This is a genomic window from Lactobacillus gallinarum DSM 10532 = JCM 2011 (assembly GCF_001434975.1).
Lineage (GTDB): Bacteria > Bacillota > Bacilli > Lactobacillales > Lactobacillaceae > Lactobacillus > Lactobacillus gallinarum.
In genome coordinates this window covers 1-57671 of sequence record NZ_AZEL01000007.1, presented here as the reverse complement: position 1 = coordinate 57671, position 57671 = coordinate 1, and the positions used below count along the sequence as shown (strand labels likewise).

The window sequence follows — 57671 nt, the reverse complement described above, 5'->3', positions numbered from 1 at the left end:
ATCTGATCTTGATTTAATTGACTTAAGAAGTAAGTTTGATCCTTATTCCCATCCTTCGGACGCATCATATGAGTAAGACCATTTGCATCTTTAACAGTTTTAGCATAATGTCCCATTGCAATATAATCAGCATCTAGATCCATCGCAAAATCTAAAAATGACTTGAACTTAATTTGACTATTGCACATTACGTCAGGATTAGGCGTTCTTCCCTTTTTGTACTCATTTAAAAAGTATTCGAAAACACGATGCCAGTATTCTTTTTCAAAATTAATTGAATAGTATGGAATACCAATTTTATCGGCAACTTTCTTTACATCTTCGTAATCTTCAGTAGCGGTACAAACACCAGAATCATCAGTATCATCCCAATTTTTCATGAAAACACCGACAACATCATAGCCTTGTTGTTTGAGTAATAATGCTGATACTGATGAATCTACACCACCACTCATACCTACAACTACTCTAGTCTTGCTATTGTCAACCATTATTCAATCAATCCTTTACCTCAAGCAATATCTTACGCTCTTCAAGATCCTTCAAAATGTAATCTAAAAGATCTACAGTTGGCGCTAATTGCTTGTTTTTAAAAATATTAACCTTTTGCAAACCATTGCGATCAGTAACAACCATCGTTAAATGAGATAAATCCTTATTAACAGTCATCTTTAACTTAGTTGGTGCATTATAAGGTGAATCATTATACAAAGGATGTTCATAATTAAAATTACCCTTAGCAGTCTTCACAAAACCAGCATCAATTAAAGCATAAAGTTTTAACTCTGGATTTAAAGTAAACTTACGTTTATCACCATTAATCACAACTATATTTGCCATATTTTTCCTCACTTATTTATAATAAGTTACTTTCTTTTTAAAAGCAACTATTTTCTTTTAGATTGAATTCTTTGAACAATTTTTACCAGATTTTCAGCAAATGATTCTACTTCTTCATCTGTATTATACCGCCCAAACGAAATACGAATTGATTCATTAATTCGAGGAGAATCTGCACCAAAACATGCAATTAATACATGTGAAGGTTCAAGTGACCCTGCGGTACATGCGGAACCACCTGAGACAGCATAACCGTTTAAATCTAAATTAGTTTGTAATGAAGTAGTAGAAATACCCTTAAACCATAGATTTAAGACATGGTGAGAATATCCAGGACCATGACCTCCATTGATTTTATAATCAATCTTATTTTGATCAAGTTGGTTCAAAATAAGATCTTGGAAATGCGCATATTTTGCCTGAAGATCATCATGACCAATATTGGTCAGTTCTTTAACTGCTTCGCCAAAGCCAGCAATACCGGGTACATTTTCAGTTCCAGCACGACGTTTAGTCTCCTGTTCACCGCCTAAAACCAAATTTGGCAAATCAATATCAGAATTCTCATACAAAAATCCTAAGAATTTTGGTCCATTAATTTTATGAGCAGATACTGATAATAAATCAATATTCATTGCTTTGACATCAATATCAATCGTTCCCATGCCTTGAACATTATCGACATGGAAATATGCATTGCTCTCTTTGACCAATTCGCCAATTTCTTTAAGTGGCATAATGGAACCTACTTCATTATTTACGGCCATAATCGATACTAAAATTGTATCTGGCGTTAATTCTTTTTTCAGTTCATCTAAAGAAATATGTCCCGTCTCATCAACATTTAAATAGACAACGTTGTAGCCTTCATCTTCTAATCGCTTCATAGGATTTAAAACTGAAGGATGTTCAATTTGCGTGGTAATAATCTTCTTACCAATATTTTTTCGACTGTATGCTGTACCAAAAATGGCAGTATTATTACTTTCTGAGCCACCGGATGTAAAGATAATTTCATTATCTTTAGCATTAATACTTGCAGCAATTTGATGACGAGCTCGATCAATCACATTTCTTGCTTGACGTCCCAACTCATAAGTACTTGATGCATTACCAAAATCATTTTTCATTTCATCAGTAATTACATCAATTACCTTAGGAGACATAGGAGTAGTCGCAGCGTTATCCAAATAAATTTCACGCACGTTAATTCATCTTTTCTACGTAATCACTAATTAATTTAGCAGCCTTAGCTCCAACCTTTTTAACAAATACATCAAAGTCTTCACTTGCACTGCCATCACCATTGTCAGAGATTGCCCGCATTGCAACTAATGGCTTATTAAAAGCATGAGCAACTTGAGCAAAAGCAGCACCTTCCATTTCACAAGCTAATGCATCAGGGAAGTTCTCTTTTATTTCATCCTTTTGCTTAGTTGAAGCTACAAATGAATCTCCAGTAACCACTAATCCTTCACTAAAAGCAACATTTTGCTTTTCAAGATATTCAGCGAATGCAGCTCTTTCTGGTGAATCAAGTACAAATTGAGCTGGTTGTTGTGGGATTTGGCCTTCTACATAATCACCTGCAGCAGTATTATGAGCATCATAATACATGAAGGCATTAGGCAAAACTAAATCTTCTTGATGAATATCCTTATGTAAAGTACCGGCAGAACCAGTCATAAAGATAACATCAATATCTACATTGCTTAACAAACTAGCTAGGTTCATCGCAGCTTGAACTTTACCAATACCACTCAAACCTAAATAAACATCATTTCCGTTAACAGAAAAATGTTCGAATTCAGTTGATCCGAACATTTCTTTTTTTTCTGCGTGGAAATGATTACGATAAAATTCGGCTTCTTCAGCCATTGGAACAATAATCGCAATCTTCATAAATTTCCTCGTTTCAAATTATAAATGAAATAATGCTAAAAGCACTAAAATAATTAAAACAAACACTATCAGAATAGCACTGTTCAGTCTTTTTTTCAGTTTTAAAGACTTTTCTTCGCGCATCTTTTCTTTATCGATAGGCTGCTGTGCTTGATAAAACTCCTCTCCATCGCCTTCCAAAGGACGTCTTCTTTCAGAATCATCCCTTTGAAAATCAGGATTAACATTAACTTCTTCTGTTGCATCATTATCAGTAAAAACAGATTTAACTTTGTCTACTAAACTTTTTTTCTGTCTTTTACGATAATCAGAACGCTTTTCTGTCATGATTACTTATTACTTTCAGCTTGAGCATTGCGCAATAGCATATTTTCCCAAACAGAAATGGCATAAATTGTCTTAGCATCGACAATTTTTCCTTCTGCTAATAAATTCTTTAATTCATCTAAACTATACCAATCAGAAGTTAAAAATTCATCTGCATCTAATGATCTCTTTTCAGTCAACTTAGTTAACGTATCACAATAGAAAAGATGCATTTTTTCATCACAAAAGCCTGGTGTAGAATAAAATTCACTAACTTTTTCCCAATATTCTGCCTTGTAGCCGCCTTCTTCATTCAATTCACGCTTCATAGCATCAAGAGGACTAGTGTCAGTTGGGTCAACAATTCCAGCTGGAATTTCTAAAGTGACTTGCTTGATAGCTTCACGCCATTGTTTTACCAAAAGCATTTCTTGTTGATCATTAATTGCAATAACACAAGATGCAGGGCGATGCTTAACTATTTCTCTAGTCGCAGTATCGCCATTAGGTAATTTGATTTTTCGAACAGATAAATCCAAGATTCTACCTTGAAAAATCTGTTGCGATGAGATTTCTGTTTCTTCTAAATCCACTAAGTCTCATCCTCCTTTTTTAAGCTAAATATACATTAACACATTGTAGGCCATTTTTTCCTTGAGCTAATTGATATTGTACTCGATCGCCTACTCGTAATGATTTATAGCCTTCTTCCTTAATAGCTTTATAGAAAACGAAGTACGATTTGTGGTTGCGATCGTCTTCAATAAAGCCATAACTGCTTCCTTCATCAAATTGTTTAACAGTACCTAAACGCATTATTTTTCTAATCCTTCTTGTACTGCTTCAGGGTAGTTTGCTTCAACAATTTCTGCACAACGACCACAAAGCATTGGTAACTTAGGATCTGCACCAATATCAGTTCTAATCATTCTACAACGTGGGCAAGCTTCACCTTCAGCATGCTTAACTACAACAGCAGCATTAGCAAGTTGTTCAGCGTCAGCTGGAGCTGGATCATCTGAAATAGTTAACTTAGAAACAATTAAAATTTCTCTGAAGTCAGCATCTAATTCATCAAGCATGGCCTTAGTTTCTTTATCTGGGTAAATTGTTACGGCTGCTTCAAATGACTTACCAATCAACTTCTTGTTTCTTGCATCTTCAAGTGCCTTCAAAACATCATCACGCAACTTCATGAATTTAGCCCAGTTTTCAAGCAATTCATCGCGATTTGCATAGTTTTCTACTTTTGGCATATTTGCAAGTTGAACGTAATCTTCGTCTTCCTTCAAGAAGCCCCAAATTTCTTCCATAGTGTGTGGCAAAATTGGAGTTAAAATCTTAGCCAACTTAACTGCAGCATCATAGATAACTGTTTGCATTGAACGACGTGCACGACTGTTTTCAGCTTCAATGTAAAGAACGTCCTTGGCAAAATCAAGATAGAATGCTGAAAGATCATTAGAAATGAAGTTAAAGACCTTCTTGAAGACAGTAGTAAAGTCAAACTTATCGTAAGCTGCTAAGCATTCTTTGATTAAGTCATTTAACTTAACTTCCATGTATTGGTCTACTGAACGAAGATCATCGTAAGCAACACGATTTTTCTTAGGATCAAAGTCGCTAGTATTAGCAAGCATGTAACGGAAAGTATTTCTGATCTTTCTGTAGCTTTCTGCAGATTGTTGCAAGATTCCCATTGAAACAGCAACGTCTGACGTAGTATCAGCTTGAGCTACCCAAAGACGAATAATTTCTGCACCCATTTGCTTGATTACGTCATTAGGTGAAATAACGTTACCAAGTGACTTAGACATCTTGTGGCCCTTATCATCCAAAACGAATCCTTGAGAAAGAACTTGCTTGTATGGAGCTTGACCAGTGACAGCAACTGAAGTAATCAAACTTGAGTTAAACCAACCACGGTATTGGTCACTACCTTCAAGGTAAAGATCAGCTGGGTAATGTAAGCCATCACGTTTTTCCATGACACCTGACCATGATGACCCAGAGTCAAACCAAACATCAAGAATATCCTTTTCCTTAGTGAATTCACCATTTGGTGAGTGTTCTGAAGTAAAGCCTTCTGGCAATAATTCCTTAGCAGTATGAGTGTACCAAGCGTTTGAACCTTCTTTTTCGAAGATCTTAGCAACATGTTCAATTGTTTCTGGAGTAACGATTGGTGTGTCATCTTCAGCGTAGAAAATTGGAAGTGGAACACCCCATGCACGTTGACGTGAGATTACCCAGTCACCACGATCTTTAATCATGTTGTAAAGACGAGTCTTACCCCATGAAGGGATGAAGCTCGCTTTTTCAATTTGATCAAGAATTTGATCTCTAAACTTAGCGATTGAAGCAAACCATTGAGTAGTTGCTCTAAAGATAACTGGCTTCTTAGTACGCCAATCGTGTGGGTATGAGTGAGTAAAGACCTTAAGCTTAAGAAGTGCACTAGCATCCTTTAACTTTTCGATCATTAACTTATCTACGTCTTGGTAAAACATGCCCTTAAGTTCAGGTACTTCATCAGTGTAGCAACCGTGAGCATCTACTGGACTGAAGATTGGCAAGTTATATTTTTGACCAACGTTAAAGTCGTCTTCACCAAAGCCAGGTGCAGTATGAACTAAACCAGTACCATCATCCAAAGTTACGTGGAAGCCTTCAATTACAAGACTTTCCTTGTCGTAAATTGGGTGCTTAGCCTTCATGTATTCCATGTCGGCACCCTTAACTGTTTGAACAACCTTATAGTCATCCCAACCGATTTCTTCAGCTACTTTATCAAGCAAGCCAGTAGCAACAACGTAACGTTTATCTCCAACTTGAACTACTGAGTAATCAAACTTAGGATTTACACAGATTGCTTCGTTTGCTGGAATAGTCCAAGGAGTAGTAGTCCAGATTACGAAATAAGTATCCTTAGGATCGATGATGCCTTTACCGTCAGTTACTGGGAAAGCAACGAAAATTGAATTTGCTTCAACATCTTTATATTCAACTTCAGCTTCAGCTAAAGTAGATTCACTTGACCATGACCAGTAAACAGGCTTCTTACCCTTGTAAATGTAACCCTTCTTGTACATTTCACCAAAGACACGAATTTCTTGTGCTTCGAAGTCATGTTGCAAGGTAACATAAGGATGATCCCAATCTGCCATCACACCAAGACGCTTAAAGTCATTCATTTGCTTTTGAATTTGTTCTTCAGCATATTGACGACAAAGTTCACGGTACTTAGCACGATCCATACTCTTACGGTCTACGCCTTTTTTAGCAAGTTGTTGTTCTACTGGAAGACCGTGAGTATCCCAACCTGGTACGTATGGTGCATAGTAACCATTCATGTTCTTGTAGCGAACAATGATATCCTTTGAGATCTTGTTCAAAGCATGTCCCATGTGGATATTACCATTGGCAAATGGAGGGCCATCGTGTAAGTCAAAACGAGGCTTACCTTCATTAAGCTTTAATCTTTGTTCATATAATTTATTTTCACGCCATTGCTTTTGCCATTCTGCTTCACGAACTGGCAAATTACCGCGCATTTTAAATTTAGTTTTACCTAAATTAAGAGTGTCTTTAATTCTCATTAACAAATTCCTTTCTAAAAAAGAAAACCTCGCCCTAATTAGGACGAGGTTAACCGTGGTACCACCTAAATTGAACTTAAAAAAGTTCCACTTAATTTGCGTAACGTGCAAAAAACGTTTAGATCATTCAGACAGCTGATCAACCTTTAGGCTCTTATGCTAATCTTCCACCAACATTAGCTCGCTGAATTGCCCTCAAGTTTTACTGCCAATCTAATTTTTATTTTTTGTAATCATCCGGGAAAACAATTGTTGGACCTGATGAACTCTTAGGTACTTCAGGTTTTAAATTAATTGTCTCATGATGCGGACTATCACCTGTCATTGGCTTAGGAGTAGTTTCTTCATCATCATCAGAATCATCTGACAACTCCTCATCCAAATCATCAGGTTCTTGAGAAGAGTTTACGTCATTTACATCATCGTTGTCAATATCTTCATCATCGATTGCAGTTTCATTTGCGATTTCTTCTTCACCGATTGGTTCTGCACCATTACCCGGATAAAATCGTTCCGTATGGAAATATTCATCTAAAGCATGCTGCCAAGTTTCATCATTTAAATTATTTATCTCATTTTGGAGCATTGCTTGCATATGACTACGAAATTCGCCTATTTGTTTCTTTAAACGCTTGTAATCATTAGAGATAACTTCTTGCTGTTGTTTTTGATAGCCAACTTCTGTTTGAGCTTCCTTTTTAGCATCATCCAGAATACGTTTGGCTTCTGCTTCCGCATTTTCTTTTAATTGATCTACAGTTTTTTGAGCAGAAATAAGCGACTTCTTCATATTACTATACTCATCTACTTGAGCCTGCATATCTTCTACTTTTTTATTTAAAGATACTACTTCGTTCTTTAAATCTACTACTTGATCAAGTGCATCCCCATAATTATCAACAACATCATCTAAAAAACTATCCACTTCATAGCGATCATATCCATTACGACCTCGATGCTTAAATTCCTTATTATGAATATCCATCGGCGTCAATTTCGTTTCTTTGTCTGCCAAAGTTTGAGCACCACCTTATATTTTCCTTTTCTTGTAGCCGAAACATTTTCAATCAAAACACGCCCAAAATGCCTCAAACTCAAAATATCATTCTCTTTAACCATTATATTAGAATCTGCTATGTCATGCCAATTTAATTTGATTAAATGGTTTTCAATCATTTTTTGAATCTGACCACGACTTTGTTTGCTAATTCCAGATAGTACTGCATCAATTCTCATTGAAGCAACAATTTCTATCTTTTCCGTTGAATCAGCCTTCGGCACTAGAACATCTTTAAAAGAAATCTCTCTTAATTTTACTTGTGCTCTTCCAATCCGAGTAACCTGCTCTTCAAAAAAATCCACTAATTCTTTTTTAGCAAAAAATTGCCATTTACCATTTTCATCAGTAATTATATCGCCAAAAGTATCAGTCTCAATTCCAGAATTAGCCAGGGTACCTAAAATCGCACCATGATTAATTTTGATAAATTTTTGTGGATATTCAATTTCATATGGCTGAATTAAATAATCGCTGGGTTGCAAATTAACCCATTCCTCGCTTAAATAAACACGTTTTTTCTCCGCATTCGAATATCCGCCATACTCTTGTATAAAAACATCATTACCCACGATGGTTTTTAGAATTGCTCTTTTACCCGGATCTAAAAAATCGGTTAAAATTGGTTCATGTTTAAAAATTATTTGATTAAAAAGACCAGTAAAATAATCAATTACTGGTCTTTCTTCTTGATTAAAATGTGGGTAAAACTTACTTGCTTGTCGCTTTTGCATTAACCTAACACCCTCAATAAAATATTAAAAATCCAAAATAGAACATAATTCTGTACAAAGTACAAAATGAATAATCCAATAATTGGAGAAATATCAATTCCAGTAGAATAGGCCAACTTAGCAAACGGACCTTTTCTGAACAAGTTCAAGTATGGATTTACAATCTTATCTAAAAAGCGACCAATTACAGAATTACTTAACATTGGTATCCAACTTAAAATTGCATCAATAACAATAAATAGACTGTAAAGCCATAAGATCCAAGTAAGAGCTACGTAAATAAAATGTATTACGTTTAACATTAACTTAAATTATCCTTCTTATCAATTAAGTCACTAATTTTGCCATCTGTCACAAATTTAGGTGGAGTGGCTAAAAAGATCTTGTCACCGATGCGTTGAATTTCACCGTTTAATGCATAAACTGTTCCTGTGATAAAATCAACGATTCGTCGAGCGGAACTATCTTCCATTCTGCTAAAGTTAATTACTACTGCCTTATTATTCAACAAGTTTTGTGCAACATCTTTAGCATCAGAATAAACACGCGGCTCATACAACACAATTTTACTTTTGGCTGAATTTAATCCTGATTTAATCGAAACAACATTGTCTCGACTAACAGAATTCAGAGGTAAGTTTTCATTATCATCTTTGTTTGAAGTAGCATATTCTTCTTTTTCCAATTCATCTTCATCATCATTGGAAATGCCGAAAAATCTACCCAATTTATCAAAAGCCATCTGTATCTACCTCCAAACTAGTTTTCACCACGATGTTTGAAGAATGGAATATCATCACTATCATCACTATCGTCTTGAGCACTAGTTTCAATTTGAGAAATACTATCTTGATCATCATTGCTAAAAGTATCGAAGCTTTCATGATCACCCTTTGGCTCAGCAGGCTTAGTATTTCTTCTTTGATTATCTTGATTATCGTTCAATCCCCAAACACTGGTTGGATCAACCATTGTTTGCTTTGGCTTTTTCGCTTCATGATCCGCATCTGCATTATTAGATGGTTGAACAGTTTGTGGACGGTCAACAGTTTGCTTTTCTGGTTGAACAGTATTATTAGCAACAGGTTCTGCTTCCTTCTTAGGTTGAGCCTTAATTTGGTGGCTACGTCCTGGTAATTGCTTTGATGCGGCTTCTTCGGCTTTAGAATCAATACCAGTAGCAATTACAGTAACTACCACTTCATCACCTAAGTTGGGGTTAATTGATGTACCGAAGATAATGTTGACATCATCACCAGCAGCCTTAGAAACAATTTCTGAAGCATCTTGAGCTTCAAACAAAGTAAGGTCAGGACCACCAGTAATGTTAAGCAATACTTGCTTAGCACCATCAATTGATACTTCAAGAAGTGGTGAAGAAATAGCAAGCTTAGTAGCTTCTACAGTTCTATTTTCACCACTAGCACGACCAATACCCATCAAGGCTGCACCTTGGTTTTCCATAACAGTCTTAACATCAGCAAAGTCTAAGTTTACGTAGTCAGTTGAAGTAATCAAGTCTGAAATACCTTGTACACCTTGCTTCAAGACATTATCAGCTTCTTTGAAGGCATCCATCATTGGGGTCTTCTTATCAACCATTTCAAGCAAACGATTATTAGCAATAATAACTAAAGTATCAACGTATTGCTTTAATTGGGTAATTCCTTCTGCTGCGTTCTTAGAGCGCTTAGGGCCTTCAAAACTGAATGGGCGTGTAACTACACCAACAGTTAAAGCACCGGTCTCACGAGCAATTTTAGCTACTACAGGAGCTGCACCAGTACCGGTACCACCACCCATACCAGCAGTGATAAAGATCATATCAGCACCCTTAAGTGCATCTTCAATTGTTTGTTCACTTTCTTCAGCAGCCTTTTGGCCTACTTCAGGATGTGAACCAGCACCTAAACCTCTTGTTAACTTAGGCCCTAATTGAATCTTGTTTTCAGCTTTATTACTGTTTAAAGCTTGAACATCAGTGTTTGCTGCAATAAATGAAACACCTTGTACACCGTCATCAATCATTCGGTTAACAGCATTGCCTCCGGCACCGCCAACACCAATAACTTTGATGACAGCATTCTTATTGTCGTCTGAATCGAATGTAAAATCCATTAAATTAACCACCTTTAATCAAAGAATTTCTTAAAGAAACTCTTCAAGCCATTAGATTTTTCTTGATTATTATTTTCTTCGTCCACTGAAGAATCATCTCTTGCGGACATTTTGTTTCTATTATAAGCTTCTTTGGCTTCACTTTCACTAGTAGAAACAGTTCTTTTAGAATTCTTGGAAGTTTTTGGTTGTGAAACTGGTTCTTCAACTACATTTTCACCAAAACCGTAAATTACACTGTTAACAAGATAGTCTACTTCTGACATCTTGTAAGAATAATTTACTATTCCATATGCAGCTGTATAAATTGGGTTGCGCATACCAATTTGATCTGGCTGATAAATACGTGCTTTAACGTTTAAACCATTGGCTGTCAAACTATCAATTCCTTGAAGTAAACTAGTTCCACCAGTGATAACAATACCACCCGGTTGCTTCAAAGCATTATGCTTGGCTAAACCCTTGCCAAGACGAGTTAGAATTTGCTCAAGACGTGCATTAATGATTTCACTCAGGTAAACTTCATCAATCATTTGCTGTCCATTTGAGCCTACACTATTAATTGCAAATTTATCATTCTTAGAAGCAAATTGCGGATCAGCAAAGCCATAATCTAATTTAATTTGTTCAGCATCACGTTTAGAAATACTTAAAACAGCAGAAATATCATTAGTGATATCGCTACCACCTTCCAAATCAATATTAGCGTATTTGATTTGGCCTTCCTTAATTACTGTTGCTGTACTTACTCCACCACCGAGGTCAATAATTACAGAACCGAAAGTCTTTTCACTTTCATTTAATGCAACACTAGAAATTGCCAATGGCGTTGGAACAAAGAAATTGTTGTGATAGCCTGCACGTTCAATTGCTTTTTTAATGTTATGCAAAGAACCTGTTGGAGCTGTTAACAAAATACCAGTTACTCCAAGTGAACGAGCAATCATCTTACGAGGATCATCAACCTCAGTTTTTCCATCAATTAAGAATCGACTAGGCAAAAAAGCAATTGCTTCACGATCATCTTTTGCAGCAGCATGAATCGCAGAGCGAATCGTTCTTTTGACATCTTCATTATTTACTTCTTGTCCTTCTTCACCGACATTAGCAAATCCAGTTGCTGTCTCTAATTGCAACATTCCTACTGGAATTCCGGCTACGACACTATAAATTTTTGCATTAGTCTTTTCTGCCACGCCTTTTAAAGCACGGCTGATAGCTGCTGCAGTCTGATCAATATCAACAATTTGACCATGTCTCATGCCTGAATTGGGCGTAGTAACTGCACCAATGACTTTCCCCGAATCTGCCACAACTGCTTTCACGCTTGTGGTTCCTATATCAAGACCCACTAAAAGATTTGAATTCTCCAAAATTAAGCCCCCATTAATATTTGCCTTGAAAAAATTCTAACATAAATAAACAAGTAAAACAGCTACGATACCCCGTAGGCTTTCTTTTCACTTGAAGTTAATGGCCTGCTAAACGCACCTATTTCTAAATCAATTAAGCTATTTTTTCCAGCTTTAACTTTAATTTCGTCATAATATTTTAGTTTGCTCTTTAACGTTACGGTACTGCCAATAATTACATTGCCATCTTTCATAACTAAAATTACTTGTGACTTTCGTCTAGTGTTCCCACTTAATAATTTTACCTGGTTTTGGAATGATTTGGGCAAACTATTAAATAAGTTTAAATCTTCTTTTAAAGAAGTTGCTTTATTATAGCCAACAAAAATAGGTTTATCTTGATCGACTTTTGCCCAAGTAATTGCAGTACTGCCTAACTTGCCATTACTTAAAATCTTACGATAATCATCGCCATCTTTTAAATAGCCTACGGTTTTACGTTCATTAATTTGCAATATGAGCTGGTTAACATGACCTAAATGTGCTTGGGCACTTTCTATTTCAGGATACTTCTTAGATAATTTTTGGCTCAAATCTTTTTGTTGAAACAAATAATCAAAAACCTTATCACTGGCTTTGATCTTAGATGCCTTCACGATTCCTTTAATTGGTAAATCCGAAGCACCAATCACCTTAACCGTACTTATATTGGCCAAGGGAGAAATATAATAGCCTAGCCCAGCAATCGCCAAAACTGAAACTGACATTATTAAACCAAGCCGCCGTCTTAGTGACCGTCGTCTTTCCGCCTGTAAACTAGAAAGTGAGGCAGAAATCTTGGCTTGCGATTTACGACTATTTTTTTGTTGATTGAATTCATGATTCAAATAAGGAGATAATTCCTTTCTTGGATCAATCCTCGTTACTGGTTTCTTTGCCATCTGCCTCACCGGCCTCCTAGCGTGAAATCTCTTCCATCACTTTAATCACTTGATCAGATGCATCAGGTACACCTAATGCCTTTGAAGCCTGACTCATTTCTTTAGCGTATTTTTCATCAAGCAAAATATGATCAATTGAAGAAACAAAATTATTAGGGTTAAGATCATCTTCTGGGATGACCAAGGCTGCGCCAGCCTTCTCTAAATCTAATGCATTCTTCATTTGGTGATTGTGCGTTACATTAGGACTTGGAATCAAAATTACAGGTACACCTAATGCAGTGAACTCCGCAATACTTGTTGCTCCAGATCTTGAAACAACACAAGTCATTTCTGGTAATAAACCGGGCATGTTCTTGATGTATGGCAAAACCTTAATATTATTACCAATATCTACGTTCTCTAACTTCTTTTGAACTGAATCAAAATAGTAAGTACCTGTAGCCCAAATAATTTGGTATGGCTTAGTCTTTAAATTCATTAATGACTTAAGCATAATTCGATTGATAGCTAAAGCACCACGGGAACCACCAAAAACTAAAACAGTTGGCATTTCTGAACTAAGTCCCCACTTCTTCTTTATATCAATCTTTTCTTCATGTAAGCTCAAAACCTGTTGTGATCTTGGATTACCTGTTTTAACTAGCTTCTTTTTTTCAGGGAATTCTTTTGCAGCATCGTCAAAAGTGTAACAAATGCGATCAACATAGTGGCCTAAAAACTTGTTAGCTAAACCAACAACTGAATTGGATTCATGGATCATAGTTGGAATATGCATTTTAGCTGCTTCATAAACCATAGCTCCACTAACATAACCACCTGTACCCAAAACGACATCAGGCTTAAATTCTTTTAAAATCTTCCGTGCACTCTTGGTAGCTTGTAAAAACAATTTAATGGTTTCAAAGTTTTTCAACGGATGCTTCCGATTAAATCCTTGAATGTTAATTGTTTTGAAATTAACACCAGCTGCAGGAACAATTTTAGATTCCAATCCTTTTTTAGTTCCGACAAATAGAATTTCATCATTTTTGCTAATTCCACGTTCTTTCAAACGTTCAATAATTGCCATAATTGGGTAAATGTGACCACCTGTGCCACCGCCGGTAAATATAACTCTCATTTTATTTAGTCTTCAATTCCTTAATAAATTTTACAAAGTAATCGCCACGATCTTCAAAGGTTCTGAATTGATCCCATGAAGCACAAACTGGTGAGAACAAGATTACATCTCCAGGTTCACTTAACTCATATGCTCTTGGAACAGCTTCTTGAAGAGTATTAACAATTACAATATCTTTAATGCCAGCTTTTCTAGCAGCATCAGCTAATAGATATTTTGTTTCTCCATAAAGAACAATAGATTTAACATGCTTCTTGAACAATGGTACTAAATCATCAAACAAGAATCCTCTATCAAGACCACCTGCAATTAAAACTTCTGGTTCTTTGAATGCAGGAATAGCAACTGTAGCTGCTTCAATATTAGTTGACTTAGAATCATTATAAACCTTGCGTCCATCAAGAGTTGTTACATATTGCAAACGGTGCTTAGCACCAGTGAAAGTACTCAAAACCGCTGCAATATCATCATTATCTGCACCCATAATCTTTGAAATTGCAATTGCAACCAAGCTATTTTGTAAATTATGAATACCTGGTAATTTGATATCTGCAATCTTCATGATCTTTTCATTGTGACTCTCAAGATATTCATCACCAATAAAGTAATCTGCATTAGAATCTGTTTCTGAGAAAGTTTGCATCTTAGCAGGTGTTACTTCTTTTTCTTTAGCTAAAATATCTTTTTGATCAAAGTTAGCAATAAAGTAGTCATCACTATTTTGAGTTCTAGTAACGTTCAACTTAGCATTTACATAATTTTCAAAGGTCTTGTGATAGTCCAAGTGAACATTATTATAAATGTCGACAATAGCAGCCACCTTAGGATCAATATCTGTTACGCCAAGTAATTGGAAACTAGAAATTTCTACTACCAAGATATCATCCTTAGTTGCCTTAGGTACTACTTCAGAAATTGGCACACCAATATTACCTACTGCATAGGCATGATGACCTGATTTTTGTAAATGATGATCCAAAATTCTTTGAGTGAGCATCACAGTGGTAGTTTTACCATTTGAACCTGTGACACAAACATAAGGAGCATCACTACAACTTAAAGCAATTTCAGGCTCTGTAATAATTGGAATATTTAGTTCTTCAGCTTTTTTAACCATTGGATTCTCATATGGAATACCTGGATTTTTAACTAAATAATCAAAATGTTCTTTTTCAAGTAAATCAACTGGGTGATGTCCGCCAATTACACGAACGCCTTTAGCCTTTAGCTCTTGTGCTTTTTCATTTTTATCAAGATCAGCCTTGTCATTCAAGGTTAATTTAGCACCTAATTTTAAAAGTAATTCGCTAACTGCAAATCCACTTTTACCTAAACCTAAAACTAAAATATTCTTATTACTATAAGTTTTAATATCCTTCATTTTTTATTTTTATCCCCAAATTGCTAAATATAAAATACTACCTACTAAACCAACAATCCAAAAAACAATGTCTACTTTCCATTCTGACCAGCCTAACATTTCAAAATGATGGTGAATAGGAGTCATCTTAAAAATTCTCTTACCAGTAGTTTGGAAAGAAATAACCTGCATAATTACACTAGCAGTTTCACATACAAATACAATACCCACTAACAAAAGTGACCATGGTCTATTAAGCATAATACTTACTGTAGCAAGACCACCACCTAATGCAAGTGAGCCTGCATCCCCCATGAAGATTTTGGCAGGCTTATGGTTGAAAATAAAGAAAGCAATCAAACCGCCAATTACACTCATGCAAAAGGCTAAAATAGCCAAATTCTTTTGTTTAAATGCGATATAAGCATATGTACCATAGGCTACTACAGATAACCCGGTAGCTAAGCCATCCAAACCGTCTGAAAGGTTAACAGCATTAGAAAAGCCAACCAACCAGAAAATAATGAAGATTACAAATAATGCTACGCTATGAACAACTCCAGCAAATGGAATGTATAAACCAAAATTAAAGTGATCGCTTGAAGCAATTAATACAATCACAATGGCAATAATAATTTGTAAAGCAAGTTTTTGCCATGCTCTTAAACCCAAATTTCTTTTGTAATACAGCTTGATTCCATCATCAAGGAAACCAATGATACCGTAACCTAAAAGACTGATTACTAAAATCCAAACAACTTTGTTCAAGCTATGTTGCCATGCAGCAACCCAGATAACAGAAATTACTGCTGCAATAACAAAAATTGTTCCTCCCATTGTAGGAGTTCCTGATTTCTTTTGGTGCCATTTTGGCCCTTCATCACGAATTTCCTGTCCTTCATGATGCGAATGCATAAACTTAATTAACAACGGTAAAAAAATTACCGTCAAAATTAATGAACTAATTAAAGCAACAAAACTTGCTTGCATAATACTCATCCTATGCTACTCCTTTAAATTAACTTTTATTTTTTCTCCAGATTTTAACTCTGCTCCCTTGGCCACACTTTGGCTGGTAACAGTTCCGGTTCCCTTTATGCTTAATTTAATACCTGATACATTAGAGAATTGATGTAAATCATTAAAACTCCACCCCTTCATATCAGGACAATTTATTTTACCTGAGGTATATACAAAGATCTTGTCCCCAGACTCCAATTTCTCACTGCTCTTAATTCCTTGAGCAGTAATTCTATCTTTTTCACCTATTTTAACTAAGTTAAGACCAACTTGCTTAGCTTTAGCTGAAGCTTGAGCAACTGTCATATTCTTGAAATTAGGAACACTAACAGTCGTGGTTGAATTATCACTTTTAGCCATTGTAATAATTCGACTCATCATTGGTTTAAAGATAGAAGCTAAAATCTTTTCAGCTGTTGTCCCAGCCAAATGAGGTTGCTTGATAGTTAGGTAAATACAATATCTAGGATTCTTGGTAGGGTAAACACCTACAACCGAGAAGATGTAATTACTATCGCCCTTAAGATAGCCGCCACCTTTAGGATTGGCAATCTGTGCTGTACCAGTTTTAACTCCAATATCAGCATTCCCCATCTTGTAGGCTGAACCAGTACCTGACTGTTTATTCAAAACTTTTCTCATATTAGCCAAAACAACTCGTTTAGTTTTAGCAGAATAAATTGGCGTACCGACTTTTTTAATTTGGTAACCCTTTATTGTTTTACCATTAAAATCAGTAACTTTATCAACTAATTGTGGTTTAACCATTTGACCATTGTTCCCCAAGGAACTGTAGGCCTGCATCATTTGCATTACATTTACGCTAACCCCCTGACCAAATGCAGTTACCGCTTGGTCAACTGAAGTCTTAAATGAAATGAAGCCTGGTTGTTCACCTGGAAGAGTTATACCAGTTTTTTCACCAATATGGAACCTCTTAAGGTACTTTTTCCAAGTTTTTGAGCCCATCTTTTGTTCCAACTTAACGAAACCGGTATTACTTGATCTTTCAAAAGCTTGTGAAAAAGGAATGGTACCCCAACCCGAAGTAAGCCAGTCATGAATTGTCGAGCCACCAATACTTACTGAACCTGAACGATAATATTCATTAGGATTGTAATTACCACTGTTTACTGCAGCCGCAAATGACAACACCTTAAATGCAGAACCTGGTTCGTATGTATCTTGAACTAAAATATTTCGATATGACTTAGTTAAGCCCTTCTTAGTTTGAGGATTAAAAGTTGGACGCTGTGAAGCAGCTAAAATTTTTCCTGTCTTCATATCCTCAACTACTGCGGTAATAGAAGTAGGATCATAAGCCTTCTGAACTTCAGTTAGTTTTGTCTCCAAATAACTTTGTAATTGTGAATTTAATGTCAAATACAAGTTATTACCATTTTCAACTGGTTTATAAACCTGACTTTGGTTAGGTGATTGATTTTCAGTAGCATCTACTGTTGAAATGCGATAACCATCTTTACCAGTCAAAGTATTGTTAAAGTAGGCTTCTAACCCCATAGTACCAACTAATGCTTCACTATTAGTCTTTTTGTCATACTCTGGTTGAGCTAATCCCACAATATGCGAAGCAAAATTACCATTTGGATATAAACGAGAAGGCGTCTCTACAAATTTAATACCAGGCAATTTCATGGCTTCAATCTGTTTCTTCTGCTTTAAAGTTAGGCCGCTACCGCCGCTACCAAATTGAACTTGGAAAGCTTTATGCTTGGGATTCAAATATTGGTAAATCTTATCCGCAGATAGTGGTAAAACCTTTGATAGCTTCTCTGCAGTTTCAGTTTTATTAACCACATATTCTGGTTTATTTTTGTAATTAATTGACGACTTATCCAAAATTGCATAAATAGTATACAAATGCGAATCCTCTGCGATCGCTAAGCCATTACAATCATAAATTGTTCCCCGCGACGCCTTAATAATCTCATTGCGCCTATAAAGCTGCTTAGTTCTCTGCGACAAGTTCTGTCCACTGACAGTTTTAGAAATTCCTATATATAAAAATCTAGCTGTAAATACAAGAAAAACCAAAGCCACAGCTACTTGGAGAACTCTCCCCACTGTGAAGCGGTAGCTGTGAGCTTTGGATTTTTGTAATTTTAAATTACTATTTTTTTTCATTAGCGAATTGTCCTAATGTTTTTATTAATCAGAGTTAATCCTTTTTCACGCGCAATCTTGTTTAAGCGTGAAGTAGAAGTTAACTCACCAATTTCTTGACGTAAATCGGTGATCCTATTCTGTTCCTTAGCAACTGTCTGCTGAGTTTGACTTAGCTCATGTTGAGCCGAAGTTGCAGAAATACTAGAAGAAACCAAGAAGATCATCATTCCCAAGGTGACGATACTTCCTATTGCTAGTAAAGTCTTCTCTAAAATATTGTAAGGAACTTTACGCGGATCAAGGATAATTCGTTGACGTTTCTGCGAACCATTCTGTTTTCTAGGTTCATATTCAATTTTTCTTGCTGAGCTGTCAGCCATAGCATTTTCCTCTTTATAACTTCTCTGCAACCCGTAGTTTTGCACTGTGTGAGCGGTTATTGTTTTCTAACTCGGAAGTTGAAGCAGTAATCGGTTTGCGATTTACCAAACGAAGTGTTGGTTTCATATCGTCTGGCACAAAGGGCATTCCTCTTGGAACCTCAACCTCTGAATACTTCTTAAAAATCTTTTTAACGATTTTATCTTCATGGGACTGAAAGGTAATCACGCTAATTCTGCCACCAGGTCTTAAAATCTTAATAGCTTCTTCAAGTGAAGCCTGTAAAACATCAAGTTCGTGATTAACAGCAACTCGTAAAGCTTGAAAGCTTTTCTTAGCTGGATGTCCTCCAGTCCTTCGTGTATACGCGGGAATCGCCTCTTTAATAATGTCAACCAATTCAAAGGTTGTCACAATTGGCTTATCCTTACGTCTTTCTACGATCCTATGAGCAATCTGCCGGGAGAATTTTTCATCTCCATATTGATATAAAATATCTGCTAGCTCTTTTTGACTTAAAGTATTAACTAACTGATATGCATCCGTATCTTGACTTTGATCCATTCTCATATCTAACCTTGCATTATAACGATATGAGAAGCCACGATCAGCTTGATCAAACTGAGGTGATGAAACACCTAAATCGTAATATATGCCATCTATTCCATCTGCGTAACCCAGCTTAACTAGATCCTGCTCCAGATTACTAAAGTTGTCATGTACTAATTTCAATTTAGGTTCACTATCTGGCTGCAATAAATCAGCGAAGTTCAACTCTGCCGATTTTATCGCATATTCATCTTGGTCAAAACCGATTAACGTACCAGTTTCAATTTTACTTAACAAATACTTGGCATGCCCACCGCCGCCAAAAGTTGCATCTACATAAAGACCACCGTTTTTTGGTTTTAAATTATCTATAGTTTCGTGTAAGAGTACACTGGTGTGTTTGAATTTCATAGTTTTATAGTTCAATGTCGTCCAAATTTTCAGCAATATCATCATAGTCTTCGTTAGCTTCTTCCTCAAAGCTATCCCAACGTTCCTTAGCCCAAATTTCAATTCGGTCAGAAACTCCTACAATGACACATTCTTTAGTAAGTCCAGCATGAGCTTTTAATGTCGATGTAAAATTGACACGCCCCTGCTTATCGAACTCACTTTCCATCGCACCAGAGTAGAATAAACGCATAAATTTACGCGTATTCCTCTTAGTCAACGGAAGTTTTGCTAATTTGGCTTCTATCTTTTGCCATTCTTCCATCGAATAACCAAAAATACAGCCTTCCATTCCTCGAGTAAATACCATCTTATTCCCAATTTGATCGCGAAGTTTCGCTGGTATAATTAGGCGACCCTTGCTATCAAGATTGTGGTGATATTCACCCATGAACATGGTCTAGCCCCCTTCCACTAAATAATTTACCACAATTCACCACTCTCTACCACAAACTCTGGAAAAAAATACATATTTTTATGCTTATTTATCTTTTTATTTTATAAAATTTAAAAAAGCTGCAAAATATTATAATTTTGCGGCTTTTGCATATACAAATGATTTTTACTTTATTAAAAAATTAGTAACTAAATTAATAAGCAAACATTAAAATTAACGAACCAAGATACCAAAAACAACTGCAAGCAGCTAAATAATCCCATAACTTGCGAATCGTTTTACCTAATGAAATATTTTTATTTTTAATTGCATCGTTTAAAGACACAATAATAACTAAGATAAAATAAAATAAAAATCCATATGGTAAAAAAGAAGGCAAGTTAGCATGTGTAGTGGCTAAATTGCATGCGGCAAGCAAGAAAAAAGGCAAAACATCATAGCCTCTAAACTGAGCATGTGGGAAAATTTTATTAATTAAAAAAGCTGCTACCAAACCGATAATTGGTATTAAGAAAATAAAAAGCATAAAAGATCCTCCATCCTTTTTATTCTAAACTACAATTCATTTGAAAAAAACTATTAATAAGCATAAAATATTGTTCAAGTAGGAGGGCTTTTTATGGCACGAAAAAAGAAGAAGAAATCTGGTTTTCAAAAATTGACAATTGTAATGGCTTGGTTAATGGCAGTTATTACATTAGCCGCAGTTGTTGCTGGTGCTGTCGGTGCAATGGCCGGAGCAGGAATGTTTTAAAAAAAGAGACGAGAAAAATTTTTCTCGTCTCTTTTTATTTTTACACACGATAAGCATTTAAATCAATTAAGAACGGATAATCTTGTGCTAGGTTACCCCAAATCCAGTATAAACAAACGAAGAATCCTGCCGTCCATCCTTGATTCACTAATAGACTCATTAATAAGCCATGAATCGACGTCGTAGCTATTCCTATCATGTTAAAGATCAGCCAACTATATGCTACAAAAATTGTCGTTCCTAATAAAACTACAATTAGTCTTGCCCAAAATATTTCTGGTAAAAAGCGAGCAATTTTTTGACAAATCCAACAGCTGAGAGGTAAGAAAACTGCATAAACTCCAATAAAGCCATAAAAGTAAATGTCAGCAACTATTCCCGTGCCTAAGGCCAGCCAAATTTCATTTTCATTGGTGTCATCAAAAAGTCCAATCAGCATTACACTAATCGGTAAAATTAGACTAGCGGCACCAAAACTTCCATAATCCATAAATTGATGCAAATAAAATGAACAAACACCATCTACAACAATGGCAACAAAAAGTCCAATTGCTAAAACCCATTTACGAAAAATAGACATTAGTTAGCCACCTGTCTTTCAATAACTGTAACAACTGACGGATCGCTAATATCACCTGCTGGTTTAATTCTAATTTGATCAGATAAACCAAATGAATCACGGGTAGTCTGAGTAACAGTACCAATTAAAAGTCCTTTAGGCGAATTACCACCCATACCACTCGTGTAAACTCTAGTGCCGGCCTTTAACTTGCGGCCATCAACTACCTGAGTAAAGGCTAATTGGTTATTAGCTGTAACAGTAATGATCCCGTGAACGGTCTTGCCATTAGCAACATCTGCTTGAACAGAAAAACGGTTAGCCGATTCATCTGTAGTAGTGATCAATTCGACTTTTGAAGAAGCGGCATTAGCTTCAACAATTCGTCCAATAACTCCACCACCACACATTACAGCCATATTCTTCTTAATACCTGAAGAACTACCTTTATTAATTGTAAGTAGATCTGACCAGGTATCTGGAGCACGAGAAATAACTGAAGCATTGATCAAAATATAACCACTTAAAGTATCTTTCAAATTCAATGCTGCTTTTAACTGCCGATTTTCTTTCTCTAAGCTGGCATTACGGACCTTAGTTTGACCTAAATTAGTAATTTGGCGCTTCAGATGGTTATTCTCATCTTGTGCATTTAAAATCTCATGTGCATTATTCAAACCACCAGAAATAAAACCTACCGGAACATCAATAATTCTAGATCCTAAGGCTACAATATCATTTCCTAAGCTTTGAACAAGCAATGGAGCATTACGTTTATTACGTAAACTAACACTCCCACCTAAAACGGCAAAAATGACAATAATTACAATAAATGTTGATAATAACTTTTTATTTTGTAGAAATTTTTTCATTAAGAATTGATCCTAAAGAAAAACCGGCCATAGCCGGCTTTTTTATTATTTGCGACTTCTACGCATTACTTCAATATTCTTGAGTGATTCACCAGTACCAATTGCCACACAATCAAGTGGATCTTGTGCAATAAATACTGGAACCTTAGTTGCTTCAGAAATTACTTCTGGCAAGTTCTTAAGCAATGCACCACCACCGGTTAAAACGATACCGTGGTCGATAACATCGGCAGCAATTTCAGGAGAGGTTTGTTCTAAAGTTTCCTTAATTGCAACGATGATGTCTTGAACAACATCTTGAATAGCCTTAGCGATATCTTCAGCGTTGATATCAATTGACTTTGGCAAACCAGTAACCAAATCACGACCACGAATATTCATAGCTTCAATTTCCTTAGCTTTTTCAATTGAAGCAGAACCTACTTGAATCTTAATATCTTCAGCAGTTCTTTCACCAATCAATAAATTAAAGTTGGAGTGAATGTAATTAATAATTGCATTGTTAAACTTATCTCCAGCTTGACGAATTGAAGTTGATGAAACAATACCACCTAATGAAATAGTAGCAACATCAGTAGTACCACCACCGATATCAACAACCATTGAACCAGTAGGATCCATAACTGGAAGGCCTGCACCAATAGCTGCAGCAAATGGTTCTTCAATCACGAAAGCTTCGCGAGCACCAGCTACTCTAGCTGCATCAATTACAGCACGCTTTTCAACTTCAGTAACACCTGAAGGAACACAAATCATTACTGAAGGCTTAGAATTGCCAACAGTCTTTTCCATAAAGTACTTAAGCATAGCAGCAGTAGTGTCGTAATCAGCAATAACCCCATCCTTCATTGGACGGATAGCTACAATACTACCTGGGGTTCTACCAATCATTTCCTTGGCTTCTGAACCAACTGCGATTACTTCACCTGTATGTGTATTCTTTGCTACTACAGAAGGTTCTCTTAAAACAATTCCTTTACCCTCCATGTAAACAAGTGTATTGGCTGTACCTAAATCGATACCAATATTCTTTGTACCTAATCCAAACACAAAAATCTCTCCTTAATTGTTGCGGTCTCTAAATCTTGAATAATTATAGCATACTATAACTTTAAAGGTGATTTTCACGCAAATTTTAAAGAAGTTTAAAACAATTCTTTTTCACGCATGCTCAAATATTGTCCTTGTCCCACAATAAAATGGTCTAAAAGATCAATTTTCATCATTTTTGCCGCCCGATATAGATCTTTAGTTAATTCAAAGTCGTTGGAAGACGGCATTAATTTACCACTAGGATGATTATGAGCAATAAAAATCCCCGAACAGTCATAGATTACGGCCCAGCGAAAAATTTCTCGCGGATGTGCGACTGATTTATTTAACGTGCCTTGAAAAATCTTTTTCTCAGCTACAATTCGATTTCCATTATCGACATATAATGCCCAAAGCTCTTCTTGCTTGTGACCTACTAATTTATCAGCTAAATATGTCCCAACTTCAACACTTGAGGTTAAAACAGGTTTGCGTTTAGATGACGCCATTCGCAGGCGATCCATTACCTCTTCAGCCGTAATCGCCAAATTGCTGGGGCAACTTGAACCTGTTATGAATTGAACTATATCATCGAAGGAATTAAAATCTCTTTTTCTTAAAAAAGACTCTAACTCTTCAAAAGTTCTAATTCCTTTATCCTTGAACTGCTCAAATAACTTAGCTAGTAATTCTAGGTCTGTATTTACAAAGTAATGATTTGAGTTTATTTCTATCATAAAAATTTCTCCCTTCATTACTTAATACGCAAAAAAGAGCTAAATTTTTTTAAGAAAATCAAAAAAGTTTTGACAAATCATTATAGCATTCTGTTTGTCTTGGTCAGTCGGAGCCATTAGATCTGGCACCATTACACATTTTAAGACTGCATTTTTCGCAGCTTGGACACCAGTTGATGAATCTTCAAAAACCAAAATATTTTCTTTTGCTAGATTCATTTTTTTAGTAGCTGCTAAATAAATATCTGGTGCCGGTTTAGCTTTAATGTGTCCCTTTTGCACATCTAAATAACTTAGATGAAAATCAAAATAATTTCTAATCCCTGTTGCCCACAAAAAGTGTTGCAACACATCTTCGTAGTTGCTTGAAGCAATTGCCATTTTCAAGCCACGATTTTTAAATTCATCTAATGCTTCTTGAACACCAGGACGTAACTTTAATTTTCCTTCATCGGTCCACTGCCAAACCAAATCATCGGTTCTTTTAATAAATCGGTCACGATCAGCATCAGTTTTGAAATATTTATGATAAAAATCCTGCATTTCTTTAACAGTTGCACCAGTTAACTTTAAATATGCATCCCTAGGCGTCCCAAGTTTTTCTTCTTCTGCAGCTTGGATATTAGCCTTCCAATACAATTCTTCAGAATTAACCAATAGACCATCCATATCAAAGATAATGCCTTGAATATCATCGTTTATCCCTTTAACCTGCATTGCCTTTTCCTTTCCAATTTAAAATTGCACTTACTAAATAAAACGATCCGGTCACCAGCAGAATATCGCTGGCATTCATCTTCTCTTTTAATTTAGCAAAGCCTTCCCGATAATCTCCTTCATAATTATATCGTCTTTGGACATCAATGGGAAAATCATTTTCTTTAGCAACACGAGGATAATCTAATGTTGTTAATAACACTTGATCATCTTGGTTAAATAAATTAAAAACTTGCTCTAAGTCTTTATCTTTCATCATGGTCACTAAAGCATAAACATGGCTATGCCGTTTTTTTGCTTCGGCATGAATTACTTCCAGCAAATTGGACATTGCTTGAATATTATGAGCTCCATCCAAAATGATTAATGGTTCTTTTTGCAAAATATGATAACGTCCAGGAATCTGAGTTTGATCAATTGCAGCTGCTATCTCTTGATTATCTAGCTTCAATTTAAGAAGTAAAAAGGTCTTAACGGCTACAGCAATATCATAGGCCTCTACCTGCGGACGAAAATCAAAAGAAATACTGCGTTTATCATCTGTATACTTCAACGCTCCATCTTGCGTTGTAATTGCAAAATCATGCTTTAATCGGAAAAGTGGTGCATGCTCTATATCTGCCTTTTTCACCAAAATAGGCAGAACATCATCAGGAACATTCCCTAATACTACTGGACGATTTTTCTTGATAATGCCACTCTTTTCTCGCGCAATATCTTGAATTGTCGGTCCAATAATCTTCTCATGATCTAATCCTACCGTAGTAATGATGCTTGCCTCTGGGACAATCACATTAGTTTTATCATGCTCGCCGCCAATTCCGACTTCAATCACGGCATAATCACAATGCTCTTGTTCAAAATAAACAAAGGCCATCGCAACTTCATACTCAAATGTAACTAACGAAAATTCTTTATCTTCTTGCTTAATTTCTTCAAAGGCAGCTTGAACCTTATTAGCCACATTAACTAAATCTTCATCGCTTATATCTTGATTATTTAATTGAATTCGTTCATTAAATTGATAAACATAAGGTGAGACAAAAAGGCCAGTCTTTTGACCGGCCTTTTTTAATAGATTTGCTAAGTAGTATGATGTTGAACCTTTACCGTTGGTTCCCGTAATATGAATCGTTTTTACCTGATCCTGCGGATTACCTAATTGCTGGAGCAACTTCTTGATAAAAGATAAATCATTCTTAGGATGCAAATGAGGCAATGAATATACATAATGGATTACCTCTTCAGCATTGGTAAATTTCAATTATTTACTCTCTTTCAAATCTTGAATTCGTTCACGAACACCAGCCAATTGGCTTTCGTAATCTGCCTTCTTTTCCTTTTCCTTGTTTACAACAGCTTCTGGAGCATGGTCAACAAAGCCCTTGTTTGCAAGTTTCTTTTCGGCACGTTGAACTTCGTCTTCAAGACGCTTTTCTTCTTTTTCCATTTTAGCCAATTCGTCATCAACGTTAACTAATTCAGTTAATGGAACAAAGATTTGTGCACCTGGAATAACGGCAGTCTTAGCAAGTTTTGGAGCTTCGATTTCTGCAGCTACAGTTAATTCCTTTGGATGTAAGAAGTTCTCAACGTAGTCAGCATTTTCATCCAAAACATGCTTGTTAGCTTCATCATCTAATTGAATCATAATATCAATTTGGCTAGACATTGGAGCATTAACTTCCATGCGAATGTTACGTACAGCCTTAATAATTTCAATTAAGAAGGCCATGTCACTATCTGCTTGCTTGTTTTCAAATTCCTTATGAGTAGTTGGGTATTCAGCTACCATAATTGACTTGCCTTCATGAGGCATTGAAAGCCAAAGCTTTTCAGTAACAAATGGCATAATTGGGTGCATCAAACGTAAGATTTGATCAAGAATCCAAATCAAGTTTTCTTGCTTTCTTGCCTTTAATTCTTCATCGTCACCATTCAAAGCGACCTTAGAAATTTCGATGTACCAGTCACAGAAGTCATTCCAGATAAAGTTGTAAGCTTCACGGCCTGCTTCACCAAATTGATATTCATCAAATAAACGAGTTACTTCACTAACAGTGTGGTTCAAACGATCAAAGATCCATCTATCTGACAAGTCAAACTTGCTTACATCTGGCATGTGTGCAGGCTTAGCATCAGCAGGCAAGTTCATAATTACGAAACGGCTTGCGTTCCAAATCTTATTAATGAAGTTCCAAGCTGCTGACAACTTCTTAGGATCATAACGAGTATCTTGACCAGGAGCAGTACCGTTAAGAAGGAACCAACGAAGAGCGTCAGCACCATACTTGTCTACTACGTCCATTGGGTCAACACCATTACCAAGTGACTTACTCATCTTGCGTCCTTGTTCGTCACGCATTAAACCGTGCAAAACAACATCATTAAATGGACGCTTGCCAGTGAAGTGAAGACTTTGGAACATCATTCTTGATACCCAGAAGAAAATGATGTCGTAACCAGTTACTAACGCATTAGTTGGGAAGTAACGCTTGAAGTCTTCTGAATTAGTATCAGGCCAGCCAAGAGTTGAGAATGGCCATAATGCACTTGAGAACCAAGTATCAAGTACGTCTGGATCTTGCTCCCAGTTTTCGATATCCTTAGGAGCTTCTTCACCTACGTAAGTTTCGCCAGTCTTCTTGTTGTACCAAGCTGGAATACGGTGACCCCACCATAATTGACGTGAAATACACCAATCATGAACATCTTCCATCCAGTGGTCCAAAGTACCTTCGAAACGATCTGGAACAAAGTTTACCTTGCCATCAGTCTTTTGGTTTTCAAGAACCTTGTCAGCAAGTGGCTTCATCTTAACGAACCATTGCTTTGAAAGACGTGGTTCAACTTGAACGCCTGAACGTTCTGAGTGACCTACTGAGTGAACGATTGGTTCAACCTCAATTAAGTAGCCTTCTTCTTTAAGGTCCTTAACTAAAGCTTCACGACAGTCAAAACGATCCATGCCAGCGTACTTGCCGCATTCTTCATTCATAGTACCATCGTCGTTCATAACGTTGATTCTCTTCAAATTATGACGGTTACCTACTTGGAAGTCGTTAGGGTCATGGGCTGGAGTAATCTTAACTAAACCAGTACCGAATTCTGGATCTACGTGTTGGTCTTCGATAATTGGAATATGACGACCAACAAGTGGTAATACTAATTCCTTACCAACGATATCTTTGTATCTTTCATCCCCTGGTGCAACCGCAACAGCAGTATCACCAAACATGGTTTCAGGACGAGTAGTAGCAATTTCTACATAGCCTGAGCCATCTGCGAATGGATACTTAACATGGTAAAAGGCACCCTTGTCATCCTTGTGAATAACTTCGATATCACTCAAAGCAGTTTGAAGTGCTGGGTCCCAGTTAATGATGTATTCACCACGGTAAATAAGACCTTCTTTGTAAAGTTGGACGAAGACCTTCTTAACTGCCTTTGAAAGACCCTTGTCTAAAGTAAATCTTTCTCTTGAGTAGTCAAGTGAAAGACCCATCTTAGCCCATTGGCCCTTGATAATTGAAGCATATTCGTCTTTCCAGTCCCAAACTTGCTTAACAAAAGCTTCACGACCCATTTGGTGACGATCTTTGCCTTGCTTGCGAAGCTTAGCTTCAACCTTAGCCTGGGTAGCAATACCGGCATGGTCCATACCTGGAAGGTAAAGAGTGTCGTAGCCTTGCATACGCTTGAAACGAATTAAAGTATCTTGAATTGCGGTATCCCATGCGTGACCTAAGTGTAATTTACCAGTTACGTTTGGTGGTGGGATAACAATTGAATATGGGTGAGCTTTCTTGTCACCGGATGGCTTGAATAAATCTTCATCAAGCCAAGTTTGATATCTGCCTTTTTCAACCTCATTAGGGTTGTATTTAGGTGCTAAATCTGTCATTAAAAATCCTCCAATAAAAAAGTCCTAGACAATGTTGTCTAGGACGATTTACTAACCGCGGTACCACCTATGGTTAAGTACAAAAATGTACTTCTCTTATAAGCGATAACGGCGCTGAAGTGTCCGGATTAACCTACTTAATTTCAATTAATCAGCTAATCAAGCTACTAATCAACTTCTGGCCTCTCAGCTGTTTGGCTTTTCTCTGTAAATAAAGTCGATCCCTCTTGATTCTTGCTTTGGTTACGATTATAACATGAATTTATTTTAGAAAAAAGAGATAGATGTATTGTATTCATCACTTAATCCACTGATTGCCACCTAAATTATAAACACGTTTGCCATGATATTTAGCTATAGCAAAGTAGTTCCAATGGCTGTGGGCACGCAAGGTTTTGCCGGCTGACTTTTTAAACGAAAGATCTGTCCAAACCGGTGTTGCTTTGTCAACTTTAACCAAACCTACTTGAGCACGAGGAGCTGAAGACTCATGGTGAAACAGATTTTTCTCACTCACCCACATGTTGGGTTGAACATGATACCACAATTGATTATTTACCAACTTAACTTGGTCAGCCTGCACTTGATTACCATTCTTTAACTTAAGATTAGCAGCAAGCTTTTCAGTCGGAAAAATTATCGATTGATAGTGAATGCGAAAATGATTATTCTCTTGCAGAATTTTGGCTAAACGAATCGGGAAATCAGTCAATAAACCGGTAACGCCCTTATCAGGATTTAAAAATTTATACATTTGCTTACTACTGTTTACGCCCCATAGCATGTATTTCTTGTTTTTATCACGTAAATAATTGGCAGCGCCACTAGATAAAAACTAGCAGCAAAATCCTGACTGCGTCCGATCGCTTTATATGAGCCGGCTAATTGCGTGCGCGGAATTTCGGGTGCTAAGCGAGCTAGCTTACTGAGTGCTGAATCAGAAAATGATTCAAATAAAACCCGCTTTTGCAAATGATACTTATTAACTAATTTAACTATTCTTTTGGCATTTTCCCCATTGCCTTTTGGCTCTAGCATAAACTTCACTTGCGGGTTATTTTGATAGCGTTGAAAAACCTCTTCGAGTGAATGAATGCTTTCCCCGCTTTGATTACGATAATTAGTTAACTTCTTAAAAGTATTTTCTTCAATTGATTGATCCACGCCAAAAACGCGACTCAAGTTGTTATCATGACTAACGACTAAAACATGGTCGGCACTTTCTTGCAAATCCAATTCTAAATAATCAACTTGTGCGCAAACGACACGATCATATGCTGCAAAGCTGTGTTCAGCGTATTTCCCCTGCTCGTTATCGCCGCGGTGAGCGATGTTCATGAACCCACAAGTGAATGGAAATATTGCTAGAAATATTAATGTGATGAGCTTTTTCATTGATCTATCCCTTCTGCGTTTCATCTTCTTTATTTTACACAAAATTTGATTTTTAAACGCAAAAAGAGCAAGAATCAAATCTCACTCTTTTAGTTTTGATATTATTTCTTTCTCAATTAATTCTGTGAAGCTCCAGAAGTAGCGTCTGGCTCCGTTGGCATATCTTCATAAGCAGTATTAGCAGCGATGCGGCCGAAGGTAAAGATATCAGCCAATGAGTTACCACCCAAACGGTTGCCTGCGTGAATACCACCAGCATTTTCACCAGCTGAGTACAAGCCATCAATGATCTTGCCGTCTTTGTTAAGAACATGAGCCTTAGTATCGATAACCAAGCCACCCATAGTATGGTGAATTGCAGGCTTACGAGGGGTTGCGTAGAATGGAGCAACTTCACATTTCAAGCCCAATACATTCTTATGGAATTCTGGATCTTTTCCTGCATCAACATATGAGTTGTACTTCTTAATAGTTTCAACTAAGACATCTGGATCCATCCCAATTTGCTTAGCTAAACCTTCCAAAGTATCATCTCTAAACAAAGTACCAGCTTTAACTTGAGCATCAAGTGATTCTTGAGTAGTATTGTAGGCTGTTTCCTTAATCTTATCATCAGCAATTTGATAGATTAATCCACCATTAGCAATGACTGCCTTAGCCAACACATCCCGTTCCGCAAATTCGTTAACGAAACGTTTACCTTCCTTATTAACCATAATATAGTTTGCCGGAGGAGTAACAACACCAGTGAATAATTCACCAGTTTTTGGATCAGCTACTGGCATCAATTGGATAAAGCCCATACCGAACAAGTCGGCACCAGCTTCAAGACCCAAGTTAATCCCGTCACCAGTAATTGATGGTGAGTTAGTTGTAGCAATATCATCATCAATCTTTTGCCAATAAGTATTGTACTTTTGGACCATCTTAGTGTTGGCACCAAAACCACCGGCAGTTAAGATGACAGCCTTTGAGTGAACAGTCAACTTGCTGCCATCGGCGCGAGTAGCAACTATACCGCGAACCTTGCCATCTTCGATGATTAATTTTTCAGCACGAGTTTCAAGATATGGATCAACACCGTGGTCTCTTACCCAGTCACCTAAAATATGGATGTAAGCATAACCCATCGGTTCAACTGGTTTGTGACCACGACGCCATAAACCACCAACTGGTTCAGTTACATCACTATTGTCGAACTTAACGCCTAAATCAGCTAACCATTTAACTGAGTTCAATGCATTTGTTACTAATTCATGAACTAAAGCATACTTACCGTGAATTTCATTTCCTTTAAGGTCAGTTCTCTTACCACCCAAGTAAGTTTGGATTTCGTGAAGTAAAGTTGAATCAAATAAGTAATCTGCACCTGAATCAACGTATTCTTTAATTTGCTTTTGTAATTCCTTAAAGTCATCTTGATATTCAGGATCAATTTGATCAATTGGAGTTGCAGCTAATTCCTTCAAAGTATCCTTTTCACCTGGAAGTGCCTTAAAATTCTTTTGCCAGTCAGGTTCGGCAGCGTTCATTGGACCACCGGCACGACTAGTATTACCACCAATTTGTGGGTACTTTTCTAAAATAGCAACTTTTTCACCATGTTGGATTGAGCGAACTGCAGCAGCCAAACCGGCACCACCAGCACCGACAACTGCTACGTCGACTGTTATTTCTTCATCTGTTGCTTTGGCAGCTACCGGCTTATTACGCTTCTTCCATTCTGTAGCATCCCCACCAGCTTCAGTAATTGCTTGTGCGATTCCATCTACAACGCCGTGACTTGAAATAGTTGCACCACTAACAGCATCAACATTTAAAGTTTGATTATCAATAATTTGCTTGGGCAAGCGGTTGAAGACTTCATCGGCAACGCCTTTAGTTTCGCCGGATGAATCAATTTCAATATTTTTGATCTTATCATCTTCGATAGTAACAGCCATTGGCATTGATTCTGAACCATGACCTTGTGCGCGTACTTGATATTTACCGTTCTTCATTATTTAACTTCCGCCTTTCTTTTTCTCTATATATTTAGAATAGCGTTTTCATGGCTCATAAATCAAATACTTATTTAACAATTGAAAAATAACAAAGTTGTTATTACGGTGAATTAAAAAGACCTATGTACTAAAATTTCAATAGTACATAGATTCTGTTAATCGTTTATCTTAAGCTAATTTTTCTTTGTTTTACAAAAATACCATACACAATCAGTTCGATCCAACCCAAAATACTGATCACTAGCAATACTTTAAACCAAATCGGCGTCATAAACTGCAAACTAGCGGCATTCTTGCCTTTCCTTGCTTTGATAATTGACTGCGTAATAGTATTTTGCTTCATCTTAGTTTGGAGCTCCCCATTCAAAGTTAAGCGAGATTGATGATACATCACAATTGGCAAAGTTTTCAGCTTTGCTTTTTTACTATGCCAAGTAAGGATCAGCTTACTGCCTTGAACTTAGTAATGATAATGCTTAGCTTGATTCAAAATCTTCTTTTGATATGTCGCATTTGAAGCATGCTTAGTATATGGCATATAATCTGGCTCAGTATGGTTAATGGCCTCAAAGAGCTGATCATTATTGGTATAACGCAAAATGTGTTGCAACTTTTTGCGGTGTTTCGTAATTTTGCTGTAAGTTTGAATAATTACTACGTGATGTGGATCCAAGAATTCTAATGCTCTAGTTCTATTAGTCGTATAATTAGCGGCAAAGTTTTGAGCAAATGCTAAAACTAATCCCATAATCACCAACATGTTAACTAACTTGATATTTTTCTTCATCAAATTAATCATTGAAATTCCTATTCCCAGTAAAAGCAATGGCCATGCACCCACTGTTAATCGGTAAGGAAACTGCAGTGAAGAAGTTAACTTAGGAAAAACTGCTTGGATCTTAGCCCATGGCATCAGATACGATGAAATCAACAAGATGAATAATCCAACAACGGTAGTCAACGTATTAACAACCGATTCTCGCAAATGCGTCAATACATAGATCAGTTGAAAGACAAGAAGTAAAATCAGCGAGAATAAAAGAAATCCATGAATATTAGTGAATTTCTTATACTTAATGACATGATAATACAAGTTATATCTATTGGGCATTGAAATCTTATTATTCCAAAATAAGACTAACAACGCGCCCCAGATATTAGCTGTTAATACCGGCGTTGTGCCAACTGCCTTGAAGAAATCAATAATCATCTGCTTCTTTTCAGCAGTTTTAACTAGAGCATAAATGGCAAAAGGGACAAGCTATGAAAATAGTCGATAGCAAGTGTACTTGAGCAATCAATGCCATGATTAAAGCTAAACTCAACCAATGAATTGGTCGTTTTTTATCTTCAATCATATAAAGTACTTGCATCATAGCATACGGAGCAAGTGCTGCACCCCACGCCATAAAGTTGAAACGCAGAATTCTCGCAACAATCCCAAATTGCAAATACAATACAGCAAGTAAAATGGCGATAACTTCATTGACCTTTGCCTTCAAAGCCAATCGATACATTCCAATTCCGGTGATTAAAAATACGATAAAAATTACTAGAATCTGGAAATTAAACCAATTACGAACTAAAAGCAATAACAATCCACCCGCATAGGCTAAAAACGGTCCATATACGGCATTAAAAATTCTCCCAGAATGACCAAAGGCAAAATTAGTTTGAAAATATGAGAAATTTCCAGTCTTAATCTGCATGCTCGTATCGTAGAGTCTCTGGAAATGTAGCAACGCATCGCTGGTTAAAAGAACTGAATGCGTTAAAATTTGACTCCTGATCATCATATAAATTACAAGCAAAATAATGATATAAGGGCAAACACGCCAGCCTACTTTATCCCAATCTATCTTTTTTATATTGACTTCTACTTTTATTTTCCCTTTTCTTACTTTTCTTCCTTAATAATGTAAATTGGTCGATTCTTCACTTGTAAATAAATTTTACCAATATAGCGTCCAATAATTCCGATACAAAGCAGCTGCAAACCACCAATTAATAAAATCACGGAAACCAAACTAGCCCAACCAAAGATACTAGATCCTGGATTGATAATTTTTCTGACAATGACAAAAATCATACCAGAAATCGACAATATAAAGGAAATTATCCCAATCCAAACTGATAAATTTAAAGGTGCTTGTGAAAAGTCGGCGATTCCACTTAATGCATACTTGAATAGCTTCTTGGTCGTCCAATCAGTATCGCCAGCAACACGCTTTACATTATGGTATTCAAGATATTTAGTTTTAAAACCAACCCAGGAAAAAATTCCCTTAGAAAAGCGACTATACTCGGGTATTGACAAAACGGCATTAACCATCTGTCGTGTCATCATGCGATAATCCCGTGCACCTGAAACGATCTCGGTTTTAGACATTTTATTAATCACCTTATAAAATTGATCGCTCAAAAATGATTTAAATTTACTCTCCCCCGTGCGATCAATTCGACGACACCCTACCGCATCATACTCACCAGATTCAAGCAGCTGGTACATTTTCGGTAAAAACTCAGGCGGATCTTGTAGATCTACGTCTATTAAGACTACATAATCTCCCTTAGCAGCTTTAAGACCTGCATAAATTGCTGCTTCTTTGCCAAAATTTCTTGAAAAAGAAATATAATGTACGGCTTCATTTTCTTGGTGCAGCTTTTGCATCTCCTGCAAGGTATGATCACGAGAACCATCATCGACAAACCAATACTCGGCTTTGACTGGCATATCATGCAATACTTTTTGCACCGCTGGATAAAACAGGAGTAATGACTCCTGCTCGTTATAGCACGGCACCACAATTGACAATTTTTTCATTCTACTTCCCGACTTTTCTAAAAGTAATTATTTTATTAATAATAAACTGAATTAGTGTAGCAACAAAAGTCGCTACCGCCTTCACGATTAAGTGAGGGTAACCTAGTTGTGTAACAAAGATAAATAAGGAAACTGTGGTAAAAACAGTGGTGATTTGACCGACAAAAAAATACGAAATGAACCGTAATAAAAGTCGGTCGTGTACCTTGAAATTAGTATACGAATTCCAAAAGAAATTATTAATTATTCCGCAAGTTGAGGAAATAATATTAGCAATTTCTACATTCATCTTGAAATGCGTCAAAATCGTGTAGACTCCAAAGTCAACAACTAGCCCTAACCCCCCAATTAAAACGTATTTGACTAATTGGATGAAACTCTCTGAATAGATTATTTTTTTCATTCTCTAAACTCATTTTCCTATTTTCAGTATCCAAAGTGACAAAGGATAGTTATACTACTTCTATCTTTGAATACCGGGCTTTTTCTTAATTTAAAGCACAAACATTTCTATGATACTAAAAGAAACGCAATTAATCATAAAATCTTCCAAATTGAAGATTTTATTTTTTGTGTGCATTGAAAAAACTGCCTAAATTTGACCTAGACAGTTTGCACTACTTTTTAAAAGTATCTTCAATTAACGAGACACAACCACTCTTTTTTAGGACATCAATAACTTCCTTCGCAGTTTTGGCATCCCCGTCAAAGACCGCCTCATAATATGTGCCGAGCACACTATTAATCCCAATAGCTCCATCAACCGGCAATTCGCGTAAAAATTGAATCGCGCGATCGGTATATTTTTTACTAGCATTCTTATGAAAACAACAATTCAAGAAATTAACGACAATTATCGCAACAAACTGTAAAGTGAACGTATCGGTGGCCGGATTTTTCTCATATGAACGAAATGCGGAATCAACTAATTGATAGGCATCATCAATATCTAAAAAGATCACAGCTTGACTCAAATAATGATAAGCCGTCCTGTTCCAATCTTCATCCATGATGACTGCCTTTACCTTTCTCTTCAGTTCGGGACTAATCCGTTTGTCTGAATGAAGTACCCAGGCATAGGCATTCTCTAGTCTAAACTTAAGCCAGAAACTAGGCGGACATGTACCTCCTCGATTTGCTATTTTGGCCGCAATTTCATCCAGCTTTTTCAGATCTTTGCGATTTTGAGCAAAACTAATTTGATTTATCAAATCAAAATCAGGATCAGTTGTATTATCAGAATTATTAACTTGGCTAAAAAAACTTCCAACATCAAAATGATGCTTTGATAAAATTCTGATCAACAAATTCGCATCAATTTCATGAATATCTCTTTCTACCTTAGAATAAAATGATTCTGAGATAATTCCAGCAGCCATCTCTTCTTGCGTCAATCCAGCATGCAAACGGGTTTGTTTTAACGCCTCACCAATTGTCATTTTCTGCCTCTAATTTCTAACTAATAAGTTTGCTATTTTATCAGCACCTTCTTGATCATGGTTAACTAATCTATTATAATACTCCGCTGCTATTCTATGAATTGCAAAATTAGTTGTTTTAGGCAGTTTTTGCAAAAAAGCAATTGCATTCTTAATTTCACTGTTTTTAGTTTGACGCTTGCAGCAAATCTCCAAATACTTAAGAGCGATCTGTGCCGCCAGTTGCATAGATCGTTCATTTGTTTTTTTACGAATTACTTTATGAAAAATAGTTTCGACCAATATCTTTAAATCAGATAATTCATACAAATCTAGCATATGAAGTACTAACCAAAGATTCTCAGAATTTCAGTTATCTTCGTTCAAAAAACTATAGCTAAATTCTCTATCTCTTTCATCTAAATTGTTGACGCCGTTCAACCGATTAATTAATATCCGTACTACTTTCTTCATTCTCACATCAGCGAATTTAGTATTAATATAAAGATCTTGCAGAGTAACCACATCTTCATTTAAATACGCCGTAGTAATCCGATTCTGCAAAATTTCAATATCAGTTGATGTCGTCCCAAATCCTCGTAAAAAATCTGCTACCGGAATTCGATGATAATGCAGCAATTTGACTAAATCATTAACGTTAATTTCACTACAATCATTTTCTACTCGAGAATAAAATGAGCGATCCAATATTCCCTCAGTCATCTATTCTTGCGAAAAATGTAATGACTTCCGCACTTCTTTTAGATGCGCGCCAATCATTTTGATCCTCTATTAGCTTGCGGCAACATATCAATGTATCTTTGATAACCACAAATTTGTAAAAGATCTGTTATGCCTTTAGCCATTTCAAGATTTTTGTCTATCAAAGCCGAATAATATTTAATGATTAATTTATGAAACATAATTTCAAAGTCATTAGGTATTTTATTAGCAAAATTCAAAGTCTTTTTTGCTTCCGCAAGATGTTTTTCTCTATAAGCACGGTCAAGATAACCAATCAATAAGTTCATTAGTGATATAACTACCTGAGGATTATCTAGATCCAGCTTTGAAAAATGAGCAATAATATAACTCATCAACGGAGTAAATTCACTAAATTGATACAAAGGAACGCTAATTGCCAAATCCCAAAAGTCCTGCTCTTTTAGATCAAGATCTATTAAATTAGTTTTTAATTGCTTACGAATTGAATCTGGCATTTTAATTGAACGATGTTCTAATGTTGCGATTATCAACTTAGTTTTAAAATACAATACATCATTTTTAGAAGACAGAGTTTTTTCTATCTGATGAAGCTGATCAAGATCGCGATCATTAAATGCCGAATAAATTTGTCTTTGCAGCTTAAGTTCTGGCATCCCTTCATTATCAAAAGTCTTAAAGAAATCATTCAAAGAGATATTATTAGCATTCAACATTGCGATTAGTTTGTTGATAGTGATGGCATTCTTGTCTCTTTCAACCTTAGAATAAAAAGATTCACTGACAATTCCCGCACTCATTTCTTCCTGTGTTAAACCAAATAAAAGTCGTGTTTTCTTAAGTTGTTGTCCGATCGTCATATTTGCACCTCATTTTCTTACTTTATATAGTATTTGGTTTTTCTATAAAAAGCTTGAAATCTTCTGTATAGAAGATTTTTCCATGAAAGCGCAAAAAACTGAGAATCTGTCATGAAAACAAATTCTCAGTTACTTGATTATTTACTAGACTTAACAACCCCACAAACATCCTCACAACAAAACTTCACGATTGCTTGACCATAATCAGTACGATCAGGATCATCTTTTGAACTGACTGAAAATGGAGCTTGGTGCGCTTTTTCAGCTAAACGATTCATGATCTTGATGTCGGACAAACAAAAATTATGAATATTGGTGCGATGCTGATCCAAGTTTTCTGCTAAAACACGGTAATCTTGACCGTCCATTTCATTACGCCAAGCGGCCAATTGATCATTGAAGCGCAACACAATTAAAGCATATTCTTTGAAATGTTCTCTAGCTGGCACAATTACCGGTTCATTATTGTCGGGATCTTTTTGCAAATAATCTAAGGTAGCTTGATTAAATGAAACATTTTTGCGTTCAATAATTTTGTTTAATTGCTCATACACATTTTGAGTATAAGCTTGAATGATTTCATCAGTATCAGTTGGATTATCAATCAGTTTTAATTCTTTCAATAACTTTCCTGCTTGCAACAATTTTTTGAGAGGATCGACAGAATCTTGAAGATTAAACATGATTTCGTCAACTTTTTTGAGTTTTTCGATTTCTTGTGTTGTCATTTTAGTATGCTCTTTCGTGAAGAAATAATTGTCATAACTCTTTTATAGTATAGCAAATTCATCCTGCACTTTATTCTCACATGCTATAATTAGGGAACTTAAAAAGGACAAAAAAGAATGGTGGGATCGTTATGAAAATCAATGATATTTTAGATCAAGAATTAAAAAATTCTGAGTTTGCAAAAGAATCTTACGCTGACAAAGAAAAATCTGCTAGTGCGATTGCACTATATAAAGCCCGTGAAGAAGCAAGATTAACGCAGACCAATTCAGCTGAGCGAACAGGGGTTTTCACAATCTACTATTGCACGAATTGAACGAGGAGATAATGTAACTTTTGATAAATTAGCCGAAATTGCTCATTCAATGGGGAAACAAATTCAAATCAAATTTATTTAAAATAGATACCATAATAAATATACAAAAAGAACATTAACCAATTTCGGTTAATGTTCTCTTGCTTTATTAGCTAAAATTCAACTATTTCTTCAAAGCTAATTTCTTAGCTGGAATCCAGTTATTAGTACCAGCAATCTTGTAGTAGGTCTTACCATTGATCTTAACCTTTTCGTTGAAAGTATAAGTATGGTTTGGACGTGCGTAATGCTTGTTAAACTTACCTGAACGATTGTAAGCTCTGACCTTCTTGTTGCCCTTGAGTCTAGCTTTGAAGTGGACTGCATGAGTAGTAATTTCAAAGTTTGCTACCTTAACGAACTTGTTTCTGCCGATCTGGTAGTATCTCTTGCCATTAATCTTAACGATCTTGGCATTCTTCAAAACTTTAACCAGCTTATCGCGCTTAATCCATTTAATGTGCAAACCTTTTCTGATCAATTTACCGTGCTTGTTGTAAACAAAGGCATTGTGAGTTAAGCGGATCTTCTTAGGAGTAGTAGAAATGTCATCAGTCTTAGTCTCTGGGGTTGCTTCTGGGATCTTAACAGGTTCTTGCTTATCTGTCTTCTTAGTCTCTGTTAGACCTGAAGTAATGATTGATTGAGCATATTCAGCATCCAAAATATCTTGCAACTTTTGTTGAGCCTTGGCAAGTGCATCTTTAGCTGCTTGCAATTTAGCAACTGCTTCATCGTATGCTTTTTGTGCTGCGACTACTTTGGCGTCGGCCTTATCTTTGTTGGTCTTCAAGTCGCCATTCAAGACTTCATTTGCATCGTCATAATTCTTTTTAGCAGTATCATATGCAGTTTGAGCATCAGTTAATGCTTTCTTAGCATTGGCTAAAATTGTTGCTGCATTCTTTAAGTCTTCAACGTGTTGCTTTAATTGATCTAACTTTGTTTGAGCTTGTGTAGCATCTTTAGCTTTTTGATCAGCAACTTTTTGTAATTTTGGAAGATCTACATTTTGAGCTTGATCAAGAGCGTTTTTCGCTTTGGTTAATGTATTATTAGCAGTTGACAATGCATTCTTAGCTTTTTCTTGAGCCTTCTTAGCGGCTTCTAAATTATTAGCCTTAGTTTTATTATCGGCTGTTAAATTACCATAACGTGTTTGGGCATCTTTTTGAGCATTTTTATCTTTTTTAAGTTGTGCTTCCTGAGCAATCTTCTTTCTTTGGGCAGTATCTAAAGCATCATTGGCTTTTTTAATATCTTTGTTCGCTTTATCAATTGAATCTTGAGCACCTTTAACAGCTGTATTTTTATTCTTTAAATCTGTCAATTTTCCACTTGTAATGCCACCTAATCTCTCAGCTTCTGATTTCAAACTAGGAAGTTCATTATTTGCTTGATTTAATTTACTATTTACTTCTTTAATTTGTGATGCATATGATGGAATAATTGTTTTATCAAATTTAGCACCAGAATGAATTTGACTTGGAGCTATATTAATAAAATGCGCATCGATTAGATTAGATTTTCTTTCACTCACTGCAGGAATTACTGCAACATATTGAGCTTTACCAAGTGTTACCGTATACTTTTTATTATTTATAGTTGTACATGATGTTCCTTTTTCAAGTTGTGCAATTGCTTCTGAAAGATCTTTTTCATTTTCTTCAACAACTTGCTTCAATGGAACTTTATGAAGTGGACCACCGTTAACAGACTCCATTACTGTAGCATCTGGATTATGAGCTAATATTTCTTTATCGGATTTAATATCATTCTCAAGAAATTCCGTGAATTGCTTAATACTATTAATTTCATCCTCTGTATAAGCCATTAGATTTAATAAACCTGCAGCATGTGCCATTTCGTATACACCATCAGTTTCGGCATCAGCTTGTGACTTATTATTGTATCCTTTATTACCAAGAATCATCGAATTCAAACTATTATAAATATTTCTCTTCAAATCGTTCATATTTGTAATAGCATCTGAATAGAAGGGTGCTTTGTCTTCATAGTTTTGCCATACATTACTATCAGACTGAGAATTATAATCTAAGCCATTCTCTTTAGATAGTTCATTAATTCCTGTTGCATCGTGCCAATTACCATCCCAGTTACCGTTCTTATAGTCCTCTTTACCCTTTTTAATTATTTGTTTAGTAAAATCAATTGCACCTGGAGTCACTTCATCAGTACTATTTTCACCCAATTGTGATCTTACTTTATTTAATAGGTCAGCAGTAAATAATGATAATTCCTTAATTTGATCATCTGAAAGATTATTGACATCTACTACAGTATCTTTATCTTCCTTTGAACCGATAAAGTGATTATTATTACGAATAACAGTTAAATAATTAGCATCTTCTTCTGGTAATACTCTTTCACTAAAATTAGGATTACTGCTAATATAATCAGCATAAGCTTTCTTATATTTATCAGCATCCCCAACGTTAATATTATTTTGAGTTAAAACGTTTAAACGTGAAATATTTTCATTAATATTTTTAATTTCATCCTTCTTACCAACTAAATTCTTATCTGCTGCATCTGATTCAGCCTTTGCATCATCATATGCCTTTTGAGCAATCTTTTGATTAGTAACAGCTGTATCGTGTGCAGTTTGCGCCGTAGCCAAAGCTTTTTGAGCTGCAGTCTTATCACCATTAGCTTGATTGATAGCATCATTGGCTTCCTTTAATGCCTTTTGAGTCTTGGCGACAGCTTCATTAGCAGCAGCCAATTCTTTTTTAGCTTCAGTAATACCCGTACCCTTTAAAGCATCTTCAGCATCCTTAACAGCTTGATCTGCTTTGTTCTTAGCAGCAGTCTTATCATTTACATCTTGAGTGTCAGTCTTAACATCTTTACCAAGTTTATCAATTTCATTTTGCTTATCTGTTACTGCTTTTTCTGCATTAGTTTTTGCATCGTTTGCGTTCTTTACTACGCCGTTTTGCTTAGTAACAGCATCTTTAGCAGCGTCAACCTTAGCTGAATTGTTAGCTTCATCAGCCAAAGCTTGGGCATCCTTTTCTTTATTTTTGGCGTCAGTCAATGCCTCATTCTTTTGGTCAACAGTCTTCTTTAATCCATCGACCTTGTTGCTTTGCGTTTTGTAGTCAGCGTCTGGCTTTTCGGCATCTTTTTTAGCTTGATCCAAATCGCCTTGAGCTTTGTCTACGTTGCCTTGTTCAGTCTCAACTTTCTTTTTTGCACTAGCAACATTAGCCCTAGCAGCCTCTTCTGGTGTTTGTGCTTTTTGAGTAGTCTTAGTATCATTAACCGCCTTAGTATCAGCCTTAACTTCATTATTCACATTGGCATTTGCCAATACTAAACTTGCTAATACTGCTGCTGCAGCACTTGTAACTTTAATCTTCTTATTCATTTTAATGTCTCCACTTATCAAAAAAATAAATAACAAATATTGACATCTTTATCTTAGTTTCGAAATTTCAATCGCACAATCTTATCTGCAAAATTGAAATTAAAAAGTACAAATTTAATTTTTTACTAATCTCATCTCCCTAATTTAAGCTCAAATAGTTCTCATAACCACACGCCTTAATCAAATCCAAAATCTCTTCAGCATCTACCTTTTTCTTATTTAGCAAGGCTTCATAATAATCTGCAATCATTTTTGCTAATCCAAATTCAATCTTATCTGGTATCTTTCGCAAAAATCGGATTACCTTTTTGGCCTCATACCTGTTATTCTGCTTATAACAAATATTCAAATAACGCACGGCGATACTGGCAATTAACTGCAGCTGACGATCCTCGATCTTCTCATTCTTAGTAAACTTTGAAATGAGCGCATTGATTATTCCTTCCAAATTGGAATACTTATACAAATACAAGGTATGAAAGAAAAACCACAAGATATCATCGTTCCATCTTTCAACTTGCCAAACGTTATATCTTAGTTTTCTTTTATCTTCATCGGGAAAATCCTGACTTTCACCTTTAAGCTCAGCCAATAACCAATCTATCAATCGCTTCATTTGCAAATTAGTCGACTGCTTTTTTATTTTCTCTAATTTTTTATGATCGCGTGCAAAATATGCATTAGTAATTAAATCCTGCAATTCTCTTCTTTTAATTCCTGAATCGTCAACATCTTTAAAAAACTTAAGTACTGAAATCTTGTTTTGATTCAGAATTTTGATTAAACTGCTAGCCCTAATTGCATTGGACTCTTTTTCTATTCGCCAATATTGCGACTTGCTAATTATTCCAGCAGCCATTTGTTCTTGCGTCAATCCATGCAAGTTTCGCACTCGATGTAATCTCTCACCAATTTTCATAATTCATCACCTTTGCGGAAGCCAGGCTAGATAATTATCGTAGCCGTTCTTCTGTAATACTTTAGTTATCAAATCTAACCGTTTCTGATCATGGTTAATTAAAGCTTGATAGTATATAGTCACCAATTTATGAAACATAATAACGGGATTCGTTGGCAGTTCTTTTATAAACTGGATAGTTTGCAAAACTGAGCCGAGATCATTTTCTTGATACGAACGCCCCAAGTAACTCATCATTACATTCACCAAGGCAACCAATGTTAAAGAATCATTTAGACTGATACTATTTTTGTTTTCATAGATATCTGTAATTAAAATCTTTATCTCACTTGTATCGTATAAAGACATAAAACTAGCCAAATTCCATAATGCAGTTTCATCCCATTTACCTAATCTTCCAAAATTGCTTTTTATTTTTCTCTGGGCATCATCAGAAAGATCAGCTTTCTTATTTGTCAAAGTAGCTATAACTGCTGTCAATTCTGTCTTAAAAATCGGCTCATCTTTCTGTTCTTTTTTCAACCAGGCTACATTGCGATTATTAATAGCCGATCGAATACAATGATATTGAATTTTGCGTTGCATTGACTGATCAAACACACTAAAAAAATCACGCACAGAAACATGATTTTGCTTCAAAATCGCTAACAGGTCATCAATATTAATTTCACTTTTTCCATTTTCTACTCGAGAATAAAAAGATTCTGTTACCGCGCCAGCGCACATTTGTGTCTGCGTTAAATTTAAGGAATCTCGTATTTCTCTTAGTTGTTCTCCAATAGTCATACTTTTTTCCTCATTTGTTTCATATTTTTAATATATAAACACTTGAGATAAAAGTCTCGAAATCTTCCAAAACGACTATTTTTATTAAAAAAATCACACCCCTCAAGCTAAAAAAGATTAAAGGATGCGATTATTATTTATTCATCAATTTCAACATCATCAATTATTGACGCATAACCACAGTCTTGAATAATTGATTTTAAAGATCTGGCTTTCTGTTCATCACCACTAAAAACAGCTTGATAGAACTTGCCTATCAACTTTTCCAATCCAATTGCAGGATCTACCGGCAATTCTTGCAAAAACTTAAATGTACTTTCCGTATAACTCTTATTAGCATGTTGATGATAGCAACAATTCAAATAATTTATCGTAATAAAAGCCATAAACTGCAAAGTAAAGGTATCGGTAGCTGGATGTTTACGATATGCAGCATAAGCAGCCTCCACTAACTGCTTTGAATCATCAACATCCAGGAAAATTACTGCTTGACTCAAAAAATGATAAGATGTCCGATCCCAATTTTCATTCAAAACCAGTTTCTTTATTTTTTTCTTCATTTCAGGAGAAATTTGATCATTTGAGCGTAATGCCCGAGCATAAGCTAATTCCAACTTGAATTTAAGCCATAACGGAGCCTGTACCTCCCCATTTTCAATTTTTCGCTTAATTTTATCCAGCGCTTTTACATCTCTTTTACATCTCTTTTATTTTGAGCAAAAGTAATCTCACTAGTTAATTCAAAAAAAGGTCCAGCAGACGACTGATTATTAATTTGTGCAAAAAATCCAGTAACATCAAAATGATGAACCGACAAAATTTTAATTAAAGTTTCTGCATCAATTGCATGCACACCACGTTCAACTTTAGAATAAAAAGATTCACTTACAATTCCTGCCGCCATTTCTGTCTGACTCATTCTCGCATGCAAACGCCGGCTTTTTAATGCTTCACCGATTGTCATCTATTTATTCCGTCCTATTTAATTTTGTTTACTTCATCTAAACTCAATTCAATATAATTACCGCGCTTTAAATCCTCCGGCAATTTCAAATTTCCCATCGAAATTCGTTCAAGTTCAACCACTTTCATCCCTACCGCACCAAACATGCGCTTAATCTGATGATATTTTCCTTCACGAATTTTGATTTCAATTTCAGAACTATCATGTTCTTCATCCTGCGCCAGAATCTTCAACTCTGCTGGCTTAAGCTTAGTTCCATCCCCTAAAGTCATTCCACTAGCAAAAGTTTTCACAGTTTCGTCATCAGCTACGCCTGCAATTTTCGCGCGGTAAATCTTATCAACGTGCTTATTAGGAGCAAGCAATTCATGATTTAGTTGGCCATCATTAATAAGCAAAAGCAAGCCAGTTGTATCTTTATCTAGTCGCCCTACTGGCGTAATTCCTTGATATTGATCCTGCGGCTTGAGCAATGAAATTACTGTTCTTTGACTACGGTCTTCAGTTGCCGAAAGTACGCCCTTGGGCTTGTTCATCAAGAAATAATGATATTTTTGATAATTAACCTCTTGTCCATCTACCAATACTTCATCGGATTCCTTAACCTGCTGTTTCGGTGTTTTTACCACATCACCATTTACAGTGATAATGCCTTTTTTAATTAAAACGTGCACTCCTTTTCTAGAGCCGACGTTCATATTAGCTAAATATTTATCAATGCGCATGAGAACCATCCTTTTTAGCAACTGGTACATTCTCCAAACAAAAAGTAAAATTATCTTCCTCCAACAAGCGGGTATAGAAATCTACTTTCTCAGTATCATTATCAAACAAGGTCTTATAAAGTCTGACTATTACTCTATGTTGATAAAAGCTTGCTTCATATGGAATATTTTTATCAAAAAAAGCAAATGTTTCTGCGCATAATTCTTTATTAAAATTGTGTATATACGCATACATTAAGAAATCAATCACTAAATTAGCAATTCCAACTGTATTTGTATAACTTAAGATGTTTTCTGAATTTTTTACATAGCTTTGATAAGCAGTATGAGAAAAATTGAGTACTTGTTCTGGAGTTAGGGCAATAAAAGCCATCCCTAAATATTCATAGTTGAGGAATCCCCAATTATTTCCTTTAGATAAATGTTGTATCTTCTTTTTAACCGGTTCTGATATATCATCAGTTGAATGAGTTATCCAGGCAGTCATTAACTCCAATATATAAGGGATCCAAATATAATATGGTTTACCTTGTTCTTCAGCTTGATCAATCTCCTTTTTTAGTTGACCTAGTTTCTCTAAATCTCGTTTATTAGCACTATTTGCTATTTTATTCGCCATAAAGCTAGCATCCTGTAGACTCTTTTTATGCGGTGATTCCTGGATTGGACCATCCAGCGTTTTGGAGAAGAATTGAACTGGATTAATATGATTTGCTTTCAAAATTTCAATTAAGGTATCAGCATCAATACTATGAATCCCACGTTCAACTTTTGAATAAAACGATTCTGAAACAACTCCTGCCACCATTTCAGTTTGAGTAAGTCCAGCTGCCAATCTACTTTCTCTTAGTAATTTTCCAATCCTCATTATTTTTCCTTTTATACAAAAAATGCCAACAGATCATTCTGTCGGCATAATTTTTTACAACAAGTCTTGATCTTCTTCGATCTTATCGTTGATAAATTTTTCGTTTGGATAAATTGGCATTACTTCAATTCCGTCCATCGCTCTTTGAATCAAGCCTTCAACATCAAGACGAGCTTCATATTCACGAGCCTTATCAAGCTTTGGCTTAGTCTTAGGACGTGGTGGAGCAAAGATAGTACAACAATCTTCAAATGGTTGAATTGAAAGATCAAAAGTACCAATATCTTCTGCCAATTTAATAATTTCAGTCTTATCCATTGTAGCAACTGGACGAATAACTGGTGTAGTTGTCACATCGTTAATAGCAACCATTGATTGCAAAGTTTGTGAAGCAACTTGACCAACAGATTCACCGTTAAAGATTGCCAGACCACCGCGCTTAGCACGAATACGGTCTGCAAGTTGCAACATGAAACGACGTTGCACAGTCATCAAGTAACCTTCTGGCAACTTTTCCTTGATAGTTTCTTGAATTTCAGCAAATGGCACAGCGATAAAGTTAATCTTACCTGCATAATTTGCCAAAATACCAGTCAATTCCTTAGCCTTAGCCAAAGCCTTTTCAGTAGTGTAAGGAGGACTAAAGAAGTGCACCATTTCGATATCAACTCCACGCTTCATTGCAAGGTATGAAGCAACTGGTGAATCAATACCACCACTAAGCATCATTACGGCCTTGCCAGCAGTACCAACAGGCATCCCGCCAATACCATGAAGCAATTGGTTAGAAATATAAACGGCATCTTGACGCACTTCGATTCTAAGTACTAAATCAGGGTGCTTCATTTCAGCCTTCAAGTGATCGATATGATCAAATAAGTAATCACCAACCAAGTTATTAAGTTGATTAGTATCATATTCAAACTTGTGATCACTACGCTTAGTATTAACCTTAAAGGTCATGCCCGGCTTAAAAGTTTCCTGCATTAATTCTAAAGAAGTCTTTTCAATATCTTCTAAAGCTTTAGGAATCTTAATAGCTGGTGAATAGGTTTGAATACCAAACACTTTCTTCAAGCGCTTATCTACTTCCGCAAAAGGTGCGCCATTTAAAACAATATGCATCCGGTCGTGACGAGGATGGAAGTCAATCTGAGGGAAATCTTTTAAGACCTTTTCAACGTTGCTAGCTAAACGATTGATGAAGTCCTTTCTGTTCTTTCCCTTAGTTGAGAGTTCCCCGTAACGGACCATAACTTCTGTATATTCCATTAATTTTCTCCCAAGTGATTAATTTTAGCAAAATGATTATAAATCTTATCAAAGACCTTGATAAACTCATCTGCCTGCTCAAGCGTATTTGTTTCATCAAAACTCAAACGAATTGCGCTAGTAGCAATCTTATCATCAATTCGCATAGAAACCAAGGTGCTGGCTTCATCTGCAGTCTTTGATGCACAAGCAGAAGTAGTTGAGGTATAAATGTCTTGATCTTCTAAAGTATGAACTAAGGTTTCACCACGAATTCCTTCTAATGCAAAGCAAAGAATATGTGGTGCAAAACCGTCGCTTACTGGTGAAAAGATATCGATACCCGGTTTATCTTTCAAATAGTCAACGATCTTAGCCTTAATTGCTGCTTCACGGCTTGCCTTTTCAGGTTCGTTTTCTAAAAGCAAACGAATAGCCTTAGCCATACCTGCGATAGCTGGTAAGTTTTCGGTACCGGAACGAAGTCCCTTTTCTTGGCCACCTCCATCATGAAGCGGAGTAAGCATTTTGCCTTCTTTTTTGTAAAGGATACCAATGCCTCGTGGTGCATGGAACTTATGCGCTGATAAACTTGATAAATCAACTCGTGGTGTAAAGACCCTATCCCAAATATTCTTACCTAAAGCTTGAACATTATCAACGTGGAATTGAATAGTTGGATAATTTTCAAGCAAATCACTGATTTCATCAATTGGTTGAATCGTGCCGATCTCATTATTGACACCCATAATTGAAACCAGAGTAGTATCTGAGTCAATGGCATTTCTCAAATCGTTGACATTAACTCTACCCTCTTTATCAACTGGCAAACGTGTAACGCGCCAACCCAAATTTTCTAAAGTATTAAAGCTATTAGCTACAGAAGCATGTTCTACGCTGGAAGTAATAATATGCTTACCAAATTCACGCTTTTGAATTGCTGTTCCTTTAATTGCAGTATTATTTGATTCTGTACCACCTGAGGTAAAGAAAATCTCATGTTGTTTAACGCCCAACAAGTCTGCAATTTGTTTGCGTGAAGCTTCAAGCATTTGATGCGCACGGTCACCCATCTTATGCAAACTTGAAGGATTGCCCCAAATATTAGTTGCTACCTTATTATAGGTATCTAAAACTTGAGGATCTATTTTTGTTGTTGCACTATTATCAAAATAAATCACGTTCAAAACTCCCCTAATAAAAAACGGTCAACTACTTGACCGTTTAGTGACTATTAGATTTTAGCTTAAATAATGAAAAGCTTCAATTATTTATTCTTTTTGTTCAGAATAATATGCATTTTCAAGTCGTTGATAGCTACCTGGCTCTACTTTTTCAATTGCAGTAGCAATGGTATCCAATGCTTCCTTATAATTATATTCATCGTAAAGTTGCATCGACTTCTTTTGTGCTTGCTTAACCGTATCCTTATCAGCATATTTATTTGAATACTGCATCGTTAACTCAACTAAGTTAGCAGAATTGATAATATCGTCTGCTTCACGCTTAAGTCGTTCAACATCATCAGAAATTTGAATTAATTCGTTAGAAATCTTTTCCATATTAATTCTGACTTGACTTAATTCATCACTAACATGACCAATTTCGTTAACGACTAAAGTATACATTTGAATAAAGCTATCTGGATTCCCTGGCAAACTACGTCTTTCAAGACGGCGATAAACTAATGAAACCTCTTGCTTAAAGTGCTTAATTGAATCATTAGCAACATTTTCTGAATCGTATAGGCCATCAACATCTGTCGACATTTTAATTTGCTCAGCATCAATCTCACGCAAGCGATCTAACATTTCTAACCATGAATCTTGAATTGCAGAATAGACGCCCTTGCCATCAGCTATATTTTGCGTATCAACTGTATATTGGCGATTCATGTTATTAACTTCTTTTTCAAGCTCTTTGCTTTTTTCAAGTTCGCCATGAGTTAATTCATAACTCTCATCAATATGTTGCAATTTCTCAACTAACTTTTTAGATGCCGTTTGCTGGTGAGAAATTAAAGCTAGCATCTTGCTTTGATTCTTTTCGACAAAAGGACGAGCTTTATATTCCTTAGCTAAAATGTCATAAAGGCCATCGATTTCACTAGATATCTTTTTATTTTCGTTAGCTAATTCATCGACTTTTAGTTCTGCCAATAATTTACGAGCACTATCAATCTGATCATGAATGTCTTTAATTCTGCTTAAAACATCAACCTTAGTAATATAGTACTTTTCTGAAATCATCTTCTTATAAACATTAGATAATTCCTTAAGCTGATCTTGGAAAACTACTTCTAATTGATGATAGCTATCTTTGATTTTAGGCAGTTGTTTTTGTAAAGCTGCTAAAGACATGCGAATCTTAGATAAAACTCGCTTAGCCTCTACGTGATCCCCTTGAGATGAAAGATTCTTAGCTTCTTCAAAATCGCTCTCCATTGAAGCAAGTTGATCTTCAATTTGATCAATTGCTGTACCATATTCAAATGAATTAGCTAAAACATCTTTTCTCAATTCACGATAGACTTTAATTAAAGCATCATACTGAATTTGATTTTCTTTATTGGATTCAAGCAATTCAGTAAACACTGCCTTAGTATTGCGAGCATCTTCTAAAGTCGGTTTAATTATTTGCTGTGCTTCTTTTATTTTCTTTCTGGCTTTAAAAAGTTTGTAAGTTGCATTTTCATTTGCCGCTTCTTCAACTAACTTCTTTACGCGTGGCAATTTTTTAGTTGAAGCTTCTTTATAACTCTTACGCCAAGTATTTAATGTGGTTAGACTTTCGCCCGCCAAATCCATTTTATTCAGTCGTTTGATATCATCTTCAAGGTGCATCTCTTCGATTTCATTAAGAGCTGCATCGATTACCTCGACTTCTCGCAATTGCTTACGATTAATGAGCAACATTAAAGCAACGACTACAATAATAAGGATTACAACGGCGACAATAATAATAGTTTGAATTGATGACATTGTTTATCCTCCAAAACTACAATAATTATAACAAAACATAGCCTAAAGATGTGCAAAAGCTGATGTATTTCTTGATTTATTATTCTGAACTCTATATAATACTATTCGTGTAAAATATTTGCAGCAATAAGTGACAAGAACGTCAACATCTTGAAACGCTTAAGTGAACGAGTAACCCGCGCTGCATTGGGCGAAAATGTAAATCCAAGATGCACGAATGTTGAACTTATTTGTAATATTTTACTCCAGAAATTATTATTTTAAATTTTATGGAGGATTTTTATGTCAAGATATACAGGTCCAAGTTGGAAACGTTCAAGAAGATTAGGTATCTCACTTTCAGGTACTGGTAAGGAAATCGCACGTCGTAACTACGCTCCAGGTCAACACGGTCCTAACGGCCGTGGTCGTTTGTCAGAATATGGCCAACAATTACACGAAAAGCAAAAGTTACGTTGGATGTACGGTTTGAACGAACGTCAATTTAGAACTTTGTTCACTCGCGCTGGTAAGATCCGTGAAGGTGAACACGGTACCAACTTCATGATTTTGCTTGAACGTCGTTTGGACAGTATTGTTTACCGTCTCGGTTTAGCTACTACTAGAGAACAAGCTAGACAATTAGTTAACCACGGTCACATCACTGTTGATGGCAAGCGTGTTGACATTCCTTCATACGAAGTCAGCGTTGGTCAAACTGTTGGCTTGAAGGAAAAGTCAAAGAACTTACAACAAGTTAAGGATGCCTTAGACGCAGTTACTGCACGTCCATCATTCGTTTCATTTGACGACAACAAGATGGAAGGTACTCTTGTACGTTTACCAGAACGTGACGAAATGGAACCAGAAATTGATGAATCACTCGTTGTTGAATGGTACAACAAGTTACTTTAATTTTTACATTTTATTTTGTCAAAAACCTTTCCCAATATCGGGGAAGGTTTTTTTGTTACAATTAATAGTAATAAAGAAAGGATGATTTTATGAGTGATGATTTAAGTAAGCGCGTAGAACAAGCTGCGCAAGGAATAACCCCACAGACTAAACCGGATGAACGCCGGCGATATTTAGGTTCACTGCGTGAGCGTGTGTATGTACGCATGAATAATGCTGAAGTAAAAGATTCCAAACTCACTAGTCTTTTCTTACAACACATTGATGATTTTAAAGGCTACACTATTTTGATTAACGGCAATATTACTGATGATGGTTTTCTAGGTGATGTCGAGGCAGCCTGCAGCAAGAAAAATATTCCATTTACATTAGTTAACAATGAAACTGCAAAAACCGGACCCGAAGATTCTGCTGTTTTAGTAGTCTCCAAAAATGCTATTAATCGTCAAAGAATTGAAATTGGACAAGTCTATGCTCCTGAGTTGCCAAAAACTGAATTAGAAGCGCCTAAAAAGAAAGAAAGCTTTTGGCATAAACTTTTTCACGGAGAAAAATAATGAAACCATTAGCTTATCGTATGCGTCCACAGACTCTTGATCAAGTTGTCGGACAGCAACATCTAATTGGACCTGGTAAAATTATTCGCCGAATGGTTGAGGCTCGTCTTCTATCATCAATGATTCTTTATGGCCCTCCTGGCATTGGCAAGACCAGTATTGCGAGTGCTATCGCTGGTTCTACTAAATATGCTTTTCGAAAGTTGAACGCAGCTACTGACGGAAAGAAGCAATTACAGCAAGTAGCCGCAGAAGGGAAAATGAGTGGCACCGTCATTTTATTATTAGATGAAATTCACAGACTCGATAAGACAAAACAAGACTTTTTATTGCCTTTGCTTGAGTCAGGACAAGTCATTTTAATTGGGGCTACAACGGAGAATCCATATATTTCAATTTCCCCTGCTATTCGTTCACGTTGCCAAATTTTTGAGCTAAAGCCTTTATCTGCTCAAGATGCATCGAATGCCATTGACCGCGCTTTAACGGATAAAGAAAATGGCTTAGGCAATTATCATGTCGAGCTGACGGATGATGCACGTGCCCTTTTAATCGAAAAAGGCAATGGAGATTTGAGATCTACTTTAAATTCATTGGAACTTGCGGTTTTGTCTACCAAACAAGAATTAAAAGATAATCATCAAGATACAGACTCTATTGTAATTACTCAGCAAGAAATGGCTGATTCTATTCAAATGAAGGTGCAGAATTTTGATTCTTCTGGAGACGGACACTATGATTTGGTATCTGCTTTTCAAAAATCAATTCGCGGTTCAGATACAGACGCAGCATTGCATTACTTGGCAAGATTAATCGAGTCTGGCGACTTAATTTCAATTTGTCGGCGTCTCTCCGTCATTGCTTACGAAGATGTGGGACTAGCCAATCCTAGCGCTGCAGAACATGCTATATTAGCTATTCAAGCTGCTCAAACGCTGGGCTTTCCAGAGGCGCGTATTCCGCTCGCTAATGCCGTAATTGAGCTGACTCTTTCTCCTAAAAGCAATAGTGCTATTACTGCCATAGATCGGGCAATTGATGACGTTAAAAACAAAAATATTGGCTCTATTCCCGCTAATTTAAAGGATGCGCATTATGCTGGTGCTAAAAAGTTAGGTCATGGAGTTAATTATATTTACCCTCATGATTTTGAAAATGATTGGGTCGCCCAACAATACTTGCCAGACAATCTTCTGACTGCAAGTTACTTTACCCCGAAAGGAAATTCTAAAGTCGAAGAAAGGTATAAGCTAATTTATCAAAAATTAAAGAAGATGCAACGCGATAATTTGAGCAAACATCACAATAGATAGCGCATTCAATATTATTGACAAACCTAATCTGATTGCGTATTATAATAAGTGATCTGAGTTGATCGACAAGCTTAAATGTATAAAGTTGACCGATCAAACTAGAAGACGTGGGAGTTAGCAAATAACTACCGAATCGGAATACTGTCTTGTCACAGGATCCATATTCGCTGCGATGTTAGCTCAAATTTTGAACACTGCGGGTTCAACAAGCGTCATTATGCTTTGTTTAGTCAACTCGGATTTCTTTTGAATATCAGGAAAGGCGGTCTTAAATGGCCGTCTTTTTATGTAATGAGGTTAAAATAAATGATAATTAAAATTGTAATGATTGTTTTTATTCTACTCTTGCTTTTAACTGCTTGGTATATGTGGCACAGACGAAATGGACATTTTTTAATCTATGACGTAGGCGGTAATCCTCACCTAACCAACATTTTAAAATGGACTTCTATTGCTTTGATCGCAGAGAGCGCAATCGGAATTATCATTTTATTTATGGATAATAAATATCTTAACTTGATCACACTATTCCTTGCCTCTCTAACCATTTTGACCTTTAGTCTTTTAATTACAGATTCCAAAAAATAAAAATATAAACCTTCTAATAATAGATGAAATTTTGGTAAAATAGATATCAGGAAGAGGTGTTTAGACAATGCTTTCACAATATAAGAATATTCAAGTTTCCGTTGATGGTTCTAAAGAAGCCGATTTAGCTTTCAGCAAGGCAGTTGCTATTGCCAAACGCAATCATGCTACATTAGAGATCTTACATGTCATCGATACTCGTTCTTTCCAAAATGTTTCAAGTTTTGACTCAGCAATGGTAGAACAAGTTTCTAAAGATGCTGAAAAGAGAATGAAGGATTACCAAGCACGTGCTAACAAGGCCGGTGTTACTGATTCTCATTATTCAATCGAATTTGGTTCACCTAAGACAATCATTGGTCATGATTTCCCTAAGAAACACAATATTGACTTAATCGTTGTTGGTGCAACTGGTTTAAACGCAGTAGAACGTTTATTAATTGGTAGTGTTACAGAATACGTAACTAGAACTGCTAAATGTGATGTTTTAGTATGTCGTGCCAAAGAAATTGCTAATGCGTTAGAAGGCTAATTTTTATATTATTAATCAAAAAAGGTATTTAAGTTTTTAAGCTTAAATACCTCTTTTATTTATATTCTAGAAATCACCAGCGGTGCTAAACATGTAGTCTCGATTATGGAATTTCATTGATAAAATCAAACCAATACCAATCATGTTCCCTACCAAGGCTGAACCACCTTGAGAAACAAATGGTAAGGGAATACCAGTCAATGGTAATAAATCAATGTTCATACCAATATTTTCAAATACGTGGAATAAAATCATCATAATAACACCCGTAGAAATGTATGAATAAAATGCATTTCTAGTATTAAATGAAATTTTAACCATTTGAATAATCAGGTATAAATAAATTAAAATCAAACTTACACAGCCTACAAAGCCAAAATTCTCTCCAATTACGGAGAAAACCATGTCAGACCCACGAACTGGCACATATACGCTTGCTTTACCAAAGCCATTACCAAAAAGTTGTCCTGACCCAATTGCCTTCATACTTTGCCATAACTGGTAGGCACCTGATGATGTATCACCTGATGGATTAAGCCAAGACTTAATTCTTTCAAACTGATATGCTTGAAAGAAATGACTTAAAAACGCTTGCCCACCTGGCGTTACCACCATTAGAATAACTGCAATTGCTCCAATGATGACTATTCCATATAGGGGAACAATAATCTTCCACGATATACCAGAAACTAAAACTACACCACCAACAATTGCGATAAATACTAGCATAGTACCAAAGTCGTTCTGCAACTTTAATAAAATCGCTACGGGTGCAAGCCATGCAACTATTTTACCTAACAATAGCCAATCTGATTTAATGGTATGACCATATTTATCGTTATGATCCTTAACTACGCGTGCCAACATCAAGATAAATGCTGGCTTCATTATTTCAGATGGCTGAAAAGTAACAGGTCCTAACTTGAACCAACTCTTTGCCCCAGTATCCGCTGCAACACTACGATTATAGAAGAACAAAACCGCTATTAACAAGAATATTCCTATTCCGAAAAATATTGGTGCTATCTTAAATAATTGCTCTGCATCAAACTGCATTACAATTACAACAATTACAATAGAAATCAAATACCATAATGCTTGCATAACTACAGCTTTAACAGGTGAACCAATGTGACTTGGATCTCCAAGTGCAGCTATATAGATACAATATAGACTGATTAATGCCAATAACGCCACAGGAATAATTATATTCCATGCTAATCGGTCAATTAGACTTGTTTTGTTTTCAACTTTTGCCATTAAATAATCACTACTTATATTTTATTTTTCATGCAATGTAAAGTATGAAAGTAAGTCATTAATACTGCTTTCTAGACTGTTAGCAAATAATACATTGCTACTCTTAGTCGTAGTAGCGCGATAACGACCTTCAACTTTTTCGATTAAACCAATGGACTTCTTGTTAGGAATAATAACTTCCCAAGTTGGTAAATTCTTACCCTTAAGTTCATTAACTTCAATATCAATATTTTCTAACTTTTTAGACATAAATCCTCCTACTTGCTATCCGGGTGAAACTTAGATGCTATAATCTCATCTTCGTATCTTTCAGGATGTGGATTTCGAAAAACAGTAAAATTATCAGGAACTGGGTCCACCCCACCGCGTATAAATGGGTTACATCTTAGTATACGACTAATTCCCATAATTAGCCCTAAAATTGGTCCATGTTTTTTCAAAGCATCAATCATATAACTAGAGCACGTAGGATAATACCTACAACTCGGTGGAAATAATGGCGAAATTAGAGTCTGATAAATACGTACGATAAAAATCAAAATCTTTCGCAAGTAATCTCCTCACTTAATGTCGTTGATGTTTTTCAATATTCTTAAGCAAAGTACCAGTACCTAAGGCTACAGCTTCCAAGGGATGGTCAGCTGTTAAAACTGGGACCTGCAAGTAATATGATATCAACTTATCAATATTCTTCAATAATGCTCCACCACCAGTAAGCATGATACCACGATCAATGATATCAGCTGAAAGTTCTGGTGGCGTAGTTTCCAATACTTCTTTAGCTGCTGCAATGATTGACATAAGACCATCTTGCAAAGCATGCTGAATTTCAGGGGCAGTAACTGTAGTTTGTCTAGGTAAGCCATCAACTACATCACGACCACGAACCTTAATTTGTTGATCTTCATCAGGTTCAAATGCACTACCGATTTCAATCTTGATTTGTTCAGCAGTTCTTGAACCGATCAATAAATTATGTTTATTCTTAATATAGCTAATAACCGCTTGATTCATACGATCACCAGCGTAGCGAAGTGAACGTGAGGTAACGATTTCCCCCATGGACAAGACAGCAATATCAGTAGTACCACCACCGATATCAATAACCATATTACCTTGTGGTTTAAAAATATCAAGTCCTGCACCTACTGCAGCTACCTTAGGTTCGAAATCAAGGTAAACCTTACCGCCACCTGATTTTTCTGCTGCTTGAATAATAGCCTTTTGTTCAATCGAAGTAACTCCTGTAGGAGCACAGATTAAAATATTAGGCTTAGACATAAAACCTTTTACATTTAATTTTTCAATAAAGTATGACAGCATTTCCTCTGTAATATCGAAGTCCGCAATTACACCGTTCTTCAAGGGGCGAATTACGCGAATATTACCTGGGGTTCTTCCTACCATTTCATATGCCTCTGAGCCAACTGCTACTACTTTATTTGTATCAGTATTAACAGCAACTACAGATGGTTCATTTAAAACAATCCCTTTTCCAGAG

At 36.0% G+C, this 57671-nt stretch carries 64 protein-coding genes (1 of these 64 running past the window's edge); 7 read left to right on the top strand and 57 right to left on the bottom strand.

The genetic code is table 11. The features are described from left to right. From mnmA to FC37_RS01435, 23 genes are all read right to left on the bottom strand, one after another. Positions 1-491 carry the start of a tRNA 2-thiouridine(34) synthase MnmA gene (gene mnmA / locus FC37_RS01545; RefSeq protein WP_025005038.1) on the bottom strand. It extends 637 nt beyond the left edge of the window, so the window shows 491 of its 1128 coding nt (coding positions 1-491); it begins with the start codon at positions 489-491; its stop codon lies beyond the left edge, outside the window. A 7-nt stretch (positions 492-498) separates the two neighbouring features. Further along, positions 499-840, bottom strand: a complete 342-nt coding sequence (locus tag FC37_RS01540) for a DUF1831 domain-containing protein (protein WP_025005039.1) — start codon at positions 838-840, stop codon at positions 499-501. Positions 841-887: 47 nt separating this feature from the next. Further along, positions 888-2045: a cysteine desulfurase family protein gene (locus FC37_RS01535; RefSeq protein ID WP_025005040.1), complete on the bottom strand. Its 1158-nt coding sequence runs from the start codon at positions 2043-2045 to the stop codon at positions 888-890. A 1-nt stretch (position 2046) separates the two neighbouring features. Beyond that, positions 2047-2742 carry a 5'-methylthioadenosine/adenosylhomocysteine nucleosidase gene (locus FC37_RS01530; RefSeq protein ID WP_025005041.1) on the bottom strand — a complete coding sequence of 232 codons (696 nt, stop codon included), beginning with the start codon at positions 2740-2742 and terminating at the stop codon, positions 2047-2049. Between the two features lie 18 nt (positions 2743-2760). Beyond that, entirely contained in the window at positions 2761-3069 is a 309-nt protein-coding gene (locus tag FC37_RS01525; protein WP_025005042.1) for a hypothetical protein, read from the bottom strand. Positions 3070-3071: 2 nt separating this feature from the next. Continuing rightward, positions 3072-3641 (bottom strand): NUDIX hydrolase, encoded by a 570-nt coding sequence (locus tag FC37_RS01520; RefSeq protein ID WP_025005043.1) that lies wholly within the window; start codon positions 3639-3641, stop codon positions 3072-3074. 19 nt (positions 3642-3660) lie between these two features. After that, positions 3661-3864: a cold-shock protein gene (locus FC37_RS01515; protein ID WP_003627651.1), complete on the bottom strand. Its 204-nt coding sequence runs from the start codon at positions 3862-3864 to the stop codon at positions 3661-3663. After that, entirely contained in the window at positions 3864-6647 is a 2784-nt protein-coding gene (gene ileS / locus FC37_RS01510; RefSeq protein ID WP_025005044.1) for an isoleucine--tRNA ligase, read from the bottom strand. Before ileS ends, FC37_RS01515 begins: the two co-directional genes overlap by 1 nt. Positions 6648-6867: 220 nt before the next feature. Beyond that, positions 6868-7662, bottom strand: a complete 795-nt coding sequence (locus tag FC37_RS01505; protein ID WP_025005045.1) for a DivIVA domain-containing protein — start codon at positions 7660-7662, stop codon at positions 6868-6870. After that, a complete protein-coding gene (locus FC37_RS01500; RefSeq protein WP_025005046.1) occupies positions 7638-8438 on the bottom strand; it encodes a YlmH family RNA-binding protein in 801 nt (266 codons plus the stop codon). The genes FC37_RS01505 and FC37_RS01500 overlap by 25 nt, the downstream gene beginning before the upstream one ends. Further along, the gene (locus FC37_RS01495) at positions 8438-8740 is read right to left on the bottom strand and encodes a YggT family protein (RefSeq protein ID WP_025005047.1); all 303 of its coding nucleotides are present in this window, start codon (positions 8738-8740) and stop codon (positions 8438-8440) included. Before FC37_RS01495 ends, FC37_RS01500 begins: the two co-directional genes overlap by 1 nt. After that, positions 8740-9180 (bottom strand): cell division protein SepF, encoded by a 441-nt coding sequence (locus FC37_RS01490; protein ID WP_025005048.1) that lies wholly within the window; start codon positions 9178-9180, stop codon positions 8740-8742. Before FC37_RS01490 ends, FC37_RS01495 begins: the two co-directional genes overlap by 1 nt. A 17-nt stretch (positions 9181-9197) precedes the next feature. Next, positions 9198-10556 carry a cell division protein FtsZ gene (gene ftsZ, locus FC37_RS01485; RefSeq protein ID WP_056945453.1) on the bottom strand — a complete coding sequence of 453 codons (1359 nt, stop codon included), beginning with the start codon at positions 10554-10556 and terminating at the stop codon, positions 9198-9200. Between the two features lie 14 nt (positions 10557-10570). Continuing rightward, the gene (gene ftsA / locus FC37_RS01480) at positions 10571-11929 is read right to left on the bottom strand and encodes a cell division protein FtsA (protein WP_025005049.1); all 1359 of its coding nucleotides are present in this window, start codon (positions 11927-11929) and stop codon (positions 10571-10573) included. A 62-nt stretch (positions 11930-11991) separates the two neighbouring features. Then, the gene (locus FC37_RS01475) at positions 11992-12849 is read right to left on the bottom strand and encodes a cell division protein FtsQ/DivIB (protein ID WP_025005050.1); all 858 of its coding nucleotides are present in this window, start codon (positions 12847-12849) and stop codon (positions 11992-11994) included. 16 nt (positions 12850-12865) lie between these two features. Next, on the bottom strand, positions 12866-13972 hold the full coding sequence (murG, locus tag FC37_RS01470) for an undecaprenyldiphospho-muramoylpentapeptide beta-N-acetylglucosaminyltransferase (protein WP_025005051.1): 1107 nt from the start codon (positions 13970-13972) through the stop codon (positions 12866-12868). A gap of 1 nt (position 13973) precedes the next feature. Next, complete coding sequence (murD, locus tag FC37_RS01465; RefSeq protein WP_025005052.1) at positions 13974-15353, bottom strand: UDP-N-acetylmuramoyl-L-alanine--D-glutamate ligase; 1380 nt, start codon at positions 15351-15353, stop codon at positions 13974-13976. A 9-nt stretch (positions 15354-15362) separates the two neighbouring features. Beyond that, positions 15363-16331, bottom strand: coding sequence for a phospho-N-acetylmuramoyl-pentapeptide-transferase (gene mraY, locus FC37_RS01460; protein ID WP_025005053.1), 969 nt, complete (start codon positions 16329-16331; stop codon positions 15363-15365). Positions 16332-16337: 6 nt separating this feature from the next. Further along, positions 16338-18497 (bottom strand): penicillin-binding protein, encoded by a 2160-nt coding sequence (locus FC37_RS01455; protein ID WP_025005054.1) that lies wholly within the window; start codon positions 18495-18497, stop codon positions 16338-16340. Continuing rightward, complete coding sequence (gene ftsL, locus FC37_RS01450; RefSeq protein WP_025005055.1) at positions 18497-18859, bottom strand: cell division protein FtsL; 363 nt, start codon at positions 18857-18859, stop codon at positions 18497-18499. Before ftsL ends, FC37_RS01455 begins: the two co-directional genes overlap by 1 nt. Before the next feature lie 13 nt (positions 18860-18872). Beyond that, entirely contained in the window at positions 18873-19820 is a 948-nt protein-coding gene (gene rsmH, locus FC37_RS01445) for a 16S rRNA (cytosine(1402)-N(4))-methyltransferase RsmH (protein ID WP_025005056.1), read from the bottom strand. Between the two features lie 4 nt (positions 19821-19824). Next, positions 19825-20256, bottom strand: a complete 432-nt coding sequence (gene mraZ, locus FC37_RS01440; RefSeq protein WP_025005057.1) for a division/cell wall cluster transcriptional repressor MraZ — start codon at positions 20254-20256, stop codon at positions 19825-19827. A 193-nt stretch (positions 20257-20449) separates the two neighbouring features. After that, the gene (locus FC37_RS01435; RefSeq protein WP_025005058.1) at positions 20450-20782 is read right to left on the bottom strand and encodes a DUF3397 domain-containing protein; all 333 of its coding nucleotides are present in this window, start codon (positions 20780-20782) and stop codon (positions 20450-20452) included. Positions 20783-20875: 93 nt separating this feature from the next. On the opposite strand from FC37_RS01435, the gene FC37_RS09945 reads away from it, so the two are divergent. Further along, on the top strand, positions 20876-21010 hold the full coding sequence (locus FC37_RS09945) for a DUF4044 domain-containing protein (protein ID WP_081776546.1): 135 nt from the start codon (positions 20876-20878) through the stop codon (positions 21008-21010). Between the two features lie 40 nt (positions 21011-21050). Here the strand turns inward: FC37_RS09945 and mreD are convergent, their stop codons facing one another. From mreD to FC37_RS01345, 20 genes are all read right to left on the bottom strand, one after another. Then, positions 21051-21590 carry a rod shape-determining protein MreD gene (gene mreD / locus FC37_RS01430; protein ID WP_025005059.1) on the bottom strand — a complete coding sequence of 180 codons (540 nt, stop codon included), beginning with the start codon at positions 21588-21590 and terminating at the stop codon, positions 21051-21053. Continuing rightward, complete coding sequence (gene mreC, locus FC37_RS01425) at positions 21590-22441, bottom strand: rod shape-determining protein MreC (protein ID WP_025005060.1); 852 nt, start codon at positions 22439-22441, stop codon at positions 21590-21592. The genes mreD and mreC overlap by 1 nt, the downstream gene beginning before the upstream one ends. A gap of 45 nt (positions 22442-22486) precedes the next feature. After that, positions 22487-23491, bottom strand: a complete 1005-nt coding sequence (locus tag FC37_RS01420) for a rod shape-determining protein (protein ID WP_025005061.1) — start codon at positions 23489-23491, stop codon at positions 22487-22489. Between the two features lie 95 nt (positions 23492-23586). Further along, on the bottom strand, positions 23587-24210 hold the full coding sequence (locus FC37_RS01415; RefSeq protein WP_025005062.1) for a JAB domain-containing protein: 624 nt from the start codon (positions 24208-24210) through the stop codon (positions 23587-23589). 39 nt (positions 24211-24249) lie between these two features. Next, a complete protein-coding gene (locus FC37_RS01410; protein ID WP_025005063.1) occupies positions 24250-24927 on the bottom strand; it encodes an HAD family hydrolase in 678 nt (225 codons plus the stop codon). Beyond that, positions 24917-26191 carry a bifunctional folylpolyglutamate synthase/dihydrofolate synthase gene (locus FC37_RS01405; protein WP_025005064.1) on the bottom strand — a complete coding sequence of 425 codons (1275 nt, stop codon included), beginning with the start codon at positions 26189-26191 and terminating at the stop codon, positions 24917-24919. The genes FC37_RS01410 and FC37_RS01405 overlap by 11 nt, the downstream gene beginning before the upstream one ends. Then, on the bottom strand, positions 26192-28831 hold the full coding sequence (locus FC37_RS01400) for a valine--tRNA ligase (protein WP_025005065.1): 2640 nt from the start codon (positions 28829-28831) through the stop codon (positions 26192-26194). Between the two features lie 298 nt (positions 28832-29129). Continuing rightward, positions 29130-29585, bottom strand: coding sequence for a hypothetical protein (locus FC37_RS10670; RefSeq protein ID WP_236697257.1), 456 nt, complete (start codon positions 29583-29585; stop codon positions 29130-29132). 14 nt (positions 29586-29599) lie between these two features. Then, positions 29600-30226, bottom strand: a complete 627-nt coding sequence (locus tag FC37_RS10665; protein ID WP_236697256.1) for a glycerophosphodiester phosphodiesterase — start codon at positions 30224-30226, stop codon at positions 29600-29602. 116 nt (positions 30227-30342) lie between these two features. Then, positions 30343-32226, bottom strand: a complete 1884-nt coding sequence (locus FC37_RS01390; RefSeq protein ID WP_025005066.1) for a flavocytochrome c — start codon at positions 32224-32226, stop codon at positions 30343-30345. A gap of 166 nt (positions 32227-32392) precedes the next feature. Then, positions 32393-32572, bottom strand: coding sequence for a hypothetical protein (locus FC37_RS01385; protein ID WP_025005067.1), 180 nt, complete (start codon positions 32570-32572; stop codon positions 32393-32395). A 117-nt stretch (positions 32573-32689) separates the two neighbouring features. Further along, entirely contained in the window at positions 32690-33439 is a 750-nt protein-coding gene (locus FC37_RS01380; protein ID WP_056945452.1) for a hypothetical protein, read from the bottom strand. A 19-nt stretch (positions 33440-33458) separates the two neighbouring features. Further along, complete coding sequence (locus tag FC37_RS01375) at positions 33459-33938, bottom strand: hypothetical protein (protein ID WP_025005069.1); 480 nt, start codon at positions 33936-33938, stop codon at positions 33459-33461. 188 nt (positions 33939-34126) lie between these two features. Then, on the bottom strand, positions 34127-35053 hold the full coding sequence (locus FC37_RS01370) for a glycosyltransferase family 2 protein (protein WP_025005070.1): 927 nt from the start codon (positions 35051-35053) through the stop codon (positions 34127-34129). Between the two features lies 1 nt (position 35054). Continuing rightward, the gene (locus tag FC37_RS01365) at positions 35055-35456 is read right to left on the bottom strand and encodes a GtrA family protein (protein ID WP_025005071.1); all 402 of its coding nucleotides are present in this window, start codon (positions 35454-35456) and stop codon (positions 35055-35057) included. Positions 35457-35670: 214 nt separating this feature from the next. Next, entirely contained in the window at positions 35671-36492 is an 822-nt protein-coding gene (locus tag FC37_RS01360) for a helix-turn-helix domain-containing protein (RefSeq protein WP_025005072.1), read from the bottom strand. A gap of 9 nt (positions 36493-36501) precedes the next feature. After that, positions 36502-36810 (bottom strand): hypothetical protein, encoded by a 309-nt coding sequence (locus FC37_RS10660; protein WP_236697255.1) that lies wholly within the window; start codon positions 36808-36810, stop codon positions 36502-36504. A 30-nt stretch (positions 36811-36840) separates the two neighbouring features. Further along, the gene (locus FC37_RS10655) at positions 36841-37194 is read right to left on the bottom strand and encodes a hypothetical protein (protein ID WP_233187202.1); all 354 of its coding nucleotides are present in this window, start codon (positions 37192-37194) and stop codon (positions 36841-36843) included. Positions 37195-37247: 53 nt separating this feature from the next. Further along, on the bottom strand, positions 37248-38054 hold the full coding sequence (locus tag FC37_RS01350; protein ID WP_025005075.1) for a helix-turn-helix domain-containing protein: 807 nt from the start codon (positions 38052-38054) through the stop codon (positions 37248-37250). Between the two features lie 137 nt (positions 38055-38191). Next, entirely contained in the window at positions 38192-38782 is a 591-nt protein-coding gene (locus FC37_RS01345; RefSeq protein ID WP_025005076.1) for a DUF3232 domain-containing protein, read from the bottom strand. A gap of 131 nt (positions 38783-38913) precedes the next feature. On the opposite strand from FC37_RS01345, the gene FC37_RS01340 reads away from it, so the two are divergent. Then, positions 38914-39099, top strand: a complete 186-nt coding sequence (locus FC37_RS01340; RefSeq protein WP_236697254.1) for a hypothetical protein — start codon at positions 38914-38916, stop codon at positions 39097-39099. Between the two features lie 163 nt (positions 39100-39262). Here FC37_RS01340 and FC37_RS10380 read toward each other — a convergent pair whose 3' ends face one another. The 10 genes from FC37_RS10380 to ezrA form a co-directional block, all read right to left on the bottom strand. Beyond that, the gene (locus FC37_RS10380) at positions 39263-42532 is read right to left on the bottom strand and encodes an SEC10/PgrA surface exclusion domain-containing protein (RefSeq protein ID WP_025005077.1); all 3270 of its coding nucleotides are present in this window, start codon (positions 42530-42532) and stop codon (positions 39263-39265) included. A 139-nt stretch (positions 42533-42671) separates the two neighbouring features. Beyond that, entirely contained in the window at positions 42672-43451 is a 780-nt protein-coding gene (locus FC37_RS01330) for a helix-turn-helix domain-containing protein (RefSeq protein WP_025005078.1), read from the bottom strand. A 6-nt stretch (positions 43452-43457) separates the two neighbouring features. After that, positions 43458-44237, bottom strand: coding sequence for a helix-turn-helix domain-containing protein (locus tag FC37_RS01325; protein ID WP_025005079.1), 780 nt, complete (start codon positions 44235-44237; stop codon positions 43458-43460). Between the two features lie 137 nt (positions 44238-44374). Continuing rightward, positions 44375-44770: a hypothetical protein gene (locus tag FC37_RS10650; RefSeq protein WP_236697253.1), complete on the bottom strand. Its 396-nt coding sequence runs from the start codon at positions 44768-44770 to the stop codon at positions 44375-44377. 152 nt (positions 44771-44922) lie between these two features. Beyond that, complete coding sequence (locus FC37_RS10645; RefSeq protein WP_025005081.1) at positions 44923-45201, bottom strand: helix-turn-helix domain-containing protein; 279 nt, start codon at positions 45199-45201, stop codon at positions 44923-44925. Positions 45202-45215: 14 nt separating this feature from the next. Continuing rightward, positions 45216-45926 carry a pseudouridine synthase gene (locus FC37_RS01310; RefSeq protein WP_025005082.1) on the bottom strand — a complete coding sequence of 237 codons (711 nt, stop codon included), beginning with the start codon at positions 45924-45926 and terminating at the stop codon, positions 45216-45218. Continuing rightward, positions 45916-46761: a helix-turn-helix domain-containing protein gene (locus FC37_RS01305; protein WP_236697252.1), complete on the bottom strand. Its 846-nt coding sequence runs from the start codon at positions 46759-46761 to the stop codon at positions 45916-45918. Before FC37_RS01305 ends, FC37_RS01310 begins: the two co-directional genes overlap by 11 nt. Before the next feature lie 87 nt (positions 46762-46848). Next, positions 46849-48066 (bottom strand): tRNA uracil 4-sulfurtransferase ThiI, encoded by a 1218-nt coding sequence (thiI, locus tag FC37_RS01300; RefSeq protein ID WP_025005084.1) that lies wholly within the window; start codon positions 48064-48066, stop codon positions 46849-46851. Continuing rightward, positions 48066-49226 (bottom strand): cysteine desulfurase family protein, encoded by a 1161-nt coding sequence (locus FC37_RS01295; protein WP_056945451.1) that lies wholly within the window; start codon positions 49224-49226, stop codon positions 48066-48068. The genes thiI and FC37_RS01295 overlap by 1 nt, the downstream gene beginning before the upstream one ends. Positions 49227-49316: 90 nt before the next feature. Continuing rightward, positions 49317-51026: a septation ring formation regulator EzrA gene (gene ezrA, locus FC37_RS01290; protein ID WP_025005085.1), complete on the bottom strand. Its 1710-nt coding sequence runs from the start codon at positions 51024-51026 to the stop codon at positions 49317-49319. A gap of 282 nt (positions 51027-51308) precedes the next feature. Here ezrA and rpsD point away from each other — a divergent pair, with 282 nt between their 5' ends. From rpsD to FC37_RS01265, 5 genes are all read left to right on the top strand, one after another. Next, positions 51309-51920, top strand: coding sequence for a 30S ribosomal protein S4 (gene rpsD / locus FC37_RS01285; RefSeq protein ID WP_025005086.1), 612 nt, complete (start codon positions 51309-51311; stop codon positions 51918-51920). An 89-nt stretch (positions 51921-52009) separates the two neighbouring features. Continuing rightward, entirely contained in the window at positions 52010-52477 is a 468-nt protein-coding gene (locus FC37_RS01280) for a YueI family protein (protein WP_025005087.1), read from the top strand. Next, positions 52477-53790 carry a replication-associated recombination protein A gene (locus FC37_RS01275; RefSeq protein WP_025005088.1) on the top strand — a complete coding sequence of 438 codons (1314 nt, stop codon included), beginning with the start codon at positions 52477-52479 and terminating at the stop codon, positions 53788-53790. Before FC37_RS01280 ends, FC37_RS01275 begins: the two co-directional genes overlap by 1 nt. Before the next feature lie 306 nt (positions 53791-54096). Then, positions 54097-54378 carry a hypothetical protein gene (locus tag FC37_RS01270; protein WP_025005089.1) on the top strand — a complete coding sequence of 94 codons (282 nt, stop codon included), beginning with the start codon at positions 54097-54099 and terminating at the stop codon, positions 54376-54378. Between the two features lie 67 nt (positions 54379-54445). Then, positions 54446-54910: a universal stress protein gene (locus FC37_RS01265; RefSeq protein ID WP_014919062.1), complete on the top strand. Its 465-nt coding sequence runs from the start codon at positions 54446-54448 to the stop codon at positions 54908-54910. A 66-nt stretch (positions 54911-54976) separates the two neighbouring features. Here the strand turns inward: FC37_RS01265 and FC37_RS01260 are convergent, their stop codons facing one another. The 4 genes from FC37_RS01260 to mreB all read right to left on the bottom strand — a co-directional run. Next, positions 54977-56170 (bottom strand): FtsW/RodA/SpoVE family cell cycle protein, encoded by a 1194-nt coding sequence (locus tag FC37_RS01260; RefSeq protein ID WP_056945450.1) that lies wholly within the window; start codon positions 56168-56170, stop codon positions 54977-54979. A 21-nt stretch (positions 56171-56191) separates the two neighbouring features. Continuing rightward, complete coding sequence (locus FC37_RS01255; protein ID WP_025005090.1) at positions 56192-56419, bottom strand: DUF2969 domain-containing protein; 228 nt, start codon at positions 56417-56419, stop codon at positions 56192-56194. A gap of 8 nt (positions 56420-56427) precedes the next feature. Further along, entirely contained in the window at positions 56428-56721 is a 294-nt protein-coding gene (gene yidD, locus FC37_RS01250) for a membrane protein insertion efficiency factor YidD (RefSeq protein ID WP_025005091.1), read from the bottom strand. Between the two features lie 13 nt (positions 56722-56734). Continuing rightward, positions 56735-57671, bottom strand: a 937-nt coding sequence (gene mreB, locus FC37_RS01245; RefSeq protein ID WP_056945449.1) for a rod shape-determining protein, incomplete at its 5' end; no start/stop codon positions are given.

What these genes read in the sequence shown, in the direction of transcription:
- FC37_RS01400 (WP_025005065.1), bottom strand. Translation starts at nt 28,831, where the DNA reads ATGACAGATTTAGCACCTAAATACAACCCTAATGAGGTTGAAAAAGGC.
- FC37_RS01525 (WP_025005042.1), bottom strand. Translation starts at nt 3,069, where the DNA reads ATGACAGAAAAGCGTTCTGATTATCGTAAAAGACAGAAAAAAAGTTTA.
- FC37_RS01390 (WP_025005066.1), bottom strand. Translation starts at nt 32,226, where the DNA reads ATGAAGAACGGTAAATATCAAGTACGCGCACAAGGTCATGGTTCAGAA.
- FC37_RS01310 (WP_025005082.1), bottom strand. Translation starts at nt 45,926, where the DNA reads ATGCGCATTGATAAATATTTAGCTAATATGAACGTCGGCTCTAGAAAA.
- FC37_RS01275 (WP_025005088.1), top strand. Translation starts at nt 52,477, where the DNA reads ATGAAACCATTAGCTTATCGTATGCGTCCACAGACTCTTGATCAAGTT.
- FC37_RS01325 (WP_025005079.1), bottom strand. Translation starts at nt 44,237, where the DNA reads ATGACTATTGGAGAACAACTAAGAGAAATACGAGATTCCTTAAATTTA.
- FC37_RS01435 (WP_025005058.1), bottom strand. Translation starts at nt 20,782, where the DNA reads ATGCTTTTTATTTTCTTAATACCAATTATCGGTTTGGTAGCAGCTTTT.
- FC37_RS01500 (WP_025005046.1), bottom strand. Translation starts at nt 8,438, where the DNA reads ATGCAAAAGCGACAAGCAAGTAAGTTTTACCCACATTTTAATCAAGAA.
- murG (WP_025005051.1), bottom strand. Translation starts at nt 13,972, where the DNA reads ATGAGAGTTATATTTACCGGCGGTGGCACAGGTGGTCACATTTACCCA.
- FC37_RS01330 (WP_025005078.1), bottom strand. Translation starts at nt 43,451, where the DNA reads ATGAAAATTGGTGAGAGATTACATCGAGTGCGAAACTTGCATGGATTG.
- FC37_RS01260 (WP_056945450.1), bottom strand. Translation starts at nt 56,170, where the DNA reads ATGGCAAAAGTTGAAAACAAAACAAGTCTAATTGACCGATTAGCATGG.
- FC37_RS01530 (WP_025005041.1), bottom strand. Translation starts at nt 2,742, where the DNA reads ATGAAGATTGCGATTATTGTTCCAATGGCTGAAGAAGCCGAATTTTAT.
- FC37_RS01495 (WP_025005047.1), bottom strand. Translation starts at nt 8,740, where the DNA reads ATGTTAAACGTAATACATTTTATTTACGTAGCTCTTACTTGGATCTTA.
- rpsD (WP_025005086.1), top strand. Translation starts at nt 51,309, where the DNA reads ATGTCAAGATATACAGGTCCAAGTTGGAAACGTTCAAGAAGATTAGGT.
- mreC (WP_025005060.1), bottom strand. Translation starts at nt 22,441, where the DNA reads ATGAAAAAATTTCTACAAAATAAAAAGTTATTATCAACATTTATTGTA.
- rsmH (WP_025005056.1), bottom strand. Translation starts at nt 19,820, where the DNA reads ATGAAATTCAAACACACCAGTGTACTCTTACACGAAACTATAGATAAT.
- FC37_RS10655 (WP_233187202.1), bottom strand. Translation starts at nt 37,194, where the DNA reads ATGACTGAGGGAATATTGGATCGCTCATTTTATTCTCGAGTAGAAAAT.
- FC37_RS01270 (WP_025005089.1), top strand. Translation starts at nt 54,097, where the DNA reads ATGATAATTAAAATTGTAATGATTGTTTTTATTCTACTCTTGCTTTTA.
- FC37_RS10665 (WP_236697256.1), bottom strand. Translation starts at nt 30,226, where the DNA reads ATGAAAAAGCTCATCACATTAATATTTCTAGCAATATTTCCATTCACT.
- mraY (WP_025005053.1), bottom strand. Translation starts at nt 16,331, where the DNA reads ATGAGTATTATGCAAGCAAGTTTTGTTGCTTTAATTAGTTCATTAATT.
- mreD (WP_025005059.1), bottom strand. Translation starts at nt 21,590, where the DNA reads ATGTCTATTTTTCGTAAATGGGTTTTAGCAATTGGACTTTTTGTTGCC.
- ileS (WP_025005044.1), bottom strand. Translation starts at nt 6,647, where the DNA reads ATGAGAATTAAAGACACTCTTAATTTAGGTAAAACTAAATTTAAAATG.
- mraZ (WP_025005057.1), bottom strand. Translation starts at nt 20,256, where the DNA reads ATGTTCATGGGTGAATATCACCACAATCTTGATAGCAAGGGTCGCCTA.
- FC37_RS01375 (WP_025005069.1), bottom strand. Translation starts at nt 33,938, where the DNA reads ATGCAGATTAAGACTGGAAATTTCTCATATTTTCAAACTAATTTTGCC.
- FC37_RS01540 (WP_025005039.1), bottom strand. Translation starts at nt 840, where the DNA reads ATGGCAAATATAGTTGTGATTAATGGTGATAAACGTAAGTTTACTTTA.
- FC37_RS10645 (WP_025005081.1), bottom strand. Translation starts at nt 45,201, where the DNA reads ATGACAATCGGTGAAGCATTAAAAAGCCGGCGTTTGCATGCGAGAATG.
- murD (WP_025005052.1), bottom strand. Translation starts at nt 15,353, where the DNA reads ATGAAGGATATTAAAACTTATAGTAATAAGAATATTTTAGTTTTAGGT.
- FC37_RS01410 (WP_025005063.1), bottom strand. Translation starts at nt 24,927, where the DNA reads ATGCAGGTTAAAGGGATAAACGATGATATTCAAGGCATTATCTTTGAT.
- FC37_RS01280 (WP_025005087.1), top strand. Translation starts at nt 52,010, where the DNA reads ATGAGTGATGATTTAAGTAAGCGCGTAGAACAAGCTGCGCAAGGAATA.
- FC37_RS01455 (WP_025005054.1), bottom strand. Translation starts at nt 18,497, where the DNA reads ATGAAAAAAAATAGTAATTTAAAATTACAAAAATCCAAAGCTCACAGC.
- thiI (WP_025005084.1), bottom strand. Translation starts at nt 48,066, where the DNA reads ATGGAATATACAGAAGTTATGGTCCGTTACGGGGAACTCTCAACTAAG.
- FC37_RS01350 (WP_025005075.1), bottom strand. Translation starts at nt 38,054, where the DNA reads ATGACGATCGGACAACAACTTAAGAAAACACGACTTTTATTTGGTTTA.
- ftsZ (WP_056945453.1), bottom strand. Translation starts at nt 10,556, where the DNA reads ATGGATTTTACATTCGATTCAGACGACAATAAGAATGCTGTCATCAAA.
- FC37_RS01255 (WP_025005090.1), bottom strand. Translation starts at nt 56,419, where the DNA reads ATGTCTAAAAAGTTAGAAAATATTGATATTGAAGTTAATGAACTTAAG.
- FC37_RS01340 (WP_236697254.1), top strand. Translation starts at nt 38,914, where the DNA reads ATGAAAATCAATGATATTTTAGATCAAGAATTAAAAAATTCTGAGTTT.
- FC37_RS01515 (WP_003627651.1), bottom strand. Translation starts at nt 3,864, where the DNA reads ATGCGTTTAGGTACTGTTAAACAATTTGATGAAGGAAGCAGTTATGGC.
- ezrA (WP_025005085.1), bottom strand. Translation starts at nt 51,026, where the DNA reads ATGTCATCAATTCAAACTATTATTATTGTCGCCGTTGTAATCCTTATT.
- FC37_RS01365 (WP_025005071.1), bottom strand. Translation starts at nt 35,456, where the DNA reads ATGAAAAAAATAATCTATTCAGAGAGTTTCATCCAATTAGTCAAATAC.
- FC37_RS01490 (WP_025005048.1), bottom strand. Translation starts at nt 9,180, where the DNA reads ATGGCTTTTGATAAATTGGGTAGATTTTTCGGCATTTCCAATGATGAT.
- FC37_RS01385 (WP_025005067.1), bottom strand. Translation starts at nt 32,572, where the DNA reads ATGAAGCAAAATACTATTACGCAGTCAATTATCAAAGCAAGGAAAGGC.
- FC37_RS01345 (WP_025005076.1), bottom strand. Translation starts at nt 38,782, where the DNA reads ATGACAACACAAGAAATCGAAAAACTCAAAAAAGTTGACGAAATCATG.
- FC37_RS01415 (WP_025005062.1), bottom strand. Translation starts at nt 24,210, where the DNA reads ATGATAGAAATAAACTCAAATCATTACTTTGTAAATACAGACCTAGAA.
- FC37_RS01380 (WP_056945452.1), bottom strand. Translation starts at nt 33,439, where the DNA reads ATGATTATTGATTTCTTCAAGGCAGTTGGCACAACGCCGGTATTAACA.
- FC37_RS10380 (WP_025005077.1), bottom strand. Translation starts at nt 42,532, where the DNA reads ATGAATAAGAAGATTAAAGTTACAAGTGCTGCAGCAGCAGTATTAGCA.
- FC37_RS01370 (WP_025005070.1), bottom strand. Translation starts at nt 35,053, where the DNA reads ATGAAAAAATTGTCAATTGTGGTGCCGTGCTATAACGAGCAGGAGTCA.
- ftsL (WP_025005055.1), bottom strand. Translation starts at nt 18,859, where the DNA reads ATGGCTGACAGCTCAGCAAGAAAAATTGAATATGAACCTAGAAAACAG.
- FC37_RS01265 (WP_014919062.1), top strand. Translation starts at nt 54,446, where the DNA reads ATGCTTTCACAATATAAGAATATTCAAGTTTCCGTTGATGGTTCTAAA.
- FC37_RS10660 (WP_236697255.1), bottom strand. Translation starts at nt 36,810, where the DNA reads ATGCTAGATTTGTATGAATTATCTGATTTAAAGATATTGGTCGAAACT.
- FC37_RS01360 (WP_025005072.1), bottom strand. Translation starts at nt 36,492, where the DNA reads ATGACAATTGGTGAGGCGTTAAAACAAACCCGTTTGCATGCTGGATTG.
- FC37_RS01475 (WP_025005050.1), bottom strand. Translation starts at nt 12,849, where the DNA reads ATGGCAAAGAAACCAGTAACGAGGATTGATCCAAGAAAGGAATTATCT.
- FC37_RS09945 (WP_081776546.1), top strand. Translation starts at nt 20,876, where the DNA reads ATGGCACGAAAAAAGAAGAAGAAATCTGGTTTTCAAAAATTGACAATT.
- FC37_RS10670 (WP_236697257.1), bottom strand. Translation starts at nt 29,585, where the DNA reads ATGTATAAATTTTTAAATCCTGATAAGGGCGTTACCGGTTTATTGACT.